This is a genomic window from Xanthomonas protegens (assembly GCF_038442435.1).
Taxonomy (GTDB): Bacteria; Pseudomonadota; Gammaproteobacteria; order Xanthomonadales; family Xanthomonadaceae; genus Xanthomonas_A; species Xanthomonas_A sontii.
This window is the reverse complement of record NZ_JAQJCQ010000018.1, coordinates 56,667-98,868: the sequence shown is the minus strand read 5'-3', so window position 1 is coordinate 98,868 and position 42,202 is coordinate 56,667. Positions and strand designations below refer to the sequence as shown.

Sequence of the window (42,202 nt, the reverse complement as noted above, 5' to 3'; positions counted from 1 at the left end):
CCACACCTCCTCCGATGATCAGTCGGAAGACATGACGCCTGTTTAGGGGCGACATGTCCAGATACAAGGAGCGGCTTCAGCCGCGACGCGCATGACCGGAAAGGCTTCGGAGCGCCCGGCAGGCCAAGGCCACCGCAAGCGCTGCAAAGACAACGACGCCTCCGGCCGAGCCAAAGCGGAAGCGCGTGATCGAAGCAGTTCTTCAGTCGCAACCTCGCACCGGAAAGCGCCCGACTTCGGCGGCCGTCGGGACTGAAGTCCCTCCCACAGGAAGCAGGTGCGCTGACGAAGCGCCGCTCGTCGTAGGAGCGGCTTCAGCCGCGACACGCATGATGGGGAAACAGCCGCCGCAACTGATCGCGAACATGGAACAAGGGTCGCCCCTGCACGTGAGCGACGCCCCACCACCCCGCTACTCCAGCACGTCGTCGCAAGCGTCAGTAACGCGCCGGCCTGTGCCACTCACCCCGCCGGCGCCGCATGCGCACACAGCCAATCCAGGACCTGCTGCACAGGGGGCGACGGCACCGGTGTCGGTCGCCAGACGATCGACAACTGGCGCAGCGCCCATGGCTCCTGCAGCGGCACCGCGACCAACTGCGCACGCACGCTGACCCGCTCCAGCGCCGCCTGCGGCAGGATCGCCACGCCGGCGCCGCGCGCCAGCATGCGGCACAGCGGTTCGATGCCATGCACCTGCGCGCGGATGCGCAGCTGGCCACCGGCACGCGCAGCATGGGTCCTCAGATGCTGCTGCAACGCGCTGTCCTCGGCCAGGCCGAGGAACTGCGCCTCCGATAGCTGCGCGAACCGCAGCTGCGACGCCTGCGCCAGCGGATGCGTGGCCGCGGCCACCAGCACCAGCCGATCCTGCCGGAACGGGTGCGCCTGCAGGCCCTGCAGATCGGCGTGATCGGCGATCACCGCCAGGTCGGCGCGTTGCTCGCGCAGCGCATCGGCCGCGGCGACGCTGCCCTGCTCGCGCAGCGCCAGATCGATACGCGGGTGCGCCACCAGGAACTCGGCCAGCAGTTCCGGCAACCATTCCGACAGCGCCGCGGTATTGGCCAGCAGGCGCACGCTGGTCGGGTGGCCGCCGGCGTACTCGCCCAGTTCGCTGCGCATCGCCTCGGCCTGGCGCAGCAACTGCCGCGCGTGCCGCAACAGCGCGGTGCCGGCCGCGGTAAGGCCGACGCCGCGTGGGCCGCGTTCGAACAGCGCGACGCCGAGCTGCGTCTCCAGCACGCGGATGCGTGCACTGGCCGCGGCCAGCGACAGCGCCGCGCGGTCGGCACCGGCAGTGATGCTGCCGGCCTCGGCCACCGCCAGGAACAGCCGCAGATCGGTGAAATCCAGGTGCATCGGCCCTCCCGCCTTCGTCGTTGCCGAAGTCTGCCTGAAGCATTCGCGCATTGTCCGGCCGCCGCGGCGCGCCGATGCTGGATGCCATGGACACCCTCGCACCGCATCTGCTGCCGATCGCCCTGGTCTTCCTGCTCGCCGGCGGCGTCAAGGGCGTGGCCGGCATGGGCCTGCCGACGGTGGCGATGGGCCTGTTGGGGCTGTGGCTGACGCCGACCGAGGCCGCGGCGCTGCTGGCGCTGCCGTCGCTATTGACCAACCTGCAACAAGCCTGGGGCGCGGACACCGGCGCGCTGCTGCGGCGGCTGTGGCCGCTGCTGGCGTGCATCGTCGCCGGCACCTGGGGCAGCGCCGGCGTCCTCGCCGACGCGGACCCGCGGCTGGCGCACGCCGGCCTGGGCGCGTTGTTGGCGCTGTACGCCGTGCTCGGCCTGAGCCAGTGGCAGGCACGCCTGTCGCCATCGCAGGCGCGCTGGGCGGCCGCACCCGTGGGCCTGGCGACCGGGCTGCTGACTGGCGCCACCGGTGTGTTCGTGTTGCCGGTGCTGCCCTACCTGGTGGCGCTGGATCTGCCGCGGGAGGCGCTGATGCGCGCGCTCGGCAGTTGCTTCGCCGCGGCCACCCTGGCGCTGGCCGCCGCCTTGGTCGCGCACGGCGCCTTCCCCACCCAGGCGTTGGGTCCGTCGTTGTTGGCACTGCTGCCCACTGCTGCGGGCATGTGGCTGGGAACGCGGCTGCGCCAGCGCATCTCCGCCAACACGTTTCGCCGCGTGTTCTTCCTGACCTTGCTGGCACTGGGCCTGCACCAGGTGTGGCAGGCGCTGGGGTAAAGCCGCGTCGTCGCGGGGACGCGGGATGTGGGAACACCCTGATCGCGACAGGTCTCTCATCCGTAGGAGCGGCTTCAGCCGCGACAAGGCGTTCCCGGGAACGCCCGTCGCGGCTGAAGCCGCTCCTACCAAGGCAATGGTGCATCCCGCTGACCACAGCAAGACGCGCGGTGCGACGCGTTCTTCCTCCGCGCCTGATGGACAGCTCAAAAAGCGACGGAAGTGTCTTGCAGGCGCGGCTTCGCCCGACAGGCTTTACCGGGAACGCCTGCGCGGCTGAAGCCGCTCCTACCAGGCAAGCAGAATCCGCCTGCGCGTGGGGGAAACAGATTGCGAGAGATGCCATGACGCCGCTCCCACAAAAAACGCGCCACCGCTGAGCGATGGCGCGTTGGTTTTTGCGACGCTAGAGCGCGGGCTCAGTCGGCCCAGCGCCCCGGGCCGGTGGACTGCGGCAGCACCTGCACCGACAGCGGACGGTCCTTCTCCAGCAGGTTGACCGCGTCGCTCAGGATCGAGGCCGATTCGCGCAGCAGCGGATCCGGGCGCTTGTCGACCAGCTTCTCGCGCGCGGCGTCCTTGACGATGTCGCGCTCGTTGCCGGTCAGGCCATCGTCGCTGCTGTCGTCGGCCAGCGGATCCAGCGGCAGGCCGAGCTGCTTGCGGATCTCCTGGCGCTGCTTGCGCTGCGCGTCCTGCTTCTCACGCTCGGCGCGGCGCTCGGCCTCGTTGAGCACGACGTACTTCTTCGCCGCCTCGGTGCGGAACTGGCGCACGTCCTCTTCCCACCACTGGAATTCCTTGTCGTTGGCGATGCGCGTGCTGTGCAGCGCCTCCAGCTTCGGCAGCAGCGGCGCGAAATTGCCGTACTGGGTGTGCGGCACCGCGGCGATGCGGCTCCACGGCAGCGCGTTGTCGTAGGTGCTTTCGCCGAACTCGGTGGCATCGACGCTGGCCGGGAAGGCGATGTCCGGCACCACGCCCTTGTGCTGGGTGCTGCTGCCGCTGACGCGGAAGAACTGGGCGATGGTCAGCTTGACCTGGCCGAAGCGGTCGGTCTCGTTGGCCGGCCAGCGGTCCAGGTCGACGATGTTCTGCACCGTGCCCTTGCCGAAGCTGGTCTCGCCGATGATCAGGCCGCGGCCGTAGTCCTGGATGGCGCCGGCGAAGATCTCCGAGGCCGAAGCCGAACCGCGGTTGATCAGCACCGCCAGCGGGCCGTCCCAGGCCACGGCCGGGTTCTGGTCGCTGTTGACGGTGACGCGGCCGCCGGATTCGCGCACCTGCACCACCGGGCCCTGCTCGATGAACAGGCCGGTCAGCTCGATCGCCTCGTCCAGCGAACCGCCGCCGTTGTTGCGCAGGTCCAGCACCACGCCGTCGACCTTGTCGGTCTTGAAGCCGGCCAGCAGCTTCGCCACGTCGCGGGTCGCCGAGGCATAGTCCTTGGCGTTGCGGCGGCGGCCTTCGAAGTCCTGATAGAACGCGGGCAGCTTGATCACGCCGATGCGCCGCGCCGGCTCGCCGTCCTTGGCCGGCAGCTCGATGGTCTCGCCCTTGGCGGCCTGTTCGGCCAGGCGCACCTTCTGCCGGGTCAGCAGCACCTGGCGATGCTTGCCGTCCACACCGGCCTCGGCCGGGACGTACTCCAGGCGCACCTGGGTGTCCTTGTCGCCGCGGATCTTGGCGACGACGTCGTCGATGCGCCAGCCGATCACATCCTCGACCGGGCCGCTCTTGCCCTGGCCGACGCCGACGATGCGGTCGCCCGGCTTGAGCGTGCCGTCCAGCGCGGCCGGACCGCCCGGGATCACCTCGCGGATCACCACCAGGTCGTCCTGCTTCTGCAGCTGCGCGCCGATGCCTTCCAGCGACAGCGACATCTGCTGGTTGAAGTTCTCGGCGGTGCGCGGGGTGAAGTAGTCGGTGTGCGGATCGACCGTGTTGGTATAGGCGTTCATGAAGAACTGGAACACATCCTCGCTCTTCAGTTCCTTCACCGAGTCGTCGAGGTTGGCGTAGCGCTTGTCCAGGGTCTTGCGGATGTCGTCCGGCTTCTTGCCGGCGAGCTTCAGCCGCAACCAGTCGTTCATCACCGACTTGCGCCACAGCGCATCCAGTTCCTGGTCGTCCTTGGCCCACGGCGCGTTCTTGCGGTCGTACTCGAACTTCTCGTCGCCGTCGAAGTTGAAGTCCTGCTTGAGCAGCTTGCGCGCGTAGGCGATGCGCTCATCCACCCGCTGCCGGTACACGGCGAAGATCTGGAACGCCGGTTCCAGCTGGCCGGAGGCGATGTTGGCGCCGAGGTTGTTCTGGAAGCTCGCGAACTTGTCGACGTCGGCCTGGGTGAAGAACTGCTTGCTGCCGTCCAGGGTCTCCAGATACTTCTTGAAGACCTCCTTCGAGGTCGCCTCGTCGAGGGCGCGCGGCCGGTAGGCGTAGCGGCTGTCGGAGAGCAGGCCGTACACCAGCTTGGCGGTGGTGGCCTGGTCGGCGGTGGCAGCGGCCGGCAGGGCGGGCGCATCGGTACGGGCGAACAGCGCCAGCGGTGCGGTCAGCGCAAACGCCAGCAGGAAGGCGGAAGCTTTGAATTTCATCTGGGGACTCTCGGCACCAGGCCGTCAGGGGGGCAGCACATCGCGTGAGACAACACGACAGTGACGCAAGTTGCAGGCCGTGTCACCTGTTCATGAAGCAGACTAGCTGCCGGCTTGCGCAGAAATGTGAACGCTGCCGGTGCGAGCCGCGCGGACGGTCGTCCTGCGGCGACGAACGCGTGTCGTCGCCGCGCCAAGGCGCGATCGACGACGCGGCTCAAGAGGACGCGATTCAGGCGGCGACGCCGGCGCCGGCCGCCTGGCGATCGGCGTGGTAGGACGAGCGCACCATCGGACCGGAGGCGACGTGGCTGAAGCCCAGCGCGTTGCCGTACTCCTCCAGCGCCTTGTATTCGTCCGGCGTCCAGTAGCGCATCACCGGGTGGTGATGGGCGGTCGGCTGCAGGTACTGGCCGATGGTGACCATGTCCACATCGTGCGCGCGCAGGTCGCGCAGGGTCGCCTGCACCTGCTCCAGGGTCTCGCCCAGGCCGAGCATGATGCCGGACTTGGTGGCGATGGCCGGATGCTGCGCCTTGAACTTCTTCAGCAGGGTCAGCGACCACTGGTAGTCGGCACCGGGACGCACGTTCGGGTACAGGTCCGGCACGGTCTCGATGTTGTGGTTGAACACGTCCGGCGGATTGGTCGCCAGGATCTCCAACGCGCGGTCCATGCGGCCCTTGCCGCGGAAGTCCGGGGTCAGGATCTCGATGCGGGTGGTCGGCGCGGCGACGCGGATCGCCCCGATGCAGTCGGCGAAATGCTGGGCGCCGCCGTCGCGCAGGTCGTCGCGGTCGACGCTGGTCACCACCACGTACTTCAGGCCCATGTCGGCCACGGTCTGCGCCAGGCTCGCCGGCTCGCCGGCGTCCGGCGGCTTGGGCCGGCCGTGCGCGACATCGCAGAACGAGCAACGCCGGGTGCAGACCTCGCCGAGGATCATGAAGGTGGCGGTGCCGTGGCCGAAGCACTCGTGAATGTTCGGGCAGCTGGCCTCTTCGCAGACGGTGACCAGGCGGTTCTCGCGCAGCTTGGCCTTGAGGTTCTGCACCGCATTGCCGGACGGAATGCGCACGCGGATCCACGAGGGTTTGCGCAGCACCGGCGCATCGGCGAACTGCACCGGCGAGCGCGCGATCTTGTCGCCACCCAACTGCTTGACGCCGGTCTGCAGCGGCGCGGACGCGCTGTCGCCGGAAAGGACCTGCAAGGGAATGGAGCGTGCGCTGGGCTGGGTCATGGCGTGGTCGGCGGGCAGGCGGTCAGGCCGCGTGCGTGAGCGAAAGATCGGGCAAGGCGTCGAGCGGCTGCAGGGTCAGCCCGAACTGGCGCGCCAGTTGGGCCAGCAGGACCGGGGTGACCGCCTGCATGCCGGAGGGACCGCCCAAGTCTAGCACCGCGGTCACCTGCAGGCCCTGGTAGCCGCAGGGATTGATGCGGTGGAACGGTTCCAGGTCCATCGCCACGTTGAACGACAGGCCGTGGAAGGTGCAGCCGCGGCGGACGCGGATGCCGAGGGCGGCGACCTTGGCGCCGCCGACGTAGACGCCCGGCGCGCCCTCGCGGCGTTCGCCGAGGATGTTCCATTCGTCGAGGGTGTCGATGATCGCCTGCTCGATCCGGCACACGTAGTCGCGCACACCGATGTGCAGCCGGCGCAGGTCCAGCAGCGGGTACACCACCAACTGGCCGGGGCCGTGATAGGTGACTTGGCCGCCGCGATCGACCTGCAGCACCGGGATGTCGCCCGGCGCCAGCACGTGTTCCGGCTTGCCGGCCTGGCCGAGGGTGAACACCGGGTCGTGTTCGACCACCCACAGTTCGTCGGGGGTGGTCTCGTCGCGCGCGTCGGTGAAGCGCTGCATCGCCCGCCACACCGGCTCGTAGGGCTGGCGGCCGAGCTGGCGGACGCCGCACGGCGACAGCGTCGGTGCCGGCGCCACTGGCGCGTCCTCGGCTACAGCGTCCACTTCACTTCCGGGTGTTCGCGCAGCGCTTGGTGCGCGGCGTCGTACTGGGCGCGGTCCACGGCACGGAAGGCGATGCGCACCGACACGTACTTGCCGTTGGACGAATGCTTCCAGCTGATGCGCTCGTCCATCACCTCCACGCCGGCCGCGGCGAGCAGGCGCGGCAGTTCGGCCTCCAGGCCGGTGTTGGCGGTGCCCATGGCGCTGAGTTCGAACACGCCGGGGAACTGGAAACCGTGATCGGGGTTATCGGAAGTGATGTCCATGTCCGCATTATCGGGCCGGCGCCGGGCAAACCCAAGGCCGGCCCCGGTGGGCAGACAGCGCCCCGGGATCGCGGAGCCACGCGGCACGGAGGTCCGACCGCGCGCCAGCCACCGGTGTGGCACGGCCGCGCGCCGTGGCGGTGGCCTCCCTGCGCGTCATTGCACACCACCGCCTTCACGCCGCAAGAGGGCAGATGGGACAGACAAACCCAAACGGACGAATTTGTCCGCTACGGCGCTTTTGCCTATCCTTCACCGCACGGGCTGCGTTCATGGTCCGGGGTGGCGCCGGCATCGACTGCCTGCAGGCGTACATCGCCGCTCACTCCCTTTCCGACCAGAGACGCCGCTCATGCCGTCATCCCGCCCGTTGCTTCCGCTGGCTGTCGCCCTCGCCGCCGCGGTTGCGCCCGCCGTTGCCACCGCGCAATGCCCACGCGACACCCTGGAAGCGACCGCGCCCACGGTCAATGTCCGCGTCGACAACGACCTGTTCGGCGGCGCCGGCCAGGACCAGGGCTACACCAACGGGTTCGGCCTGATCATCGTCTCGCCGAATCTGCGCGACTACACCGACGACCCCTGCCTGCCCCGGCTGGCGCGGGCGGTGAACCGCGGCCTGACCTGGCTGCAGCCGAACAGCGACTTCACCCAGCGCAACATGACCTTCGCGGTCGGGCAAGCGCTGTTCACCCCCACCGACAAGACCCGCCGCGACCTGATCGAGGACGACCGCCCCTACGCCGGCCTGTTGCTGATGAACATCGGCTACAACGCGCGCAACGACGAGCGCCTGCGTACCACGCAACTCACCCTGGGCCTGATCGGTCCGTCGGCGCAGGGCAAGCAGGTGCAGGATGCGGTGCATGCCCTGCTCGGCGACGCCAAGTTCCAGGGCTGGGACAACCAGTTGCACGACGAACCGGTGTTCCGCGTGCTGCACGAACGGCTGCGCCGCTGGTCCGGCGACGGCAGCCGCGACGGCTGGGGGTGGGACGCGATCAGCCACTGGGGCGGCGCGCTGGGCACGCTGGATACGCACGCCAATGCCGGCATGGAACTGCGCCTGGGCTGGAAGCTGCCGGACGATTTCGGCAGTTCGCCGCTGCGCCCCGCCGGCGAGAACGTCGCCCCGCCGGCCAACGGCGTCGGCAGCGGCTGGTCGGCGCACCTGTTCGTGACCACCGATGGACGCTGGGTCCTGCGCGACATCACCCTGGACGGCAACACCTTCCGCGACAGCCACAGCGTGAAGAAGCGCCCCTTCGTCGGCGACGCCGGCATCGGCCTGGCGGTGATGCGCGGCAAATGGAAGTTCGCCCTCGCCCGCTACTGGCGCACCCGCGAGTTCGATCTGCAGCGGCAGACGCCGGTGTTTGGTAGTTTTACGGTCAGCAGGCGGCTTTAGCCGCCGGGATTAGGGATTTGGGATTTGGGATTCGAAGGTCTTCGCGAGCACGCAGTGCCGTAGGAGCGGCTTCAGCCGCGACGCTCTACCCGGAAAGCCTCGCGGCTGAAGCCGCTCCTACGAAGAGCGAGAGGCGGCACGCACGCGCTGTTGCCACCAATCCCGAATCCCCACTCCCGAATCCCCAAGAAAAAAGCCGGCGTCAGCCGGCTTTTTTCGAGAGCAGAGGAACTTATTCCGATTCCCACCACATCCAGAAGCTGTCCCACAGGCGCTTGAAGAAGCCGGCCTCGTCGACCGCCTTCAGCGCCACCAGCGGGGCCTGCGCCACCACCTTGCCGTCCAGGCTCACCTTGACCATGCCGATCTGCTGGCCCTGCTTGATCGGTGCCTCGAGGGTCTTGGGCACTTCGATCGATGGCTTCAGTTCGTTGTAGCGGCCGCGCGGCACGCTCACCAGCAGCGGCTGCGCCACGCCCAGCAGCACCTGCTTCTCGGTGCCCTTCCACACGCGCTGCTGCGCGACCTGCTTGCCCGGCTCGTACAGGCTGTGGGTCTCGAAGAAGCGGAAGCCCCAGTTCAGCAGCGCCAGGCTGTCCTCGGCGCGCTGCTTCTCGGAGCTGTCGCCCATCACCACCGCGATCAGGCGCTGGTCGCCGCGCTTGGCCGAGCTGAGCAGGCAGTAGCCGGCCTCGGAGGTGTGGCCGGTCTTGATGCCGTCCACGCTGGGATCGCGCCACAGCAGCAGGTTGCGGTTCGGCTGGGTGATGTCGCCGACGCGGAATTCCTTGATCTTGTTGTACGCGTAGGTTTCCGGATAGTCGCGCACCATCGCCCGGCCCAGCAGCGCCAGATCGTAGGCGGTGGTGTAGTGGCCTTCGGCCGACAGGCCGTGGGCGTTGACGAAGTGCGAGCCGGTCATGCCGATCTTCTTCGCGTACTCGTTCATCAGCGACGCGAAGGCTTCCTCGCTGCCGGCGGTGTGTTCGGCCAGCGCGATCGCCGCGTCGTTGCCGGACTGGATCGCCATGCCCTTTTCCATGTCTTCCAGGCGCGCGGTCTTGTTGACCGGGAAGCCGCTGTAGCTGCCGTCGGTGCCGGCACCGCCCTCGCGCCAGGCGCGCTCGCTGAGCATGACCTGGTCGTCGCGGGTGATCTTGCCCAGCTTCAGTTCGGCCGCGATCACGTACGAGGTCATCACCTTGGTGATGCTGGCCGGGGCCACGCGTTCGTGTTCGTTCTCGCCGGCCAGCACCTGGCCGGTGGCGTAGTCCATCAGCACCCAGGACTTGGACACGGCCGGCTTGGGCGCGGGCGGGATCGCCACGGTGGCCGGAGCGGCGGCGGCAGCGGCCGGCGGCGCGGGAACCGGGCCGGGCGTCTGCGCGGAAACCAGGCCGACGGCGAACGTGGCCACGGCAGCGACGGCGAAGCGGAATTTCATCTAAAACGACTCCTGGCGGGCCCGAAGGCCGATGGAAAACGCGACATTGTAGGCCGAGCCGGCGCCCGGGCAGGCGCGGCGCGGGCACGCGCGCGAACCGGCGTTAAGCCATCGGCGCGCCGAACGCCCGCCGTGGCGGGCGCGCTACCTCAATCCTTGACGATCTGCGGCCGGCCGAAGCCGAGGCCGGCGATGCGCGTGGCCAACTCGGCGGCGCGGCCATGGTCCTCGGCCGCCACCCGCAGCCGCCACAGGGTGCGGCCACCGGAGACGATGTCGCTGATGCTGGCGCCGACGATGCCGGCCGAGGCCAACTGCGACAGCGCGCGGTTGGCGTTCTCGCGGCTGGCGAAGCTGGCCACCTGCAGCAGGATGCCGAGCGGCCCGCGCGCGCTGTCGTCCTCGGCGCGCGACGCGGCGCTGGCGACCGGTGCGGGAGGCGCTGCCGGCGTCGCCGCTGCGACGGTCGGGGCGGCCACGGTGGCGGTAGGCGCGGCAGTGGGCCTGGTCGTCGCGGTGCTGCGGGATCCGCGCACCGGGGTGCTCGCTGCGGCCACGCTGGGCGCGGGCGTGGCCGGCTTGCCGGTGGCCACGCGCACGCCGCGCGACTTCATCCATGCGTCGAAACGATCGGCATCGCCGACCCGGCCCGGCGCGTCCTGCACGCGATAGCGCCAGCGCTCGCCTTCCGGCAGCGCCGCGGCCGTGGCGGTCGCCGCGGCGGCGGTAGGCGCAGCGACCGCTGCCACCGGCACGGCGCGCGCCGGCACGGTCGCGGCGGCGGCCACGCTGCCGCCGGCCGATCCGCCCGATTTCGCCGGTAGGGTCTTGACCAGGTTGTCCATGTCCGCCGCGCGCCGCACCGCCGCGGGATCGCGCGTGGCGGTCGCGGTGGACGCGCTGGCCAGCAGTGTCGCCGGGCGCCGGCCGGTGCCGCGCCGCGCCAGCAGGTCGCCGTTGTCGGCCGGAGTCAGTCCGCGTACTTCCACGCGGCCGGTGCCCTTGCCGGTGATGCCGAGCTTGACCGCCGCCGCGTAGCTGAGGTCGATCAGCCGGTCGTCGTGGAACGGACCGCGGTCGTTGATCCGCACCACCACCGATTCGCCGTTGTCCAGGTTGGTGACCAGGGCGAAGCTGGGCAGCGGCAGGGTCTTGTGCGCGGCGGTGAACGCGTACATGTCGTAGACCTCGCGGTTGGAGGTCAGCCGGCCATGGAACTTGCTGCCGTAGTACGAGGCGGTGCCGCGCTCGACGTAGCTGTGCGGATCGTCGATGACCACGTACTCGCGGCCCAGCACCATGTACGGGGAGCGGTTGCCGATCGCCGAACGCGGCTCGTCGGTGACCAGCGGCTCGGGGATGCAGGCGACATTGGGCACGTAGTCCGGGGTGGTGTCGCGCACGCCGGGCGCGTACAGGCCGCCGGCGGTGTAGTTGCCGCGCTTGGACGGATCTTCCTTGGCCGGCGCGTAGGGCGAGGTCGACGGACACCCGGTGGCGACGTGCGCCGGCCCCTTGCCCTCGACCCGGATGCCGGGTCCGGCGCCGCCGGCGGTCTTCTTCGGGGCGCTGCTGCAGGCGGCCAGCGCCAGCACAGCGACGACGGGAGCGATCCGGAGCAGCGCGTTCGGGTTCATGCCGGGGGTAACTCCTTGCCGGCGATGGCCTGGGACAGTTGATAGACGGCCATCGCGTACATCTTGGAATTGTTGTAGCGGGTGATCGCGTAGTAGTTCTGGAAGCCGAGCCAGTACTGCTTGCCGGCGCTGCCGTCGAGCGTGATCGGCGTGGCGCCGCCAGCGGCAGCCGGCACCGGCGCGGTCGGCGTGTAGCCGCGCGCGGCCAGGTCGGCCAGGGTGTAGGTCGGCGTCCAGTCGGTCGGATTGAATTCCTCGGCCCCCGGGCGCAGCGTCGCCGGCACCGCGACCACGCCGTCGCGCACCCAGCCGCCCTTCTTGACGAAGTAGTTGGCGATGGACGAGAACGCGTCGTCGTAGTCGGTGAACAGGTTGCGTTTGCCGTCGCCGTCGCCATCGACCGCGAACTGGCGGTAGCTGGACGGCATGAATTGGCCCAGGCCCATCGCGCCGGCGTAGCTGCCGATCAGGCTGGTGATGTCCAGGTTCTCCTCGCGGCCCAGCGCGAACAGCTGGCCGAGCTCGTCGCGGAAGAACAGTTCGCGGCGCACCTCGCGCTCGAGCTTGGCCGGATCGCCGCTGCGTGGATAGCGGAACGCCAGCGTGTACAGCGCATCCAGCACGCGGTAGGAGCCGGCGTTCTTGCCGTAGCTGGTTTCCACGCCGATGATCGCGACGATGACCTCGGCCGGCACGCCGGTGCGCGCCTGCACCCGCTGCAGTTCGTCGCGATGCGTGGCCAGGAACGCGCGGCCGCCATCGATCCGCGCCTGGCTGATGAACATCGGCCGGTATTCGCTCCACGGCTTGACCCGCTCGGCCGGCCGCGACATCGCCGCGACGATCGCATCCTTGAACTGGGCCTGCGCCAGGGTCGCCTCGATCTGCGCCGGATCCATGCCGTACCTGGCCGCGGTGTCGCGGACGAAGTTGGCGCGGGCGACCTCGAACGGGACCGGGGTCAGGTCCACCGGCGGCGCCTGCACCACTTCCGGCGCAGCCTCGGCCGGCGGCGCCGGACGCGGCGCAGGCGGCGGCGCGCTGGCCTGCGGCGGCGACGGAGGCGCCTTGGGCTGGGTCGCGCATGCGACCAGGCCAAGCGTGAGCAGGCAAATCAGCGAGCGTCGGATCATGCCGGCAGACTAACAGATTCAAGATGAATTTCTACCAATAACGCCATGAAACAAAAGAACTTTGCCCCAGGTCAAGTGCGCCCGCAGCATGACCTGCCGGCATGCACCGGGTACACACCCCGGCCCGGGCATGGCGACGGCACGAAAAAGCCGCCGGGGTTGCCCCCGGCGGCCTGGCCTAACGCATGGCGCCCACTCAGAACGGCGCGTCGATGTCGACCACGTCGATCAGCTTGTGATTGACGAATTCCTTGATGCCCAGCCCGATCAGTTCGCGCCCGTAACCGGAACGGCGCACGCCGCCGAACGGCAGGTCGGCCTTGACCATGGTCGGGTGGTTGACGAACACCATGCCGGTGGAAATGCGCCTGGCCACCGCCACGCCGCGCGCATCGTCGCCGGTGAACACCGAGCCGCCCAGGCCGAACGGCGAATCGTTGGCGATGCGCACCGCGTCGTCCTCGTCCCGGGCGCGAAACAGCATCGACACCGGGCCGAAGAATTCCTGGTGGTAGGCCGGGTTGTCCGGGGCGACGTCGGTGAGCAGGGTCGGCTGCACGAACGCGCCATGCACGGGTACCGGCGGCCCGACCTCGGTCGCGGTGGCGCCATGCCTGACCGCCTCGGCGATCTGCCGCTTCAGGTCGTCGGCGGCGCCTTGCGAAGACAGCGGTGCCAGCGTGGTCGCCGGATCCATCGGATCGCCGGCACGCAGCGCCGCCACACCGGCGCGGTAGCGCTGCAGGAATTCCTCGTACACCTCCTGCACCACGATCATGCGCTTGGACGACACGCAGACCTGCCCGCCGTTCCAGTGGCGGCCGAACACCGCCCACTTCACCGTCTTCTCCAGCGGCGCATCGTCCAGCACCACGAAGGCGTCGGCACCGCCCAGTTCCATGGTCGACTTCTTCAGTGCCTTGGCCGCCTGGGCCGCGACGATGGCGCCGGCGCCTTCCGACCCGGTGAGCGCCACGCCGTGCACGCGCGGATCGTTGAGGATGGTTTCCACCTGGCCGCGGGTGGCGTAGAGATTGGCGAAGGCCCCGGCCGGCAACCCGGCTTCGGCCATCAGCGCTTCGAACTTGGCCGCGCACTGCGGCACGTTGGAGGCGTGCTTGAGCAGCACGGTGTTGCCGGCCGACAGTTGCGGGGCGATGATCCGCGCGATCTGGTAGTACGGGAAATTCCACGGCTCGATCGCCAGCAGCACGCCCAGCGGCTCGTGCACCACCATCGCCCTGCCCTCGGCCGGATCGGCCACCGGCAGATGCTCCGGCGCCAGCAAGCGCTCGGCGTTGACCGCGTAGTACTCGAAGATGTCCGCCGACAGCCGCACCTCGGCTTCGGCCTCGCCGATCAGCTTGCCCATCTCCAGCGTCAGCAGGCATGCGTACTCGCGGGTGTTGGCGCGCAGCAGCCGCGCCGCGGCATGCATCACCCTGGCGCGTTCGGCGAACGGGGCCTGCTTCCATTGCTGGAACGCGGCGTCGGCGGCATCGATCGCAGCCAGCACCTGCGCATCGGTGGCCTCGGGGAAGCTGGCGAGCAGTTCGCCGGTATAGGGATTGCGGGTGGCATAGGTCATGGTGGTGTCCTCGTGGAAGGTCGGAAAGCGCCGGACGCCTCGCGCCGGCGCGGGAAGCGGTTGGGTCAGGCGGCCAGTTCCTTCACCGCCTGCACCATGCGGTTGAGCACCGCGGCGGCGTCGCCGTAGACCATGTCGCAGTTGTCGCCGTAGAACAGCAGGTTCTCCACGCCGGCGTAGCCCTTGCCCTGGCCGCGCTTGATCACGTAGACCTGATGCGCCTGATCGGCGTTGAGGATCGGCATGCCGTAGATCGGCGAGGCCTTGTCGGTGCGCGCCGCCGGGTTGACCACGTCGTTGGCGCCGATCACCAGCGCCACGTCGGTGCTGGCGAAGCTGTCGTTGATGTCTTCCATGTCGTAGATCAGGTCGTAGGGCACGCCGGCTTCGGCCAGCAGCACGTTCATGTGCCCGGGCATGCGCCCGGCGACCGGATGGATGGCGAACTTCACGTCGACGCCGGCGGCCTGCAGCAGCTTCACCAGTTCGTACAGCCGCCCTTGCGCCTGCGCCACGGCCAGGCCGTAACCCGGCACGATGATCACGCTGGAGGCGTAGCGCATCGATGTCGCCGCATCGCCCGGCTCGACCGCGGTCATGCGGCCCTGCACGTCGCCCTGCACGACCGCGGCGCCGTCGCCGAAATTGCTGAACAGCACGTTGCCCAGCGAGCGGTTCATCGCCTTGGCCATCAGCACGGTCAGCAGGGTGCCGGCGGAGCCGACCACCATGCCGGCGATCATCAGCGCCGGGTTCTGCAGGGCGAAGCCTTCCAGGCCCACCGCCAGGCCGGTGAAGGCGTTGTACAGCGAGATCACCACCGGCATGTCGGCGCCGCCGATCGGCAGCGTCATCAGCACGCCGAAGCCCAGCGCGGCGATGAAGAACGCTGGCGCCGCCCAGGCGCCGCCCGTGCCGGTGACCACCAGCGTGCCGAGCACCAGCGCGGCCAGGAACACCGCAGCATTGAAGGCGCTCTGGCCCTTGAACCGCCACGCGGTGTTGATGCGGCCATCGAGCTTGGCCCAGGCGATCACCGAGCCGGACAGCGAGATCGCGCCGATCAGCGCGCCAAGCACGGTCACCGCCAGATGCAGGCCGCCCTGCTGCGGCTGCCGCGCGGTCAGCGCGACCCCGGCCACCGCCGCGGCGGCGCCGCCGCCCATGCCGTTGTACAGCGCCACCATCTGCGGCATCGCGGTCACCGCGACACGGCGGCCGCTGCGCCAGGCCCAGGCACCGCCCAGCAGCAACGCCAGCAGCGCCAGGGCCAGGTTGGTCAGCGCATGCGGACGCGCCGCGGGCTGCAGATCGGCGAGATAGCCGAAGGCGGCGGCCACCGCCACCAGCATGCCGATGCCGGCCAGGACGATGCCGCGCAGCGCGGTCACCGGCGAGGACATGCGCTTGAGGCCGAGGATGAACAGCAACGCGGCGGCGAATCCGCTCAGTTCCACCAGGAGCGAGAGCATGGCGCTACTCCTTCGCGGACGGCGCGGCGCTGGGCTTGAACATCGCCAGCATGCGGTCGGTGACCACGTAGCCGCCGGCGGCATTGCCGGCGCCCAGCAACACGCCGACGAAACCGATCGCCTGGCCGGCGACGGTGTCGGCATTGAACAGCGCGTGCATCGCGCCGACCACGACGATGCCGTGGACGAAGTTGGACCCGGACATCAGCGGCGTGTGCAGGATCGACGGCACCTTGCCGATCACTTCGTAGCCGGTGAACGCGGCCAGCATGAACACGTACAACGCGATCAGCCAGCTCATCGACAGATCGAGGGACATGACTCAGGACTCCTTGGTGGGAACGGGCGCGGCGGCCGGCACCGGTGGGTGGCAGAGGCGGCCGTCGTGGGTGAGCGCGGTGCCGGCGACCACCGCATCGTCGAAGTCCGGCGCCAGTGCGCCATCGCGCACCAGCAGGTCGAGCAGCCCCAGCAGGTTCTTGGCGTACAGCTCGCTGGCGTGCTGGGCCAACGCCGAAGGCACGTTGCGCGGGGCGACGAGGGTGACCGGTCCGACGTCCACGGTCTGCCCCGGCACGCTGCCTTCGCAGTTGCCGCCGCTGTCGGCGGCCAGATCCACGATCACCGCGCCGGGCTTCATGCCGGCGATCTGCTCGCGGTCGATCAGGATCGGCGCGGTGCGTCCGGGCACATTGGCGGTGGTGATGATCAGATCGGCCTGCTGGATGTGCTGGGTCAGCACCGCCGCGGCCTTGGTCCGCTCCTCGGCGCTGAGTTCGCGCGCATAGCCGCCCTCGCCGCGTGCGTCGATGCCGGTGTCGACGAAGCGCGCGCCGACCGACTGCGCCTGCTCGCGGGTTTCCGGACGCACGTCGTAGCCTTCGGTGATCGCGCCAAGCCGGTGCGCGGTGGCCAGCGCCTGCAGGCCGGCCACACCCAGGCCCATCACCAGCACGCGCGCGGCGCGCAGCGAACCGACCGCGGTGGTCATCATCGGCAGGATGCGCGGCAGATGCACGGCGCCGAGCAGCGGCGCGTAGTAGCCGGCCAGCGCGGCCTGACTGGACAGCACATCCAGCGCCTGCGCGCGACTGATGCGCGGCACGGTCTCCATCGCGAAGGCAGTGATGCGGCGTTCGCACAGCAGCTCCAGCAGGCCCGGCACCTTGGCCGGGTACAGCATCGCGATCAGCATGCTGCCCGGGCGCAACGCCGCCACCGTGCGCAGCGATGGCGCCTGCACCGCCAGCAGCAGGTCCGCACCGGCCACCACCTCTTGCGCATCGTCGAGCACGGTGGCGCCGGCATAGGCCGTATCCGGCAGTCGCGAACCGCTGCCGGCACCGGCGTGCAGGCGCAGTTGCGCGCCCAACTTGGCCAGTTTCGGCAGCACCGCGGGCACCATCGCCACGCGACGCTCCTCGGCCTGTTCTTCCTTCAGCACTGCAACAGTGAACGCCATGATCGCGGCTCGCTTGGAGGACGCGTGCACTGTGCGCGCCGGCCGATGCGCGGGCATTGATCCGGATCAAGCGCGCTGCCGCATCACGCATAAAGAACGCGCGCGCTGACCGCAGCAAGGCGGCGGAACGCCGCGGTGCGACAGGGCGCTGGCATCACGCGCTGGCGATTGCAATACGTGGCGGCGCACGCCATCAAAGCCGCAAGACGCGGGCACCGACCGCTCGCGCCACGCGGGCGCGCGCCGAGTGGCCGCCGGCGTTGCGCGCGGGCTACAGGGCCGGGAACACCGGCGCGCTGCTGCAGGCCGGAATCGACCCGGCGAGCGTGGTCGCATAGGTCGAGGCCGCGCTGCTGTCCTCGCTCAAGCGCAGGCCGAACTGGTCCACGCCGATGCGCGCATTGTTGGCATGCAGCGTGGCGACGTCGGCAGCCACGTGCGCCAGCACCAGGTCCAGCGGTGTCGCAGCGCTGTAGCCCTGCACCGTGCTGCCCTTGCCGGCGGGCGTGTCCTGCGCGCGCAGTCCGTCGACCACGATCCCGGCGAAGGTCGGCACGCTGCCGCTGCGGCTGCCGCCGCGGTCGTGGCCGTACAGCGGCGTGATCACCAGGGGCTTGGCCACATCGAACAGGCAGGTGTTGCGGTAGAGCACGTCGCGCACCGGTCCGCCCTTGGCCAGGCCGGTCTTGATGCGCAGGCCGTTGTTGTCGGTGGCGACGATACCGTCGGCGTCGTGGCCGACCAGGCGATTGCCGTCCACCAGCACGTTGCCGACGCCGTACATCACCTCGCTGCCGATGGAGATGCCGTGGGTGCCGTAGAAGCGCGAGTCGCGCACGGTGATGTCGGCCGAGCGCGCGGCGCTGGTCTTGATCGCGATGCCGTCGTCGCCGGCCATCACGTCGTTGTCGGCCAGGGTCGCATTGCGCACGCTGTCCAGATCGAGGCCGTCGGTGTTGGGGCTGTTGGCCGGCGCCCGGACCCGCACGCCCCACACGGTGACGCCGTCGCCGCCGTGCACGAAGACGTGGAAGTACGGCGCATTGATCAGGTTGACGTGGTAGAGCTGCAGATCGGCAACGTCCTGCGCGCGGATCAGGTCGGGCGCGTTCTGGGTCTGGCCGGCGGCCTTGGCGCTGCGCGCGAACTGCCACCAGCTGTCGCTGCCGCCGAGCATCGGCAGGTCGCCGCGGCCGTCGATACTGCCCTGGTGGCCGGCGGCGTCGCGCACGCCCATCACCCCCAGGCTGCGCCCCTGCAGGGTGATCAGCGCGCGGCAGCCGCCGCTGCGCGCCGCGGCCTGGCCGCAGGCGTTGCGGCCGGGCACCTGATAGTCGGCGGGCTGGCGCGAGGCGAACAGGGTCACGCCGCTGTCGATCACCAATGTGGTGTCGCTGCGAATCGTCAACGGCCCGCTGAGGAAGGCGTTGCCGCTGCCGGCGCGCAGCAGCACCGCGCCGTGCGCACCGGCGGCGCAGCGGTCGAGCGCGGCCTGGATGCGCGCAGTGTCCGGCGCGCTGCGCTCCTGCGCGTCGGCGAAGCGACGCTGCTGCGCCTGCAGGGTGGCATCCAGCGCCATGCACACCGGCGGCAAGTGCGGTTCGACCACGTGACGGGAATCGCCAGTCGCGGCAGCGCCAACGAACGCAGCGGCGGCGAGTACGCCGCCGCACACCAGCGCTACGCGCACAGGCTTGCTCATTGCCGGAGCGCAGCGTGCGACGGCGGCAGCGTGGCGGCGGGCGACGCCGCGGCGGCCGCAGGACGCGGCTCCCGCAACTCGGCGACCGGCAGGCGCGCGTCCGCGGACAGTTGCTGCCAGCGGTCGTCGACGATGGTCGCCAGCCCGGCCGGGTGTTGATCGAAATGGTGACCGCCGTGCAACACCACCACCTCCACTCCGCGCGCGCGCAATTGCGGGCAGAGCGTATCCTTTTCCTTGTCGCCGTACACGCACAGCAACTGCGCCGCGGGAATGCGCGCCAGTTCCGGCTGCACCGGCAGTGCGTCATCGTCGTCGCCGAGGTTGAGCCAGCCGCGCACGCGGATCTGGAAGTCGGCCTTGTGCTCCAGGCCCAGCAACGCCACCAGGCCGACCTGCTCGCGCTGCGCCGGTGGCAGCCGGTTGACCATGAACGGCAGGGTGGTGGCGCCGAAGGAATAGCCGACCAGCAGGATCTTCTGCGGACGCCAGCGCTGCTGGTAGTAGGCGATGACCCGGCTCAGGTCGGCGCTGGCCCGCGCCGGCGGCTTGGCCCGCCAGAAGTAGCGCAGGCTGTCCCAGCCGACCACGGCGATGCCGCGGCGCTGCAGCGCTTCGGCCATGCCCTTGTCGATGTCGCGCCAGCCGCCGTCGCCGGACAGCACGATGGCCAGCGGTGCACCCGGGGTCGCCGAGGGCAGCTCGGTCAGCGGCAGATCGTCCAGCGCGCCGCCACGGCCGCGCGCATGCAGGTGCGCGGCGACCCGCGCGGCCAGCGCGGCATCCACGCCGCCGTCGGCCGGCGCGGCCACGGTGTCGACAAAGCCCTGCGCTGCGGTCGCGGCGGCGGTGCCGGCACAGACCTCGGTGGGTGCCGGCGCCACGCCGATGGCGCCCCCCAGGGTCGCCGAGGGCGCCGCGCCGACGATGCGCGCGGCCAGGGTCGCGGCGGTGCCGGTGCCGGCCAGCACCGGCAGGTAGTAGCTGTCGCCGTGCAACTGCCGCTGCAGCCGCCGGCTCAGCCGTTCGGCGTCGTGCCAGGCCTTGTCGCAGCCGTGGCCGCCATGGCGCAAGTGCTTCAGATAACGCTGGCCGTCGACCACCGCGACCAGCGCGCCGCTGGCGGCGATGCGCCGCGCGGCGTCCTGCCGCTGCGCCGGGCTGCCGCTGGCCAGCAGGATCACCAGGCCCTGCGGCGCCCCCGGCGGATGCACCAGGGTCGTGCGCCCATAGCCACGGGCGTGCAGCGCCCCCGGCGGAAAGTAATAGCGCAGCAATGCGTAGCCGCTCAGGCCCAGCACCACGCTCGTCAACAGCAACACGCGCAGGAATTTCATCGACACGCATCCATCCCGGCCAACGCCGAGCCTCTGGACAACCACGGGAACGACGAGGCAGCGGCGGACGACGCAGACGGGTAGGCCGGAGCCCGGATCGGCGGATGCGCTGCGGAGGATGCCTCGGCGATGTGGGCTGGGATGGATGCGCGGGGTCGCACCTGCCTACCCGGAAGTTCCTGCACACCTGTGGGCCGGGGGGAGCGGCGCGCGTCACGTGGCATCGACGCGCATTGTGCGGATGCACGACATGCGCCGCAATAATGCCGTCACCTGCCTGCAAGGTTGCGGTTAAGCCAGCGCGCGTCGAACGCCGTGCGCTGGTTCAGTAACCGTGCACCGGACGGTGCGCCTTCACCGCCATCACCAGGCCCAGCCCGGCCAGCAGCGACACCGCCGAGGTGCCGCCGTAGCTCATCAGCGGCATCGGCACGCCGACCACCGGCAGCAGCCCGGAGATCATGCCGCCGTTGACCAGCACGTAGACGAAGAACGCCAGGCCGGTGGCGCCGGCCAGCAGCCGCGAGAAGGTGTCGCGCGCCTGCGAGGCGATCCACAGGCAGCGCCCGATCACGATCAGGTACAGGGTCATCACCGTGGCCACGCCGATCCAGCCGAACTCCTCGCTGAGCACGGAGAACGCGAAGTCGGTGGTCTGCTCGGGAATGAAGTTCAGGTGCGACTGCGAGCCCATGCCCCAGCCCTTGCCGTGCAGGCCGCCGGAACCGATCGCGATCTTGGACTGGATGATGTTCCAGCCGGCACCGAGCGCGTCGTTCTCCGGGTTGAGGAACATCATGATGCGGTCCTTCTGGTAGGGCCGCAGCAGCCACAGCCAGGCCACCGGCGCGGCCGCGGCGACGCCGCCGACGGCGATGCCCACCCACCACCACGGCAAACCGGCCAGCAGCAGCACGAAGCCACCGCTGGCGGCGATCAGCACGCCGGTGCCGAAGTCCGGCTGCAGCATGATCAAGGCGGTGGGAATGCCGATGATGACCGCGCTGACCAGCACGGTCGGAATGCGCGGCGGCAGCGGCATGCGGTGCAGGTACCAGGCCACCATCATCGGCATGCTGATCTTCAGCAGCTCGGCCGGCTGCAGGTAGAACACCTTCAGATCCAGCCACTGCCGCCCGTACTTGCCGGTGCCCAGCACGAACACCGCCAGCAGCGGCAGCATCGACAACGCGTAGATCAGCGGGGTCCAGGCGCGCAGGCGCAGCGCCGACACCCGCGACAGGCTCCACATCGCCGCCGCGCCGATGGCGAAACGCGCGCCCTGCGCCATGACGAGGTGCATGCCGCCGGCGCTCTTGAGCACCGCCAGCCCCATCGCCATCAGCGCGCCCAGCGCCAGGCACAGCGGCCAGTCCAGGGTGCGGGTGAAGCGGCCGCCGATCTCGACCAGCCAGCGCAGGAAATCCTTCATCGCTCGTCCGGAATCTCGTCGGGGATCGCCGGCGCCGCGGATTGCAGCGGCACCACCGCCGCATCCACCTCGGCCTGGCCGATCAGCACCGGGCGTTCGCCGGCGGCCAGGGCGACCGCGTCGGCGGCGGCGCGCGAGCCCGGATCCTCGGCGTAGTACAGGTGGCTGCCGAAGGCGGTGGCGCCGCGCAGGCTGTCCAGCGGCTCGACGCCGGGCGGCAGCCGGCCGAGCAGCCAGGCATCGAAGATCTTGCGTGCGATCGGCGCGGCGGTACTGGCGCCGTAACCGCCGCCTTCCACCGCGATCGCCAGGGCGATGGTCGGCCGCTCCGCTGGCGCGAAGCCCTCGAACAGCGAGCGGTGACGCAGGTGCATCGGCAGGCTGCGCGGATCGACCGCGGCCAGCCCCTTGCGGCTGACCACCTGCGCGGTGCCGGTCTTGCCGGCCATCTGGTAGGGCGCACCGACGGTGATGGCATAGCCGCTGCCGCCCGGACGCATGGTGTCCATCATGCCTTCGCGCACCGCCTGCAGATTGCTGGGGTTGTCGCTGATCGGCTTGCTCGTGCCCGGCTGCACCGGCGCCCAGGGCTGGTCGAAAGCCTGGCGCGTGGCCATCACCAGGTGCGGCGTGCGCAGTTGCCCATCGGCGAGGCCGGCGACCCCGCGGACCAGTTGCAGCGGGGTCACCTTCCAGTCGCCCTGGCCGATGGCGATGTTGACCGTGTCGCCGGGGTACCAGGCTTCCTTGCGGCTCTTGGCCTTGTACGCCGGCGACGGCACGATGCCGCCGGTCTCGCCGACCAGGTCGATGCCGGTGGGCACGCCGAAGCCGTAGCGGGTCATGTACTGGTCGACCTTGGTGATGCCCATGTCGATGGCCAGCTTGTAGTAGTAGGTGTTCACCGACTGCGCGATCGACTTGCGCAGATCGGTCCAGCCGTGGCCGCCGCGGTGCGAGTCGCCCCAGCCGCGGCTGACCCCGGGCAGGTAGAACATGCCGGTGGAGAGGATCTTGTCCTCCGGGCGGCGGGTGCCGCTGTCCAGGCCGGCCAGGCCCATGAACGGCTTGATGGTGGAGCCGGGCGCCACGCCGCCCAGCACCAGGCGGTTGAACTGCGGTCGCGACGGGTCGCTGTTGAGCGCCTGGAAATCGGCGTGGGAAATGCCGTTGACGAACAGATTGGGGTCGTAGGACGGCAGGCTGACCATGGCCAGGATCTCGCCGGTGCGCGGATCGATGGCGATGGCCGAGCCCTGGTAGTCGCCGAACGCGGCGACCATGGCGCGCTGCAGGTCGGCGTCGATGGACAGGCGCAGGTCGGCGCCGGACTGCGCCGGCACCCGGCCGACGGTGCGGATCGCGCGGCCCTGCACGTTGGTCTCGACCTGCTCGTAGCCGACCTTGCCGCGCAGTTGCTCCTCGTAATAGCGCTCCAGCCCGGACTTGCCGATGTGGGTCAGCGCGGCGTTGCCCTCGCCCAGCGTCTCCAGGTCCTTCTCGTCGATGCGGCCGACGTAGCCGATGATGTGCGCGAACAGGTCGCCGTAGGGGTAGTGCCGGGTCAGGTAGGGTTCCAGCTCCACGCCCGGGAAGCGCCAGCGGTCCACCGCGAAGCGCGCCCGCTCCTCCTCGCTGACCCGCAGCTTCAGGGTGATCGGGCGGAAGCTGCGGCTGGCCTTGCGCGCGGCCTGGAAACGCTCGATGTCTTCCGGCGACAGCGCGATGACCTTGCCCAGCTCGGCGAGCAGCGCGTCCATGTCGGCGACCTTGTCCGGGGTCACGTCGAGCCGGAACGCGGGCACGTTCTCGGCCAGCAGGCGGCCGTTGCGGTCGTAGATCATGCCGCGCCCGGGCACCACCGGCCGTGGCTTGATGCGGTTGGCGTCCGAGCGGGTGGCGTAGACGTCGTGGTCCAGCACCTGCAGCTTGAAGTACCAGGCACCCAGGCCCAGCAGCGCCAGCAGCACGCACAGGAAGCCCAGCGCGGCGCGGCGCCGGAACTGCTCGGCCTCGGCGTGCGGATTCTTCTGCGCGCGGCGCGGATGCAGGGCCATGCTACTTGCTCCGCCGGCCCAGCCGCAGCGCGTCCAGCAGCACGAACAGCGGCGGCCACAGCGCCATGCCCAGCAGCGGCGCCCACCAGTAGTTCCAGGGCAGCGTCGGCTCGCCGACGGCCAGGTGCACCGCCGCGGCAACGATGCGGTCGTTGACCAACAAACCGCCGATCGCCAGCGCCTGCTGCGACATCGGGAAGAAACGGATGCGCGCGCGGAAGCGCTGCAGGATGAAGCTCAGGATCACCAGGCGCAGCGCCTGCTCGCCCAGCACCCCGCCGTACAGCAGATCGGCGAGCACCCCGACCGCGAAGGCGAAGCCCAGCCCGACCTTGTCCGGCGTCTCGATCACCCAGTACGCCACCACCAGCGCCAGCCAGTACGGCCGCAGCGGCTGCACCACCAGCGGCAACGGCATCAACCCCAGCAACAGCGCCACGATCACGCTGACCGGAAGCATCCAGCCTTTGCTGCGCAGGCGGCTCATTGGGTGGGCTCCTTCGGAGCCGGGATTGGGGATTGGGGATTCGGGATTGGCGAAGCGGTCGCGCGTTTGGGCGTGGCTGGGGTACCGCTGCCATTGGTGGTGTGCGTCATCGATTCGGTCTTGCGTGCTCCCGACGCAGCCGCTGGAGCGGTGGCCTGGCTACCCGGGGCCGCGAAGGCGGCCGGCGGCTGGGCCGCCGCCGAGGAGGCGTCGGCGCTGTTGACCCGGCTTTTCACCAATCCCGAATCCCCAATCCCCACTCCCGTTGCCGCGGCCGAAGGCCGCAGCAACAACACATCCCGCCCCCGGTCCAGCTTCGCCGCCGGCTTCAGTTCGCCGACCAGGAAGGCGTGGGTGTCGTCCGGGCGCAGGGCGGAGATGGTGCCGACCGGGAAGCCGGCCGGGAAGCGGCCGCCCAGGCCGGAGGTGACGATCTCGTCGCCCACCTCGACGCCGGCGCTGAGCGGGATGTCGCGCAGTTCCAGGCTGCCGCCGCGGCCGTAGACGATCAGGCGCACGCCGTTGCGCGCCACCGTCACCGGCACCGCGTGGTCGGGGTCGGTCAGCAGCAGCACGGTGGAGTGCAGCGGGGTCACCGCGATCACCTGGCCCATCAGGCCGCCGGCATCGATCACCGCCTGGCCGACGTGCACGCCGTCGCGGCTGCCGGCATCGAGCACCAGGCGCTGCCGGGTCGGGTCCAGGTCGATGTCCAGGATCGGCGCCAGTTGCACGTCCAGGCCGCGGCGCTCGGCCACGCCCAGCAGTTCGCGCAGCTGCGCGTTGTCCAGCGCCGCCGTCTGCAGCCGGGTCAAACGCGCTTTGGCGATCAGCAGTTCGTTGCGCAACGCGCGGTTTTCCTTGACCAGCTGCGCATGGCTGGCCGCGTTCTCCTGCACCTGCGACCCCAGCCGCCCGGGCAGGCCGGCCAGCGCCCAGATCGGCTGCACCAGCACCGTGGCCTGGCTGCGCAGGCGGGCCAGCCAGTCGGCCTGCGCGTCGAGCACGATCAGCACCAGCGCCAACGCCAGGTAGGCCAGCAGGCGCGGCGTGCTGGCGGATTCGCCGGGGCGGGCGGTGACGGGAGGACCGGCGTAAGGAGGCACGGGCTAAAGCCGGGAATGGGGAATCGGGAGTGGGAAATCGGAAAGCAACGGCGCGCTCCCGGCGCGATCAGGCCGGGGCGCAGGCAGGCGACTGGTGGAGACGGAGCCGGCAGGGCAGAGGCGGAGGGGCCATTCTATTCCCCATTCCCGACTGCCCATTCCCGGCCTCACCCTCACTCCGGCGCGAAGAACTCGTTGCCGTGCATGTCCACCAGTTCCAACGCACGGCCGCCGCCGCGGGCCACGCAGGTCAGCGGATCGTCGGCGACCTGCACGTGCAGGCCGGTTTCCTCGGAGATCAGCCGGTCCAGGTCGCGCAGCAGCGCGCCGCCGCCGGTCAGCACGATGCCGCGCTCGGCGACGTCGGCGCACAGTTCCGGCGGGGTCTGCTCCAGCGCCAGCTTGACCGCCGAGACGATGCCCGACAGCGGCTCGTGCAGCGCCTCCAGCACTTCGTTGGAGTTGATCTTGATCATCTTCGGCACGCCCTCGGCGAGGTTGCGGCCGGAGATCTCCATCTCCTGCACCACCGCCTGCGGGTAGGCGCAGCCGATCTCCAGCTTGATCCGCTCGGCGGTGGCCTCGCCGATCAGCATGCCGTGGTTGCGGCGCACGTAGTTGGTGATCGACTCGTCGAAGCGGTCGCCGCCGATGCGCACCGACTGCGAATAGACGATGCCGTTCAGCGAAATGACCGCGACCTCGGTGGTGCCGCCGCCGATGTCGATGACCATCGAGCCGCGCGCCTCGGTGACCGGCATGCCGGCGCCGATCGCCGCGGCCATCGGTTCCTCGATCAGGTACACGTCGCGGGCGCCGGCCTCCTCGGCCGATTCCTTGATCGCGCGACGCTCGACCTGGGTGGAGCCGGCCGGCACGCACACCAGCACGCGCGGGCTGGGGCGCAGGAAGCGCGACTTGTGCACCTTCTTGATGAAGTGCTTCAGCATCGCCTCGGTGTAGGTGAAGTCGGCGATGACGCCGTCCTTCATCGGGCGGATGGTGGTGATGTGGCCGGGGGTACGGCCGAGCATCTGCTTGGCCTCGGCGCCGACCGCGGCCACCGAGCGGGTGCCGCCGATCGCACGATCCTGGCGCACCGCGACCACCGACGGTTCGTTCAGCACGATGCCCTGGCCACGCACGTAGATGAGGGTGTTGGCCGTGCCCAGATCGATGGACAGGTCGTTGGAGAACATGCCGCGGAGTTTCTTGAACATCGGGGGATTGGGTCCTGGGGCGCGCGCCGTCGCCAGAATGGCGAAAAAATGGGCAGAAAACGAAGTCCGCTAGCCTAGCAACCCGCCTGGGTGCGGGCAAGGAAAATTCTCGCTAAAACCACGCGTTGCGTGGTATCGGCGGGACCGCGATGGATCGTGGTTCTGGCCCTGCCGGGCCGCAGCCGTTACCCTTTGCGCCGCGGCGACCCCGCCCCTCGCCCGCCTGAATGCGGGCTCATCCCTCCGCCAAGGCCTGCCCGATGTCTGCACTGATCTGTGGTTCTCTCGCTTACGACACCATCATGGTGTTCCCGGACCAGTTCAAGAACCACATCCTGCCGGACAAGGTGCACATCCTGAACGTGTCGTTCCTGGTGCCGCGGATGCGCCGCGAGTTCGGCGGCTGCGCCGGCAACATCGCCTACAACCTGCACCTGCTGGGCGGCGATCCGATCCCGATGGGCACCGTGGGCCAGGACTTCGGCCCGTACCGCGAACATTTCCAGGCGCTGGGCATCGACCTGTCGCGGGTCAAGGTGATCGAGGAGCTGTTCACCCCGCAGGCGTTCATCACCACCGACCACGACAACAACCAGATCACCGCGTTCCATCCGGGCGCGATGATGCGCAGCTACGAGAACCACGTGAAGGACGTGCCGGGCGTGACCCTGGGCCTGGTCGGCCCGGACGGGCGCGAGGGCATGATCCAGAACGCCGAGGAGTTCAGCGCCGGCGGCGTGCCGTTCATCTTCGACCCGGGCCAGGCGATGCCGCTGTTCAACGGCCCGGAGCTGCGCCAGTTCATCGAGCAGGCCGATTACGTGGTGGTCAACGACTACGAGTCCAACCTGCTGCAGGAGCGCACCGGCTGGGACGAGAAGGACATCGTCTCGCGCGTGCAGGCCTACATCACCACCCAGGGCCCCAAGGGCGCGCTGGTCCACACCCCGGAAAAGACCTTCGACATCCCGCCGGCGCACGAGCGCCGCGTGGTCGACCCCACCGGCTGCGGCGACGCCTTCCGCGCCGGCCTGATCTTCGGCATCCAGCGCGGCTGCGACTGGCTGACCATCGGCCGCATGGGCAACCTGATGGGCGCCCTGAAGGTCGAGCACCCGGGCACCCAGAACCAGCGCTTCGACTTCGACGAATTCAACGACCAGTTCAAGCAGCAGTTCGGTTACGCGTTGTAAGGCTGGGGCACTACCGGCGGAACGGCAGCGTCGACGCCTGGCCATCGCGCTTGCCGGACGCTTACCCGGCGGGCCGCCGTTCCACGACCGATTGCGACGCGGCATCCAGGCTTGCGGCGCCGATCCGGGCGGGGCTAGACTCGGCCGCCCGCGTCGATGGAATGATCGGATGGACACCGCGCCTCGCTGGACCGCCAGGATCCTGGCCGCTGCACCGATCCCGCGTGGACTGCTGCTCTCCCTGTGCTGCGCAGCGACCCTGTGCGGCTGCGGCAACGCCGCCCAGGCACCCGCGAACGCGACTCCCTCCGTGCCCCCGACCGCCCCCGCGCCTGCCGCGAACAGCCCAACGGCGCCTGCTGCGACGCACGATGCGACGGCCGCGCAAGTGCCCGCCGGCCACTATGCCACCCAGCCCGGCTGGGGCCAGCTGACCGTGCAGCCCGATGCACGCTTCACCCTCGAAACGCAGAATGTCGATGCCGGTTGCAGCTTCAGCGGCACGCTGCACGGGACCCAGGCCGCGGTCGACGACGGTACCTGCACGCTGCAGTTCGCACCCAAGGCGGACGGCGTGGCGGTGTCCGCCACGGCCGGCGCCGAGAGCGCGTGCCGGGAGTACTGCGGCGGCAACGGCAGCTTCGCAGGCGACTATCTGAAACAGGCTGCGACCTGCACGCCTGAAGCCATGCAGCGAACGCGCAAGGCCTTCCAGGCATCCTACGATCGCAAGGACTATGCGGGTGCCGAAGCGGCGCTCGCGCCGCTCTATCGCGACTGCGTGGCGGCCCTCAGCTTCAGCGACGCCGGCGCCATCCGCAACGACTACGCGCTGACCCAGCATAAACTCGGCGACGATGCCGGATGCCGGCAGACACTGGCGCCCTACCAGGACGACGCCAAGCGCAGCGACGACGCCATCAGCGAGGGCATGACGCCCGCCCTCGTCGACGATTACCTCCGCGTGATCCGCGCCGCACGCACCAACCTCAAGCTCTGCGGAGAAGGCAGAGGCTAACGCGAGCGTCTACAGGGACGACACACCATCGGGGAACAGCGACATGTCCGATCCAAACACCGCCCCCACCGCGGCAACGCCGCAGCTCACCGACGCGCAACTCAAGACCTTGGGCTACTTCGCCATCGGCGTGGCCTCGGAAGGCAGCCTGGGCTCCAAGAATGTGGCCTATCACCTGTCGTTCGCCGGATCGGTCGAGGGCAACACGCTCAAGCCGGTGGCCAACAGCGGCTTCAGCATCGGCACGCTGCAGACCGACCTGGGCGCACATCCGGACGTCGTCCCGACGCTGGTGGATGCCTACCAGACATGGGCCGCCCGCCAGACTCCGAGTCTGGCGCTGTCGGAAAACCAAAGAACACAGACGATCTCCGATCTGCAGCGCAATGGCGATGCCATCCGCGCGGACAACGGCCGCGCACCCGATGCAACCGTCCTCAAGAACCTCAATACCTTCCTGGCCTCCGATGCAGGCGTGCAATTCGTACACGATCGCGACCGCACGCAGATCGACCATCTGATGCGCGAAGGCGACGGCAAGAAGGACCCTGGCGGCGCGCTGCACCAATTGCGCCAGACGGAGTTGTACAAGAACGCGAGCCTGGACGACCAGGCCAAGTACGCCACCGTGCTGATGAAGCTGGAGAACCAGGCCGGCAAGAGTCAGTATCCGAAGATCCTCAAGGGTATCAACGACGGCAGCCTCGGCAGCGTCGAGGACGTGGTGAACAAGGTCGACGCGCTGCTGCCGAACAAGACCAACAAGAAAGGCTAGGTGGTGCCCGACTACATTGAGAGCGGCGTCCACCACGCGCTCGCAGGTACCGAGGTGTTCAACAAGCTCCGTGCGGCGCAGCCTGGAAATCCCCTGCATGATGCTTTTGCGGCGGTCTCCGCCGACCCATTGCGCAGCCCGGTCGACCTGAAGGGCGATACCGCCCACGCGGATGCGCTGCATCAGTACAACGCGACCAAGACCCTGTTCCTGCAGAACGGCCAGTCGCCAAAACTGATCAGCGCCCTCGACCAGGACAGTGCGTTCGGCTACAACCTCAAAGGCCGGAACGGCAAGACGGTCGCGCAGTCGTCGAGCCTGTTCGGCGCGGACAACGATGTGGTCGTCTTCGATGGGAACGGTCACGGTACTGCCTTCGTCGGCGGCAAGTGGAGCGCGGTGCAGCGCGACGAGGTCAAGCGCGTCGGCAATGCCGATCAGAGCGTGGATCTTCAACTGCGCAAGGACGGCAAGAGCGAAACGCTGCTGCACGTACCGACCCCGGCGCAGTTGCGCGAACGCAGCGAGCAGCAGCAACCGCAAACGCCTGCGCCGGATCGCGCTCCGGCGTCGGCGCCCGGCCCGAATGACGCCAGCCACCCGAATCATGCGCTGCTCGAGCAGATCCGCGAGGGCGTCAGAAGGATCGACCAGGATCTGGGCAAACCGTACGATGCGGCCAGCGAACGCCTGAGCCGTGCTGCGCTGGCCGCTTGCCGGGACAATGGCGGCCCCGGCAACGCGCCGCTGGCGTCGAACGCACTGGAACGGGCCGATCGCGTGGCGCTCACCGAGAAGGGCCATCTGGTGGTGGTCGAAGGTGAACAGCGCGACCCGACGCAAAAGCGCGCCAGCGTGGATGTGCAAGTGGCGCTCGCCACTCCGGTGGAACAATCCGATCAGCGACTGCAGGCCGCGAACCAGGCGATCGACCGCGAACGGCAACTCACGCAACAGCAGGAATTGGCGCGCGAGCGGGACGCACCGAGCCGCAACGGTCCGGCACTGGCATAACCCGACTTCGGCCGGGCGCATGCGGCAGCGCGCATCGCGCCGTCTGCGTAGCAGGCGGTATGGCAGGCACTCGATTCGATTCGCCCCGTCGCCGTTCCCGCACGCGACGGTGGATGCGGATGCACTACGACATGGCGCTGCCGGAGCGCGACGCGTCCTGCACGCCCACTGACCGTCATGATGGAGCGAGGCTCCCAGCGCGACCGGGGGATCGACGGCGGGCAGCGCCATCGCTTTGCTGCACTGCGGGTTGAGCCCAGGCCTGGTTTGTGCGTCACTTGCGCCAGGGGCCCCCTGGGGGGACGAGAGCGCGCCCATGTCCGAGTCGACTGTCGCCAGCCTCGCGCAAGCCAAGGTCGTCGCACCATCCGCCGCCGAGGCCGACTGCGCGCCGCTGGCGCGCATGCGCCATTTCCGCCAGATCGAGTCCTTGCCGCCGGCGCTTGCACGCTCGTGGCGGCGCTGCCTCGACGAGTACGGCCTGGCCCCGGACACCCACCCCTCGCCGATGGTCCATGACGACGGTGAGTTGCGCGAACGCCAGCAGCGGCTGGAGGCGCTGCTGCGCATCGCCAGGGTGGAGATGGAAAATCTCTACGAACAGATCGCCGGCGGCAGCTACGCGGTGGTGTTCGCCGACACCGAGGCCACGGTCCTGCACAGCGTGCAGGATCCGGCGCTGCTGCGTGCGTTCCGCGAGACCGGGCTGTTCTGTGGCGCCAGTTGGGCCGAGCGCTACCAGGGCACCAACGGCATCGGCACCTGTGCGGTGGAGGGCAGTGCGCTGAGCGTGCACCGCGGCGAACACTACCTGGAGCGGCACCTGCCGTTGTCCTGCAGCGGCGCGCCGATCCTGGATCCGCAAGGCCATCTGCTGGCGGTGCTGGACGCCTCCACGCCCGACGCACGCGACACCAAGCTGGTGCAGCGCCATACCGGCGCGCTGGTGCGCATGTCGGCGGCGCAGATCGCCCGCGCGTATTTCCTGGAGCAGTACCGGCATGCGTGGATCCTGCGCTTCCACAGCCGCCCCGAGTTCGCCGGGCTGCTGCACGAGGCGCTGATCGCGGTCGGCGGCGACGGACGCGTGCTGGCGGTCAACGAGGCCACGCTGGAACAGCTCGGCAAGCCCGACCGTTCGCCGCTGGTCGGGCGCGACATCGCCCAGGTGATGCAGCTGGATTTCGACACGCTGGAGCAGCGCGCGCGCAACGACGCCAGCACGTTGTGGTCGATCCGCTGCGCCTGCCACGGCCGCCGCTTCTTCGCCCTGGCGCAGCCGCCGCGTGCGCGCAGCGCTGCCGGCCGAACGCGCGCCGCGGGCGAGGACTGCCAGGCCGCGCGCGCCAACGACCATGTCGGTTCCGATCCGCGCATGCTGCATAACCTGGACAATGCGCTGAAGCTGGCCAAGCACCGCGTGTCGATCCTGCTGTGCGGCGCCACCGGCACCGGCAAGGAAGAGTTCGCCAAGGCGGTGCACCGCAGCTCGCCCTGGGCCGACCGGCCGTTCGTGGCGGTGAACTGTGCGGCGATCCCGGAAGCGCTGATCGAGAGCGAGTTGTTCGGCTATGCGCGCGGCGCCTTCACCGATGCCGCGCGCGAAGGACGCCACGGAAAGCTGCTGCAGGCCAGCGGCGGCACCCTGTTCCTGGACGAGATCGGCGACATGCCGCTGCCGCTGCAGACGCGCCTGCTGCGGGTGCTGGAGGAACAGAGCGTGACCCCGCTGGGCAGCGACCGCGCCGTGCCGCTGGAACTGCACGTGATCAGCGCCAGCCACCGCGACCTGGCGCAGATGGTCGGCAGCGGCGGCTTCCGCGAGGATCTGTACTACCGCCTCAACGGCGTGGTGCTGCACCTGCCGCCGCTGCGCGAGCGCAGCGACAAGGCCGAACTGATCCGCACCCTGCTGCGCGAGGAGAGCGGCGAGCAGACGGTGCGCATCAGCGAGGACGCCCTGCACAAGCTGCTCAGCTATGCCTGGCCCGGCAACCTGCGGCAGCTGCGCAACGTGCTGCGTACCGCGGCGGTGCTGTGCGCCGATGGCGTCATCCGCATCCCCAACCTGCCGCAGGAAATCGTCGACGCCGACAGCGGCCCGTGCCTGCTCGGCGACGATGCGCATGCCGGCGACGGTGTCCCCGGCCGCGTCGCCCTGGACAGTGCCGAGCGCAGCGTGCTGCAGCAGCAGCTCGAGCGTCATCGCTGGAACGTCAGCCGCACCGCCGATGCGCTGGGCATCAGCCGCAACACCCTGTATCGCAAGCTGCGCAAGCACGGGTTGGCGACGGCTTGAGTGGAGGCGGCATCGCGATTCAATGGGGTTGCTGCGCGTCGCGAATGAAGCCTCGCCTATCGCGTCTTGCCATTCGGTAGCGGCGTGAGTGCTGTCGGGTATTCGCGTCCCGACCGTTGAGGCGGCTGGAGGAAATCTGGCTTCGATGTCGCGGCTGAAGCCGCTCCTGCAGGAAGCGCTGCGCCGTTAACCAGGCGCGAACCCAAGGTAGGAGCGGCTTCAGCCGCGACCGTCGCCCGCGCCGACTGGCTTGCAGTCTTGTGGACACGGCGGATGGCGCGCGCCGATCGGTGCCACCACACAAACCGCAAACCGCCCGCTAGAAGCGCCAGCGCAAACCGACCTGGTATTGCCGCGGGGCGCCGGGGGCGACGAAGCGCGAGGGGCCGTCCTCGACCGCAGCGTCCTGCGGGCGCGCCAGGGTGCCGCCCGGGAACAGGTCCTCGGCGATCGCCGCATACGTCTCGTAGCGGCGGTCGAACACGTTGTTGATCCGCAGGTACAGCGACAGGCCGTCGGCCAGTTCCCAGGTGCCGTGCAGGTCGAGCAAGGCGTAGCCGCCGGTAGAAAGGTCGTGGCGCGCCGGTGCCTCGCCTTCCTCGGGATCCGCGACCAGGCCGTCCTCGTTGCCGCTGGCCACGCGCCGCGACACCGCGCGCAAGTCAGCCCCCAGGGTCAACTGCGCCAGCGCCTGCCAGTCCACGCCCAGCTTCAGCGTGTTGCGCGGCAGGCCGGCGATGCGCGTGCCCGGCCGCAGGGTCACTGTGCGCTCGCCGGAGAGCAGTTCGCCGGCGCTGCGGTAGGTGGCGTCCAGGTAGCTGTAGCCGGCGAACCAGCGCAGCGCGCCGTGGCTGCCGCGGTAGCTGAGGTCGGCGCCCTGATAGCGGGTGCGGTCGACGTTGTCGAAATAGCCCTGCTGGGAATTGGGGGCGCGCAGGAACAGGATGTCGTCGCGATTGTCGGCGCGATACAGCGAGGCGTTCAGCGTCTGCGCCGGCGTCGGGTTCCAGCGCAGGCCGAGCTCGTAGGTGCGCGAGACGATCTGCTCCAGGCGCGGGTCGGCCTGCAGCCCGGTCGGCAACCGGCACGGCTGTTCCGGGTCGGCGCAGCCGAGTTCGATCGCGGTCGGCGCGCGGCTGTTCTGCGAGGCCGAGGCGAACGCGGTGAAGCCGCCGCCGAGACGCTGGGTGATGCCCAGCGACGGGTTGGCCTTGGCGAACACGAAGCGCTCGCGCGGCAGCACGCCGTCGTCGGCGGTGGACAGGGTGTTGGCGACGGCGACGCGGTTCCAGCGCAGCGCGGCATTGAGGTGGGTGGCCTCGCTCAGCTCCCAGGTATCGGCGGCGAACAGGCCCAGGGTGCTGCTGCGCCCGTCGACGCCGGAGAAGAACGCGCGCTCCTCGTCCGGATCGGCGACCACCGAGCGGTCGTCCTGCACGAACGCTTCCTGCTCGTACTGGCGGTAGCGCACGCGGTTGCGGTCGTAGGTGGCGCCGATGCTCAGCGCGTGCGCGCCGGCCTGGTGGCTGAGGTTCAGTGCCACGCCCTCGGCGTGCTGGCGCATCTGCGTGGTGTTGAGCACGCCGCTGTGCAGCGCGTCGGCATCGGCGCGCGACACCGAGCAGCCGGCATCCAGCGGCGTGCCGTCGGCGGCGTAACCGTCGGCGCAATCGTCGACGAACTCTTCGTAGTCGTCGTTGATGTCGCCGTTGACGGTATCGCGTCGCCCCTGGCGGTAGTAGGCGAGCAAGTGCAGTGCGGTGCGCGCGTCGAAGCGATGGTCGAACTGCCCGGTGAGCAGCGTGTTGCGGTTGCGGGTCAGGTCGGGCGAGGTGTAGACCGCGGCGCGGTCGGCCTCGTACAGCCCCGGCTCGGTGCCCTCGTCGGTATAGCGATAGCTCGGCAGCAGGCCATTGCCGACCAGGCGGCTGCGCCCGTGCAGCAGCGACACGTCCCAGTCGGTGCGCTCGCCCTGCCGCCCGAACTTGCCGAACACGGTCCCCAGGCGGCCGGCGGAGGCGTCGCGCCAGCCGTTCTCGTCGAAGCCGGTGGCCGCGACGAAGGCATGCAGGCCGTCGGCACCGGCGTAGCCGTAGGACGCGTCCAGGCGCTTGCGCGCGCCGCTGCCCACCGACAGGTCGGCGCGCAGGCCCGGCGCGGTCAGGCCGGACTGGGTGGTGAAGGCCAGCGCGCCGCCCAGCGTGTTGGGACCGAACAGCGGGTTGGAACCCGGCATCAGCGCGACGCTGCGGATCGCCGCCTCCGGCATCATGTCCCAGCTGACGATGTCGGCGAACGGCTCGTTCATGCGCACGCCGTCCAGGTACACCGACACGCCCTGCGAGGCGCCGGGCAAGGCCGACGCGCGGAAACCGCGGAAGGTCAGGTCGGTCTGGAACGGACTGCCCTGCACTTCGTTGGTGTCCACGCCGTTCATTTCGCGCAGCAGGAAGTCGGTGAGGTTGCCGGCCTGGCTGCGTGCGATGTCGTCGGCATTGGCGGTCTGCACCGTGTACGGCAGCAGGTCGGCATCGATCAGCGTGCCGGGGATCGGCGTGGCGGTGACCTCGACCCGGTCCAGCGCGGTGATCTGCGCATCGTCGGCATTGACCGTGGTCTGCGCGTGCGCCGGTGCGGCGAGCAGGCCGATGGCGGTGGCGACGGCCAGCGCGAGCAGGCTCGCCGAGGGGGTGCTGCGTCCGGGGGTATGGGGCATGCCGATTCCTTGAGGCTCAGTAGAGAACGATCGATTTGATGCCGCGGCCGGCGCGCATCGCCTCGAAGCCGCGGTTGATGTGGTCCAGTGGCAGGGTTTCGCTGATGAGTTCGTCGATGCGGATCTCCCCGGCCAGGTAGCGCTCGGCATAGGCCGGCAGCTCGCTGCGGCCCTTGACCCCGCCGAACGCGCTACCGCGCCAGGCGCGGCCGGTGACCAGCTGCAGCGGCCGCGTGCTGATCTCCTGCGCGCTCGGCGCCACGCCGAGGATGATGCTTTCGCCCCAGCCCTTGTGGCAGCACTCCAGTGCCGCGCGCATGGCGCGCACGTCGCCGACGCAGGCGAAGCTGTGGTCGGCGCCGCCATCGGTGAGGTCGACGATGACCTGCTGCACCGGCGCGCCGAAATCCTTCGGATCCAGGCAGTCGGTGGCGCCGAGTGCGCGCGCCAGCGGGAACTTGTCGCGGTTGATGTCGACCACGATGATGCGTTCGGCGCGCGCCATCACCGCGCCCTGCACCACCGACAGGCCGATGCCGCCGAGCCCGAACACCGCCACGCTCTCGCCCGGACGCACCCGCGCGGTGTTGAGCACGGCGCCGATGCCGGTGGTGACCGTGCAGCCGAGCAGGCAGACCTTGTCCAGCGGCGCGGCCGGATGGATCCTGGCCACCGCGATTTCCGGCAGCACGGTGTACTCGGCGAAGGTGCTGGTGCCCATGTAGTGCAGCAGCGGGCGTCCGTGCAGCGAGAAGCGGCTGCTGCCGTCGGGCATCAGCCCGCGGTCCTGGGTGCTTCGGATCGCCTGGCACAGGTTGGTGCGGTTGGAACGGCAGTACTTGCACACGCCGCACTCGGGCATGTACAGCGGGATCACGTGATCGCCCGGGCGCACGCTGGTGACGCCGACGCCGACCTCCTCGACCACGCCGGCGCCTTCCTGGCCCAGGATCACCGGGAACGCCGCATCGGCATCGGCACCGGACAGGGCGATGTCGTCGCCGTGGCAGATGCCGCTGGCGACCATGCGCACCAGCACTTCGCCGGCCTTGGGCGGCTGCAGATCCACTTCCTCGATGGCCAGCGGCTGGTTCGCCGCCCAGGCGACCGCGGCTCGCGTCTTCATTCCGGCTCTCCCCGCCTCCCGTCGCGGCGCCCGAGAGCGCCGCTCTCCTCACCTCACTGCGCCACGATCACACCCCATGGCATCTCGCCCACCGCGATCTGCTTGATCTCCTTCATCGCCGCCGTGTCGATGACACTGACGCTGTTGGAACGGCCATTGGCCACGTACAACTTCTTGCCGTCCGGGCTCAGCGCCGGGTTCCAGGGCCGCTGCCCCACCGGGATCTCCGCCAACGCACGGCGCGCGGCCGGATCGATCACGCTGACCGTGCCGGCGCCATTGGACGCGTACACGCGGCTGCCGTCGCGGGCGATGGCGATGCCGGCGGTGCGCTGCCCGGCCGGAATGCTGGCCACACGCGTGCGCGCCGCCAGGTCGATCACGTCGACCACGTTGGCCGCTTCCTGCGCCACATAGACCGTCTTGCCGTCGGGCGCGAACGCCATGCCGCGCGGATGGCCGCTGGTGGCGATGACGCCGGTGGACGCGCCGGCCTTCAGGTCGATCACGTCCAGGTCGTTGGAGCCTTCGTTGCTGGTCAGCAGCAGCGCGCCATCGGGCGTGTAGACGCAGTGTTCCGGCGCCTGCCCGCGGGTGGCGATGTGCGCGCCGATGGTGAAGCTGGCCGGGTCGATCAGCATCACCTGGTTCTGCCCCTCCACGCACACCGCCAGCTGGCGGCCGTCCGGCGACGCGGCGACGCCTTCGGCGTTCTCGCCGATGTCGACGCTGCGCAGCACCCGGTCCTGCACGGTATCCAGGTCCAGCAGGCGATGCCCCTGCGCGTCGATGACGTACAGATGCCCGACCGGTCCCGGCACCACCTGCTGCAGGCGCTTGCCGAGCTGACCCTGCGCCGACAGCGTGCGCACCACGCGGTCGCTGCCGGTGTCGATCACCGAAATGGTGCCGCTGCGCTGATTCGGCACGTAGGCCAGCGCCGCGGCCGCAGGCGCTGGCGCGGCCGCCGCGGCATCGGCCCCCGCCGTCGGCGCGGCGGTGCGCTGGCACGCGGCAGCGAACAGCGACAGCGCGACGACGGCGGACAGGCGCAACGCGTTCCTCATTGCGTGGCGCCTGCGGTCTTGTTGATGGAATGGATGAAGGCCAGCAGCTTCTCGGTATCGCCCGGCTTGAGCACCGGCCCGAACGGCGGCATCTGCCCGACCACCTTCTCGTGGCCGATCCGGGTCTTGCCATGCGCGGTCATGCCGGCCGTCCCTTCGGTGATCAGCGTGCGCAAGGTGTCGTCGTCGCTGCCGTACACCCAGATGTCGTTGGTCAGCGGCGGGCACATGCCGCCACCACCGGTGCCGCCGTGGCAGGCGGTGCAGCCGGCGGAGTTGAAGATCGCCTTGCCTTCGGCGACCAGCTCCGGGGTGACCTTGACCGGCGGCCCCTTCGGAATCGGCGTCACCGCCGCAGCGGGGGCCGGTGCGGCGGCAGGGGCCGCGGCGGGCGCGGCCGCCGCCGGCGCAGGCGCCGGCGCCGCAGCCGGCTCGGGTGTGGCCGCTGGCGCGGCGGGCGTCTCCTGCTTGCCGCAGGCGGCCAGCAACAGGAGCGAGGCGAACAGGGACACGGGCAGCAGCGTGGAGAGGGCGCGACGACGGACGGAAGCAGGACGCATGGGGACAACACCTTTGCGGAGTGCACGATGGGAAGAGCAGGCCGCGCGAGCGGCATGTGCGGGACGACAGGAAGCGGTCATTGCGTGCGTCGGTGCTGGGCCTCCGTCAACAGGTGGGCGAGTTCGGCATTGCCGCGTTGCTGGGCCAGCGCCGCCGGGGTCTTGCCGTCGGCGTCGCGCGCATCGGCGCTGGCGCCGGCGGCGAGCAGGCGCCGCGCGCTGTCCTCGCGCCCGGCGGCGGCGGCCAGCATCAACGGGGTGACGCCGGCGCGGTTGGCACGGTCGGCTTCGGCACCGCGCTTGAGCAGCAGGTCGAGGATCTTCGGGTCGTTGCGCGCCACCGCGAACATCACCGGGGTGAAGCCGGCCGGATTGGCACGGCGCACGCTGGCACCCGCAGCGAGCAAGGCCTGCACCAGGTCGGCGTCGGCGTAGGAGATCGCCAGGTCCAGCGGCGTCCAGCCGTCGGTGGACACCGCCTCGACCTTGGCGCCATGCGCCAGCAATTGCGCGGCGCTCTTGCCGTCGTTGGACCAGGCCGCCTTCATCAACGGCGTCCAGCCATTGCTGTCGCGGCTTTCGACCTTGGCGCCAGCGGCCAGCAGTTCGCCGACCAGCAGCGGCGCCTGGTTGCGGATTGCCTGCTGCAGCGGCGGCTCGCCGAGCAGGTTGGGTTTGTCGGCGCTGGCGCCATGCCGCAGCAGCCAGGCCACGCGCACGCCATCGCCGGCATCCAGCGCGTGCGCCAACTCCTCGTTGGGATCGGCGCCACCGGCGATGCGCAGCTGCAACTGCGCCAGCATGTCCGACGAGGCCTGCGCGCTCGGCGTGTCATCCTGGTCGTCGGGCACCGCATAAGGTCCGTGCGAGCGCAGGTTGCCGGCAACGATGCAATCGGCGCAGGCCACCAGCGGCACGTGGTAGTCGCGCAGGATCGCGTCGATCTTGCCGGCGCTGCGCTGCATCGCCGCGTTCAGCGCATCGCGCAATGCCGCGTTCTTGCGCGACACCGCCCACGCCATCGAATACTCCAGCACCTCGTTGTCGATGACGTTCAAAGGCACCACGCCGAGGCCGCCGCGCGCGGCGTAGTAGCCGGCCACCGGGCCCCAGGATTCGGCGGCATCGAGCTTGCCGGCGGCGACCTGCTCGGCGAGCTTGCCGGGATGCTCCTGCGGCGCGCTGGCCGAATCGTAGAACAGGTACTGCACTTCGCCCTGCACGCCATGGTCGAACAGCGCCTGCCGCGCCGGCGAGCTCTGGAACACACCGACCTTGAGTGTCTTCAACGCCGGATCGTCCAGCGAGGCCGGACGCAGGTCCAGGCCCTTGCGGGTGACCAGCACATAGGTGGAGCGGTACAGCGGGCGCGTGGCCAGGCCCATCTCGAAATCGCTGTTCATGTCCATCAGCACGTCGCAACGCCCGGCGTTGATCGTGCTGCGCGCCAGGCCGCGCTGGTAGTAGCTGCGCCATTCGTACTCCAGGCGCCGGCCCAGTTCCGCGGCCACCACCTGGGCGATCTTGTTCTGGAACCCCTCGCCTGCGCGATCGGACAACGGCATGTTGCCGGGATCGGCGCAGACCCGCAGCACCGGCGCATCGGCCGGCAGCTTGGCGGCCGGCGCCGCAGTGGCGGCTGGGGCAGCAGAAGCGCGAGCCGTCGCGGACGACGGCTCGCGCGTGCAGCCTGCGGCGACGAGTCCGAGGCTGCACAACAGCAACACGGCGCGCGCGCCCACAGGCAGTCGCCACGAGCGAGGCGCCATGCGGCCCCCGCTCGCACCGTGGACGCGGCGCCGCCGGCTCATCGCACCGTCTTGGCGGCGACCGCCGCGCTACCACCGCCACCGGCGGCCGCGGTGGCGGTCGTGGTGGGCGTGACGGTCTTGCCGGCGCCATCGATGCGGAAGGTGTGCACCATGCCGCCCAACGGGATCTTGTCGAAGCCGTTGCTGAAGGCAAGGCCCGCGGCACCCAGCGCGCCGTACGGATCGCCCGGATCCAGGCCGGCGGCGACGGGCAGGCCGATCCAGCCGCCGATGCCCGAGAACACCGCCACGTACTGGTGGCCGTTGGCCTTGTAGGCGATCGGGTTGCCGATGATGCCCGAGGGCAGCTTGGTCTCCCACAGCTTCTTGCCGGTGTCCTTGTCCACGGCGCGGAACCAGCCGTCCAGCGTGCCGTAGAACACCAGTCCGCCGTCGGTGACCAGGGTGCCGCTCCACACCGGGAACTTCTCCTTGATCTCCCACTTGGACTTGCCTTCGACCACGTCGAACGCCTTGACGATGCCCAGTGCGCCCGGCTCGTTCGGCTTCATCATCACGTTGGCGAACACGTACGGCAGGCCCATCATGGTGTTGCCGCGCTCCTGCGGGTCCAGCTCCATGTGCCAGTTGTTGGTGCCGCAGAAGAACACCGCCGAGTTTGCCGGATCCACCGAGCACGGCTGCTGGTCCTTGCCGCCCATCGCCGACGGGAACGCCTCGACCTTGCGGCCGCGTTCCAGCGGCGAATGGGCCGCGACCTTGACCGGGCGCCCGGTCTTCATGTCGATGCGCTCGGCCCAGTTGGCCGGCACGAACTTGTTGGCGCGCAGCAGCGTGCCGTCGCGGCGGTCGAGCACGTAGGCAAAGCCGTTGCGGTCGAACTGCACCACCGAGGGCACCTGCTTGCCGTCGATGGTCAGGTCGACCAGGATCGGCTCGTTGATGCCGTCGTAGTCCCACTGGTCGAACGGGGTCTTCTGGTAGCCCCACACCGCTTCGCCGGTGTCGATCTTGCGCGCGAACAGGGTCATCGACCACTTGTTGTCGTACTCGCCGCTGTCGCATTCCTTCTGCGTGGTCTTGCCGCAGCGGTACGACGGGCTCCACAGGCCGGGATTGCCGGTGCCGTAGTAGACCAGCTTGAGTTTCGGGTCGTAGCTGTACCAGCCCCAGGCCGCGCCGCCGCCACGCTTCCAGCCTTCGTCGGGATAGGTCTTCTCGCCGAGGTCGCCGAGCTGGCCGTGCTGCGGATTGGCCTTGTTGAAGTCCGGGCCGAGGCAGATGTCCTTGTCGGTGCCGGTGGCTTCGCAGGACCAGGCCTGCTTGCCGTCGGCCAGCGCGTACGCGGCGACGCGCCCGCGCACGCCGAACTCGTTGCCGCTGATGCCGGCCACCACCTTGCCGTCGGCGATGATCGGGGCCATGGTGATGGTCTCGCCCTTCTCGGGATAGGCGAGCTTCTGCTTCCACACTTCCTTGCCGGTCTTGGCATCGAGTGCGATCACGTCGCCGCTGAGGCTGCCGAACACCACCTTGCCGTCGGCGTAGGACGCGCCACGGTTGACCGTGTCGCAGCAGGCCACCGCGACGGCGCGCTCGTCCTGCTGCGGGGTGTACTTCCACAGCACCTTGCCGCCGTCTTCCTGCGACAGGTCGATCGCGAACACATTGTTCGGATAGGCACTGACCATGTACATGGTGCCGCCCACCACCAGCGGCTGGCCTTCGTGGCCGCGGGTGGCGTCGGTCTTCATCTCCCACGACATCTTCAGATTCTTGACGTTGTCGCGGTTGATCTCGGCCAGCGGGCTGTGCCGGGTCAGGCCGAAGTCGCGGCCGATGCCGCCCCAGTTGTCCGGGTTGGCGGCATTGCTGGCGAACTCGCTGTCGGTATCGGCGACCGCGGCCGGCGCGGCGGCCGGCGGCTGCTGTGCGGCGGCCGGAGCGGCCGGCGCCGGAGCCTCTTCCTGCTTCTTGCAACCGGCCAGCGCCAACGCGGTGGCCAGCGCGAGCAACGTACAAGCGTGGGTACGACGTGAATGACTGTGCATCGTTCTACTCCCCTCGTTGAAGAGCCGCGCCACGTCACCTCTGTCGGCGTGTGCCACGGAACCTGAAGCGTGGGTGTATACGAGCAACGTCCATGCCA

29 protein-coding genes and 2 pseudogenes are annotated in these 42,202 nt (G+C 69.8%); 6 read left to right on the top strand and 25 right to left on the bottom strand.

The features are described from left to right. Positions 1–462 precede the first annotated feature (462 nt). Positions 463–1,362, bottom strand: coding sequence for a LysR family transcriptional regulator (locus tag PIQ37_RS18150; RefSeq protein WP_342074520.1), 900 nt, complete (start codon positions 1,360–1,362; stop codon positions 463–465). An 86-nt stretch (positions 1,363–1,448) separates the two neighbouring features. Between PIQ37_RS18150 and PIQ37_RS18145 the strand changes: the two genes are divergently transcribed. Beyond that, complete coding sequence (locus tag PIQ37_RS18145) at positions 1,449–2,192, top strand: sulfite exporter TauE/SafE family protein (protein ID WP_342074524.1); 744 nt, start codon at positions 1,449–1,451, stop codon at positions 2,190–2,192. A 419-nt stretch (positions 2,193–2,611) separates the two neighbouring features. Here PIQ37_RS18145 and PIQ37_RS18140 read toward each other — a convergent pair whose 3' ends face one another. The 4 genes from PIQ37_RS18140 to PIQ37_RS18125 all read right to left on the bottom strand — a co-directional run bounded on the left by PIQ37_RS18140 (position 2,612) and on the right by PIQ37_RS18125 (position 7,028). Continuing rightward, entirely contained in the window at positions 2,612–4,789 is a 2,178-nt protein-coding gene (locus PIQ37_RS18140) for a carboxy terminal-processing peptidase (RefSeq protein WP_295976168.1), read from the bottom strand. A 232-nt stretch (positions 4,790–5,021) separates the two neighbouring features. Beyond that, positions 5,022–6,032 carry a lipoyl synthase gene (gene lipA / locus PIQ37_RS18135; protein ID WP_242081998.1) on the bottom strand — a complete coding sequence of 337 codons (1,011 nt, stop codon included), beginning with the start codon at positions 6,030–6,032 and terminating at the stop codon, positions 5,022–5,024. Between the two features lie 22 nt (positions 6,033–6,054). Then, the gene (lipB, locus tag PIQ37_RS18130) at positions 6,055–6,762 is read right to left on the bottom strand and encodes a lipoyl(octanoyl) transferase LipB (RefSeq protein WP_342074519.1); all 708 of its coding nucleotides are present in this window, start codon (positions 6,760–6,762) and stop codon (positions 6,055–6,057) included. Next, a complete protein-coding gene (locus PIQ37_RS18125) occupies positions 6,750–7,028 on the bottom strand; it encodes a YbeD family protein (RefSeq protein ID WP_152243635.1) in 279 nt (92 codons plus the stop codon). The genes lipB and PIQ37_RS18125 overlap by 13 nt, the downstream gene beginning before the upstream one ends. Positions 7,029–7,380: 352 nt before the next feature. Here PIQ37_RS18125 and PIQ37_RS18120 point away from each other — a divergent pair, with 352 nt between their 5' ends. Next, positions 7,381–8,436 (top strand): lipid A deacylase LpxR family protein, encoded by a 1,056-nt coding sequence (locus tag PIQ37_RS18120; RefSeq protein WP_342074518.1) that lies wholly within the window; start codon positions 7,381–7,383, stop codon positions 8,434–8,436. Between the two features lie 232 nt (positions 8,437–8,668). On the opposite strand, the gene PIQ37_RS18115 is transcribed toward PIQ37_RS18120, so the two are convergent. From PIQ37_RS18115 to PIQ37_RS18050, 14 genes are all read right to left on the bottom strand, one after another. Further along, complete coding sequence (locus PIQ37_RS18115; RefSeq protein WP_267082854.1) at positions 8,669–9,880, bottom strand: D-alanyl-D-alanine carboxypeptidase family protein; 1,212 nt, start codon at positions 9,878–9,880, stop codon at positions 8,669–8,671. A 149-nt stretch (positions 9,881–10,029) separates the two neighbouring features. Further along, positions 10,030–11,517 carry a septal ring lytic transglycosylase RlpA family protein gene (locus PIQ37_RS18110; RefSeq protein ID WP_342074517.1) on the bottom strand — a complete coding sequence of 496 codons (1,488 nt, stop codon included), beginning with the start codon at positions 11,515–11,517 and terminating at the stop codon, positions 10,030–10,032. Next, positions 11,514–12,650, bottom strand: coding sequence for a lytic murein transglycosylase B (gene mltB / locus PIQ37_RS18105; RefSeq protein WP_342074516.1), 1,137 nt, complete (start codon positions 12,648–12,650; stop codon positions 11,514–11,516). Before mltB ends, PIQ37_RS18110 begins: the two co-directional genes overlap by 4 nt. Positions 12,651–12,846: 196 nt before the next feature. Further along, a complete protein-coding gene (locus PIQ37_RS18100) occupies positions 12,847–14,238 on the bottom strand; it encodes an NAD-dependent succinate-semialdehyde dehydrogenase (RefSeq protein ID WP_295909908.1) in 1,392 nt (463 codons plus the stop codon). Between the two features lie 65 nt (positions 14,239–14,303). Continuing rightward, positions 14,304–15,710, bottom strand: coding sequence for an NAD(P)(+) transhydrogenase (Re/Si-specific) subunit beta (locus PIQ37_RS18095; protein WP_342074515.1), 1,407 nt, complete (start codon positions 15,708–15,710; stop codon positions 14,304–14,306). A gap of 4 nt (positions 15,711–15,714) precedes the next feature. Beyond that, positions 15,715–16,029 (bottom strand): NAD(P) transhydrogenase subunit alpha, encoded by a 315-nt coding sequence (locus PIQ37_RS18090; protein WP_342074514.1) that lies wholly within the window; start codon positions 16,027–16,029, stop codon positions 15,715–15,717. 3 nt (positions 16,030–16,032) lie between these two features. Next, positions 16,033–17,172: an NAD(P) transhydrogenase subunit alpha gene (locus tag PIQ37_RS18085; RefSeq protein ID WP_342074513.1), complete on the bottom strand. Its 1,140-nt coding sequence runs from the start codon at positions 17,170–17,172 to the stop codon at positions 16,033–16,035. A 271-nt stretch (positions 17,173–17,443) separates the two neighbouring features. Then, positions 17,444–18,874, bottom strand: coding sequence for a glycoside hydrolase family 28 protein (locus PIQ37_RS18080; protein ID WP_342074512.1), 1,431 nt, complete (start codon positions 18,872–18,874; stop codon positions 17,444–17,446). Then, positions 18,871–20,211, bottom strand: coding sequence for a virulence factor family protein (locus tag PIQ37_RS18075; protein WP_342074511.1), 1,341 nt, complete (start codon positions 20,209–20,211; stop codon positions 18,871–18,873). Before PIQ37_RS18075 ends, PIQ37_RS18080 begins: the two co-directional genes overlap by 4 nt. A 325-nt stretch (positions 20,212–20,536) precedes the next feature. Then, positions 20,537–21,643, bottom strand: a complete 1,107-nt coding sequence (rodA, locus tag PIQ37_RS18070; protein ID WP_017911558.1) for a rod shape-determining protein RodA — start codon at positions 21,641–21,643, stop codon at positions 20,537–20,539. After that, on the bottom strand, positions 21,640–23,700 hold the full coding sequence (mrdA, locus tag PIQ37_RS18065; RefSeq protein ID WP_342074510.1) for a penicillin-binding protein 2: 2,061 nt from the start codon (positions 23,698–23,700) through the stop codon (positions 21,640–21,642). The genes rodA and mrdA overlap by 4 nt, the downstream gene beginning before the upstream one ends. Position 23,701: 1 nt before the next feature. Continuing rightward, positions 23,702–24,187 (bottom strand): rod shape-determining protein MreD, encoded by a 486-nt coding sequence (gene mreD / locus PIQ37_RS18060; RefSeq protein WP_342074509.1) that lies wholly within the window; start codon positions 24,185–24,187, stop codon positions 23,702–23,704. Next, on the bottom strand, positions 24,184–25,293 hold the full coding sequence (gene mreC / locus PIQ37_RS18055; RefSeq protein ID WP_342074508.1) for a rod shape-determining protein MreC: 1,110 nt from the start codon (positions 25,291–25,293) through the stop codon (positions 24,184–24,186). Before mreC ends, mreD begins: the two co-directional genes overlap by 4 nt. 173 nt (positions 25,294–25,466) lie before the next feature. After that, positions 25,467–26,513 carry a rod shape-determining protein gene (locus PIQ37_RS18050; protein WP_010343692.1) on the bottom strand — a complete coding sequence of 349 codons (1,047 nt, stop codon included), beginning with the start codon at positions 26,511–26,513 and terminating at the stop codon, positions 25,467–25,469. A gap of 260 nt (positions 26,514–26,773) precedes the next feature. On the opposite strand from PIQ37_RS18050, the gene PIQ37_RS18045 reads away from it, so the two are divergent. The 4 genes and pseudogenes from PIQ37_RS18045 (at position 26,774) to PIQ37_RS18030 (ending at position 32,812) form a co-directional block, all read left to right on the top strand. Further along, entirely contained in the window at positions 26,774–27,706 is a 933-nt protein-coding gene (locus PIQ37_RS18045) for a carbohydrate kinase family protein (RefSeq protein WP_048491039.1), read from the top strand. Positions 27,707–28,211: 505 nt separating this feature from the next. Continuing rightward, positions 28,212–28,724: a hypothetical protein gene (locus PIQ37_RS18040; RefSeq protein ID WP_152180764.1), complete on the top strand. Its 513-nt coding sequence runs from the start codon at positions 28,212–28,214 to the stop codon at positions 28,722–28,724. A gap of 43 nt (positions 28,725–28,767) precedes the next feature. Further along, positions 28,768–30,513 (top strand): annotated as a pseudogene (locus PIQ37_RS18035) (XVIPCD domain-containing protein). Positions 30,514–30,829: 316 nt separating this feature from the next. Beyond that, positions 30,830–32,812, top strand: a complete 1,983-nt coding sequence (locus tag PIQ37_RS18030; RefSeq protein ID WP_342074507.1) for a sigma-54-dependent Fis family transcriptional regulator — start codon at positions 30,830–30,832, stop codon at positions 32,810–32,812. A 319-nt stretch (positions 32,813–33,131) separates the two neighbouring features. Here the strand turns inward: PIQ37_RS18030 and PIQ37_RS18025 are convergent, their stop codons facing one another. The 6 genes and pseudogenes from PIQ37_RS18025 to PIQ37_RS18000 all read right to left on the bottom strand — a co-directional run bounded on the left by PIQ37_RS18025 (position 33,132) and on the right by PIQ37_RS18000 (position 42,104). Further along, entirely contained in the window at positions 33,132–35,528 is a 2,397-nt protein-coding gene (locus PIQ37_RS18025) for a TonB-dependent receptor (RefSeq protein WP_342074506.1), read from the bottom strand. 16 nt (positions 35,529–35,544) lie between these two features. Next, the gene (locus tag PIQ37_RS18020) at positions 35,545–36,654 is read right to left on the bottom strand and encodes an S-(hydroxymethyl)glutathione dehydrogenase/class III alcohol dehydrogenase (RefSeq protein WP_342074505.1); all 1,110 of its coding nucleotides are present in this window, start codon (positions 36,652–36,654) and stop codon (positions 35,545–35,547) included. Positions 36,655–36,707: 53 nt separating this feature from the next. Next, on the bottom strand, positions 36,708–37,721 hold the full coding sequence (locus tag PIQ37_RS18015) for a beta-propeller fold lactonase family protein (RefSeq protein ID WP_342074504.1): 1,014 nt from the start codon (positions 37,719–37,721) through the stop codon (positions 36,708–36,710). Further along, the gene (locus tag PIQ37_RS18010) at positions 37,718–38,281 is read right to left on the bottom strand and encodes a c-type cytochrome (RefSeq protein ID WP_342074503.1); all 564 of its coding nucleotides are present in this window, start codon (positions 38,279–38,281) and stop codon (positions 37,718–37,720) included. The genes PIQ37_RS18015 and PIQ37_RS18010 overlap by 4 nt, the downstream gene beginning before the upstream one ends. Positions 38,282–38,358: 77 nt before the next feature. Further along, positions 38,359–40,008 (bottom strand): annotated as a pseudogene (locus PIQ37_RS18005) (quinoprotein dehydrogenase-associated putative ABC transporter substrate-binding protein); the annotation flags it as partial. A gap of 80 nt (positions 40,009–40,088) precedes the next feature. Next, positions 40,089–42,104, bottom strand: a complete 2,016-nt coding sequence (locus PIQ37_RS18000) for a methanol/ethanol family PQQ-dependent dehydrogenase (protein ID WP_342074502.1) — start codon at positions 42,102–42,104, stop codon at positions 40,089–40,091. Positions 42,105–42,202 lie beyond the last annotated feature (98 nt).

Excerpts from the sequence above, each read along its gene's own strand:
- PIQ37_RS18150 (WP_342074520.1), bottom strand. The coding sequence starts at position 1,362 with ATGCACCTGGATTTCACCGATCTGCGGCTGTTCCTGGCGGTGGCCGAG.
- PIQ37_RS18145 (WP_342074524.1), top strand. The coding sequence starts at position 1,449 with ATGGACACCCTCGCACCGCATCTGCTGCCGATCGCCCTGGTCTTCCTG.
- PIQ37_RS18140 (WP_295976168.1), bottom strand. The coding sequence starts at position 4,789 with ATGAAATTCAAAGCTTCCGCCTTCCTGCTGGCGTTTGCGCTGACCGCA.
- lipA (WP_242081998.1), bottom strand. The coding sequence starts at position 6,032 with ATGACCCAGCCCAGCGCACGCTCCATTCCCTTGCAGGTCCTTTCCGGC.
- PIQ37_RS18125 (WP_152243635.1), bottom strand. The coding sequence starts at position 7,028 with ATGGACATCACTTCCGATAACCCCGATCACGGTTTCCAGTTCCCCGGC.
- PIQ37_RS18120 (WP_342074518.1), top strand. The coding sequence starts at position 7,381 with ATGCCGTCATCCCGCCCGTTGCTTCCGCTGGCTGTCGCCCTCGCCGCC.
- PIQ37_RS18115 (WP_267082854.1), bottom strand. The coding sequence starts at position 9,880 with ATGAAATTCCGCTTCGCCGTCGCTGCCGTGGCCACGTTCGCCGTCGGC.
- PIQ37_RS18110 (WP_342074517.1), bottom strand. The coding sequence starts at position 11,517 with ATGAACCCGAACGCGCTGCTCCGGATCGCTCCCGTCGTCGCTGTGCTG.
- mltB (WP_342074516.1), bottom strand. The coding sequence starts at position 12,650 with ATGATCCGACGCTCGCTGATTTGCCTGCTCACGCTTGGCCTGGTCGCA.
- PIQ37_RS18100 (WP_295909908.1), bottom strand. The coding sequence starts at position 14,238 with ATGACCTATGCCACCCGCAATCCCTATACCGGCGAACTGCTCGCCAGC.
- PIQ37_RS18095 (WP_342074515.1), bottom strand. The coding sequence starts at position 15,710 with ATGCTCTCGCTCCTGGTGGAACTGAGCGGATTCGCCGCCGCGTTGCTG.
- PIQ37_RS18090 (WP_342074514.1), bottom strand. The coding sequence starts at position 16,029 with ATGTCCCTCGATCTGTCGATGAGCTGGCTGATCGCGTTGTACGTGTTC.
- PIQ37_RS18085 (WP_342074513.1), bottom strand. The coding sequence starts at position 17,172 with ATGGCGTTCACTGTTGCAGTGCTGAAGGAAGAACAGGCCGAGGAGCGT.
- PIQ37_RS18080 (WP_342074512.1), bottom strand. The coding sequence starts at position 18,874 with ATGAGCAAGCCTGTGCGCGTAGCGCTGGTGTGCGGCGGCGTACTCGCC.
- PIQ37_RS18075 (WP_342074511.1), bottom strand. The coding sequence starts at position 20,211 with ATGAAATTCCTGCGCGTGTTGCTGTTGACGAGCGTGGTGCTGGGCCTG.
- rodA (WP_017911558.1), bottom strand. The coding sequence starts at position 21,643 with ATGAAGGATTTCCTGCGCTGGCTGGTCGAGATCGGCGGCCGCTTCACC.
- mrdA (WP_342074510.1), bottom strand. The coding sequence starts at position 23,700 with ATGGCCCTGCATCCGCGCCGCGCGCAGAAGAATCCGCACGCCGAGGCC.
- mreD (WP_342074509.1), bottom strand. The coding sequence starts at position 24,187 with ATGAGCCGCCTGCGCAGCAAAGGCTGGATGCTTCCGGTCAGCGTGATC.
- PIQ37_RS18050 (WP_010343692.1), bottom strand. The coding sequence starts at position 26,513 with ATGTTCAAGAAACTCCGCGGCATGTTCTCCAACGACCTGTCCATCGAT.
- PIQ37_RS18045 (WP_048491039.1), top strand. The coding sequence starts at position 26,774 with ATGTCTGCACTGATCTGTGGTTCTCTCGCTTACGACACCATCATGGTG.
- PIQ37_RS18030 (WP_342074507.1), top strand. The coding sequence starts at position 30,830 with ATGTCCGAGTCGACTGTCGCCAGCCTCGCGCAAGCCAAGGTCGTCGCA.
- PIQ37_RS18025 (WP_342074506.1), bottom strand. The coding sequence starts at position 35,528 with ATGCCCCATACCCCCGGACGCAGCACCCCCTCGGCGAGCCTGCTCGCG.
- PIQ37_RS18020 (WP_342074505.1), bottom strand. The coding sequence starts at position 36,654 with ATGAAGACGCGAGCCGCGGTCGCCTGGGCGGCGAACCAGCCGCTGGCC.
- PIQ37_RS18015 (WP_342074504.1), bottom strand. The coding sequence starts at position 37,721 with ATGAGGAACGCGTTGCGCCTGTCCGCCGTCGTCGCGCTGTCGCTGTTC.
- PIQ37_RS18010 (WP_342074503.1), bottom strand. The coding sequence starts at position 38,281 with ATGCGTCCTGCTTCCGTCCGTCGTCGCGCCCTCTCCACGCTGCTGCCC.
- PIQ37_RS18000 (WP_342074502.1), bottom strand. The coding sequence starts at position 42,104 with ATGCACAGTCATTCACGTCGTACCCACGCTTGTACGTTGCTCGCGCTG.